General features: G+C 48.8%; 43 protein-coding genes and 2 pseudogenes. 37 read left to right on the forward strand and 8 right to left on the reverse strand.

The window, feature by feature from the left end:
- Positions 1-40: 40 nt before the first annotated feature.
- The 30 genes and pseudogenes from P4S53_RS06280 (at position 41) to P4S53_RS06425 (ending at position 27286) form a co-directional block, all read left to right on the forward strand.
- Positions 41-559, forward strand: a complete 519-nt coding sequence (locus P4S53_RS06280) for an Hcp family type VI secretion system effector (protein ID WP_046222587.1) — start codon at positions 41-43, stop codon at positions 557-559.
- Positions 560-621: 62 nt separating this feature from the next.
- Positions 622-2724, forward strand: coding sequence for a type VI secretion system Vgr family protein (locus tag P4S53_RS06285; protein ID WP_337111915.1), 2103 nt, complete (start codon positions 622-624; stop codon positions 2722-2724).
- Complete coding sequence (locus P4S53_RS06290) at positions 2724-3206, forward strand: hypothetical protein (RefSeq protein ID WP_337111916.1); 483 nt, start codon at positions 2724-2726, stop codon at positions 3204-3206. The genes P4S53_RS06285 and P4S53_RS06290 overlap by 1 nt, the downstream gene beginning before the upstream one ends.
- An 11-nt stretch (positions 3207-3217) precedes the next feature.
- The gene (locus P4S53_RS06295; RefSeq protein ID WP_337111917.1) at positions 3218-4552 is read left to right on the forward strand and encodes a hypothetical protein; all 1335 of its coding nucleotides are present in this window, start codon (positions 3218-3220) and stop codon (positions 4550-4552) included.
- Positions 4533-5522 carry a DUF2169 family type VI secretion system accessory protein gene (locus tag P4S53_RS06300; protein WP_337111918.1) on the forward strand — a complete coding sequence of 330 codons (990 nt, stop codon included), beginning with the start codon at positions 4533-4535 and terminating at the stop codon, positions 5520-5522. Before P4S53_RS06295 ends, P4S53_RS06300 begins: the two co-directional genes overlap by 20 nt.
- Positions 5519-6496: a hypothetical protein gene (locus P4S53_RS06305; RefSeq protein WP_337111919.1), complete on the forward strand. Its 978-nt coding sequence runs from the start codon at positions 5519-5521 to the stop codon at positions 6494-6496. Before P4S53_RS06300 ends, P4S53_RS06305 begins: the two co-directional genes overlap by 4 nt.
- Before the next feature lie 480 nt (positions 6497-6976).
- On the forward strand, positions 6977-8350 hold the full coding sequence (locus tag P4S53_RS06310; RefSeq protein ID WP_337111920.1) for a peptidoglycan-binding protein: 1374 nt from the start codon (positions 6977-6979) through the stop codon (positions 8348-8350).
- Positions 8351-8364: 14 nt separating this feature from the next.
- Positions 8365-10527 carry a hypothetical protein gene (locus tag P4S53_RS06315; protein WP_337111921.1) on the forward strand — a complete coding sequence of 721 codons (2163 nt, stop codon included), beginning with the start codon at positions 8365-8367 and terminating at the stop codon, positions 10525-10527.
- Positions 10515-11666, forward strand: coding sequence for a hypothetical protein (locus P4S53_RS06320; RefSeq protein WP_337111922.1), 1152 nt, complete (start codon positions 10515-10517; stop codon positions 11664-11666). Before P4S53_RS06315 ends, P4S53_RS06320 begins: the two co-directional genes overlap by 13 nt.
- 147 nt (positions 11667-11813) lie before the next feature.
- Entirely contained in the window at positions 11814-13127 is a 1314-nt protein-coding gene (locus tag P4S53_RS06325) for a leucine-rich repeat domain-containing protein (RefSeq protein ID WP_337111923.1), read from the forward strand.
- Between the two features lie 434 nt (positions 13128-13561).
- The gene (locus P4S53_RS06330) at positions 13562-14875 is read left to right on the forward strand and encodes a leucine-rich repeat domain-containing protein (protein WP_337111924.1); all 1314 of its coding nucleotides are present in this window, start codon (positions 13562-13564) and stop codon (positions 14873-14875) included.
- A gap of 205 nt (positions 14876-15080) precedes the next feature.
- Positions 15081-15575, forward strand: a complete 495-nt coding sequence (locus P4S53_RS06335) for a GNAT family N-acetyltransferase (RefSeq protein WP_337111925.1) — start codon at positions 15081-15083, stop codon at positions 15573-15575.
- Between the two features lie 552 nt (positions 15576-16127).
- Positions 16128-16316, forward strand: coding sequence for a hypothetical protein (locus P4S53_RS06340; protein WP_337111926.1), 189 nt, complete (start codon positions 16128-16130; stop codon positions 16314-16316).
- A gap of 14 nt (positions 16317-16330) precedes the next feature.
- A complete protein-coding gene (locus tag P4S53_RS06345) occupies positions 16331-16987 on the forward strand; it encodes a hypothetical protein (RefSeq protein WP_337111927.1) in 657 nt (218 codons plus the stop codon).
- A complete protein-coding gene (locus P4S53_RS06350; protein WP_337111928.1) occupies positions 16987-17514 on the forward strand; it encodes a hypothetical protein in 528 nt (175 codons plus the stop codon). Before P4S53_RS06345 ends, P4S53_RS06350 begins: the two co-directional genes overlap by 1 nt.
- Positions 17515-17528: 14 nt before the next feature.
- Positions 17529-17726, forward strand: a complete 198-nt coding sequence (locus tag P4S53_RS06355) for a hypothetical protein (RefSeq protein ID WP_337111929.1) — start codon at positions 17529-17531, stop codon at positions 17724-17726.
- A gap of 45 nt (positions 17727-17771) precedes the next feature.
- On the forward strand, positions 17772-18215 hold the full coding sequence (locus P4S53_RS06360) for a hypothetical protein (protein WP_337111930.1): 444 nt from the start codon (positions 17772-17774) through the stop codon (positions 18213-18215).
- A gap of 24 nt (positions 18216-18239) precedes the next feature.
- Entirely contained in the window at positions 18240-19448 is a 1209-nt protein-coding gene (locus P4S53_RS06365; RefSeq protein WP_337111931.1) for a hypothetical protein, read from the forward strand.
- A 3-nt stretch (positions 19449-19451) separates the two neighbouring features.
- Positions 19452-19802: a hypothetical protein gene (locus P4S53_RS06370; protein WP_337111932.1), complete on the forward strand. Its 351-nt coding sequence runs from the start codon at positions 19452-19454 to the stop codon at positions 19800-19802.
- Between the two features lie 130 nt (positions 19803-19932).
- On the forward strand, positions 19933-20091 hold the full coding sequence (locus P4S53_RS06375; RefSeq protein ID WP_337111933.1) for a hypothetical protein: 159 nt from the start codon (positions 19933-19935) through the stop codon (positions 20089-20091).
- 19 nt (positions 20092-20110) lie between these two features.
- Positions 20111-20458, forward strand: a complete 348-nt coding sequence (locus tag P4S53_RS06380; RefSeq protein WP_337111934.1) for a GFA family protein — start codon at positions 20111-20113, stop codon at positions 20456-20458.
- A gap of 83 nt (positions 20459-20541) precedes the next feature.
- Positions 20542-21393, forward strand: coding sequence for an AraC family transcriptional regulator (locus P4S53_RS06385; RefSeq protein ID WP_337111935.1), 852 nt, complete (start codon positions 20542-20544; stop codon positions 21391-21393).
- Between the two features lie 104 nt (positions 21394-21497).
- Complete coding sequence (locus P4S53_RS06390; RefSeq protein ID WP_337111936.1) at positions 21498-22118, forward strand: LysE family translocator; 621 nt, start codon at positions 21498-21500, stop codon at positions 22116-22118.
- Between the two features lie 227 nt (positions 22119-22345).
- Positions 22346-22878 (forward strand): annotated as a pseudogene (leuE, locus tag P4S53_RS06395) (leucine efflux protein LeuE).
- Positions 22879-23067: 189 nt separating this feature from the next.
- A complete protein-coding gene (locus tag P4S53_RS06400) occupies positions 23068-23835 on the forward strand; it encodes a DeoR/GlpR family DNA-binding transcription regulator (RefSeq protein WP_337111937.1) in 768 nt (255 codons plus the stop codon).
- A gap of 1 nt (position 23836) precedes the next feature.
- On the forward strand, positions 23837-24877 hold the full coding sequence (locus tag P4S53_RS06405) for an oxidoreductase (RefSeq protein WP_337111938.1): 1041 nt from the start codon (positions 23837-23839) through the stop codon (positions 24875-24877).
- Positions 24874-25347, forward strand: coding sequence for a heme-degrading domain-containing protein (locus P4S53_RS06410; protein ID WP_337111939.1), 474 nt, complete (start codon positions 24874-24876; stop codon positions 25345-25347). The genes P4S53_RS06405 and P4S53_RS06410 overlap by 4 nt, the downstream gene beginning before the upstream one ends.
- Before the next feature lie 193 nt (positions 25348-25540).
- Positions 25541-25912, forward strand: coding sequence for a zf-TFIIB domain-containing protein (locus tag P4S53_RS06415; protein ID WP_337111940.1), 372 nt, complete (start codon positions 25541-25543; stop codon positions 25910-25912).
- A 256-nt stretch (positions 25913-26168) separates the two neighbouring features.
- Positions 26169-26849: a hypothetical protein gene (locus P4S53_RS06420; protein WP_337111941.1), complete on the forward strand. Its 681-nt coding sequence runs from the start codon at positions 26169-26171 to the stop codon at positions 26847-26849.
- Positions 26795-27286 (forward strand): M23 family metallopeptidase, encoded by a 492-nt coding sequence (locus P4S53_RS06425; RefSeq protein ID WP_337111942.1) that lies wholly within the window; start codon positions 26795-26797, stop codon positions 27284-27286. The genes P4S53_RS06420 and P4S53_RS06425 overlap by 55 nt, the downstream gene beginning before the upstream one ends.
- Positions 27287-27432: 146 nt before the next feature.
- On the opposite strand, the gene P4S53_RS06430 is transcribed toward P4S53_RS06425, so the two are convergent.
- The 6 genes and pseudogenes from P4S53_RS06430 to P4S53_RS06455 all read right to left on the reverse strand — a co-directional run bounded on the left by P4S53_RS06430 (position 27433) and on the right by P4S53_RS06455 (position 35506).
- Complete coding sequence (locus tag P4S53_RS06430; RefSeq protein ID WP_337111943.1) at positions 27433-29559, reverse strand: type I secretion system permease/ATPase; 2127 nt, start codon at positions 29557-29559, stop codon at positions 27433-27435.
- The gene (locus P4S53_RS06435; RefSeq protein ID WP_337111944.1) at positions 29556-31490 is read right to left on the reverse strand and encodes an EAL domain-containing protein; all 1935 of its coding nucleotides are present in this window, start codon (positions 31488-31490) and stop codon (positions 29556-29558) included. Before P4S53_RS06435 ends, P4S53_RS06430 begins: the two co-directional genes overlap by 4 nt.
- Positions 31491-31503: 13 nt before the next feature.
- Positions 31504-32151, reverse strand: coding sequence for a transglutaminase-like cysteine peptidase (locus P4S53_RS06440; protein WP_337111945.1), 648 nt, complete (start codon positions 32149-32151; stop codon positions 31504-31506).
- 63 nt (positions 32152-32214) lie between these two features.
- Positions 32215-32808 carry an OmpA family protein gene (locus P4S53_RS06445; protein WP_337111946.1) on the reverse strand — a complete coding sequence of 198 codons (594 nt, stop codon included), beginning with the start codon at positions 32806-32808 and terminating at the stop codon, positions 32215-32217.
- Between the two features lie 16 nt (positions 32809-32824).
- Positions 32825-34131: pseudogene (locus P4S53_RS06450) on the reverse strand (TolC family outer membrane protein).
- Positions 34132-34135: 4 nt separating this feature from the next.
- Positions 34136-35506 (reverse strand): HlyD family type I secretion periplasmic adaptor subunit, encoded by a 1371-nt coding sequence (locus P4S53_RS06455; RefSeq protein WP_337111947.1) that lies wholly within the window; start codon positions 35504-35506, stop codon positions 34136-34138.
- 277 nt (positions 35507-35783) lie between these two features.
- Here P4S53_RS06455 and P4S53_RS06460 point away from each other — a divergent pair, with 277 nt between their 5' ends.
- Genes P4S53_RS06460 through P4S53_RS06470 form a run of 3 tightly spaced genes read left to right on the forward strand, consistent with a single transcriptional unit; the run spans position 35784 to position 50225 of the window.
- On the forward strand, positions 35784-46037 hold the full coding sequence (locus tag P4S53_RS06460; protein ID WP_337111948.1) for a retention module-containing protein: 10254 nt from the start codon (positions 35784-35786) through the stop codon (positions 46035-46037).
- Positions 45965-47407, forward strand: coding sequence for a hypothetical protein (locus P4S53_RS06465; RefSeq protein WP_337111949.1), 1443 nt, complete (start codon positions 45965-45967; stop codon positions 47405-47407). The genes P4S53_RS06460 and P4S53_RS06465 overlap by 73 nt, the downstream gene beginning before the upstream one ends.
- Positions 47352-50225, forward strand: coding sequence for a M10 family metallopeptidase C-terminal domain-containing protein (locus P4S53_RS06470; protein ID WP_337111951.1), 2874 nt, complete (start codon positions 47352-47354; stop codon positions 50223-50225). The genes P4S53_RS06465 and P4S53_RS06470 overlap by 56 nt, the downstream gene beginning before the upstream one ends.
- Positions 50226-50268: 43 nt before the next feature.
- Here the strand turns inward: P4S53_RS06470 and yidD are convergent, their stop codons facing one another.
- Entirely contained in the window at positions 50269-50571 is a 303-nt protein-coding gene (gene yidD / locus P4S53_RS22605) for a membrane protein insertion efficiency factor YidD (RefSeq protein WP_442958629.1), read from the reverse strand.
- A 145-nt stretch (positions 50572-50716) separates the two neighbouring features.
- Positions 50717-52357, reverse strand: a complete 1641-nt coding sequence (locus tag P4S53_RS06480; protein ID WP_337111953.1) for a response regulator — start codon at positions 52355-52357, stop codon at positions 50717-50719.
- Between the two features lie 380 nt (positions 52358-52737).
- On the opposite strand from P4S53_RS06480, the gene P4S53_RS06485 reads away from it, so the two are divergent.
- The 4 genes from P4S53_RS06485 (at position 52738) to P4S53_RS06500 (ending at position 57614) form a co-directional block, all read left to right on the forward strand.
- Positions 52738-54192, forward strand: a complete 1455-nt coding sequence (locus tag P4S53_RS06485) for a DUF4150 domain-containing protein (protein ID WP_337111954.1) — start codon at positions 52738-52740, stop codon at positions 54190-54192.
- 12 nt (positions 54193-54204) lie between these two features.
- Positions 54205-56391 (forward strand): pesticin C-terminus-like muramidase, encoded by a 2187-nt coding sequence (locus P4S53_RS06490; RefSeq protein WP_337111955.1) that lies wholly within the window; start codon positions 54205-54207, stop codon positions 56389-56391.
- Positions 56391-56756 (forward strand): hypothetical protein, encoded by a 366-nt coding sequence (locus P4S53_RS06495; protein ID WP_337111956.1) that lies wholly within the window; start codon positions 56391-56393, stop codon positions 56754-56756. The genes P4S53_RS06490 and P4S53_RS06495 overlap by 1 nt, the downstream gene beginning before the upstream one ends.
- A 210-nt stretch (positions 56757-56966) precedes the next feature.
- On the forward strand, positions 56967-57614 hold the full coding sequence (locus tag P4S53_RS06500; protein ID WP_337111957.1) for a hypothetical protein: 648 nt from the start codon (positions 56967-56969) through the stop codon (positions 57612-57614).
- Positions 57615-57671: the final 57 nt, after the last annotated feature.

Below are 57671 nucleotides of genomic sequence, written 5' to 3' on the forward strand. Positions count from 1 at the left end.
TCTACTTATCGAAATTACTAAAATTTAAGGGAAAGTGATTATGCCAACTCCAGCTTATATGTCTATTCATGGTGAAACTCAGGGCCACATTACGAAAGATGCTTACACTGCAGATTCTGTCGGTAACACTTGGCAGGAAGCGCACGTTGACGAATTCCTGGTTCAGGAACTGGACCATGTTCTGACGGTTCCTCGTGACCCACAAAGCGGTCAGCCGACTGGTCAGCGTGTTCACCGTCCAATTATCGTGACCAAGCAACAAGACCGTACTTCACCATTGCTGTTCAACGCATTGGTCAGCGGTGAGAAGCTGCCAGAAGCTTACATCAACTTCTACCGCACTTCGACGCAAGGCAAGCAAGAGCATTACTACACCATCAAACTGATCGATGCACTGCTGGTTGATATGCAAACCCGTATGGCTCACTGCCAGGATGCATCGACTTCTGACCGTGTGGTTGAAGAAGTCCTGAAACTGACTTACCGCGCGATTGAAGTGACTCACGAAGTTTGTGGTACCGCAGGTAACGACGACTGGCGTACGCCGCGCGAAGCGTAATAACGCCGATTCATGGGGGCCGGTTCAGGCCCCTTTTGTCATAGTTGTATCAGGTAAAAGTAATGAGTAATCCGGTTCAATTTTCGTTCTCTATCGAAGAAACAGAACACGAATTTCGTGTTGAAGAATTTAAGATCACCGAGCGTCTGTTTCAACCTTTTGAAATTAACGTCACATTGCTTTCACGTGATGCAGATATTGCTTTTGAGGACGTGATTCGCAAAGCAGGGGTGCTGCAACTTTTTGGCCAGGGAAGCGGTGTGTCCCGTGTTTTCCATGGCACAGTCAGTGAAGCCCGCTTCCTGGGCACAGGTCGCCAGTTCAGCCGCTATGAGTTAAAGCTGGTGCCCGATCTCTGGTTTCTGACCCAGCGGCAGGACTGCCGTATTTTTCAGGATCAAACGATCAATGAAATCATCGAAGCCGTGCTGGAAGAAGCCGGTGTTACAGCGGTACGTATGCTTGCCGATGCGGGCGAGAAGCAGGAATATATTCTGCAGTACCACGAGACCGATCTGGAATTTATCCATCGTCTGATGTCTCAGCATGGCTTGTGGTATTACTTCGATCATACCCACAGCGGCCATGAACTGGTGATTGTGGATAAGAATGAACTGGTCAACGCGCTGCCCAGCACTGCCGAAAACGCCACTTTGATCCCCGGCGCCGAGCAAACGCCGATTCTGTATCATGCCGACTCGGGCGGGGTGCCGGATCGCGAGCATATTTTTGACGCCGATTTTGCCACCCGCGTGCACACCGGAGCGGTTTCACAGAACGACTATAACTACTTAACGCCTAAAACCCGTCTGATGGCGGATGTTCCTGAATCGGATGAAGCCGAGGTCTATACCGATCTGGCTGTGTACCGTTATCCGGGACGTTACGGTCAGCAACCTCAGGGTAAGCTGCAGTCTGATTATCGCCTGTCAGCCCATAAGGTATCCGGCACTGAGCTGAAAGCGACAACCTGTGTTATGCGGTTGATCCCCGGTTACAGCTTCCTGATGGAACGCCATCCGCGCCAGTCTCTGAACCGTGATTTCATCCTGCTGGAAGTAAAGCACGAAGGCAGTGATCCGCAGGCTCACGCGGAAGAAGCCGGGGATGAACCCACCACCTATCACAACGAAGTGATCGCATTCCCTGCCGACATGACTTACCGGGCTCCCGCCTTACCGGCACCTGTTGTGGAAGGCCCGCAAACCGCAGTAGTGGTTGGTCCGGCGAACGAAGAAATCTATACCGACAACCTGGGCCGCATCAAGATCCAGTTCCATTGGGACAGATTGGGTGCGTCGGATGAACACTCAAGCTGCTGGGTACGGGTCAGCCAGAGCCTGGCCGGTCCGAACTGGGGCGCGGTTTTCCTGCCACGTATCGGGCACGAAGTGGTGGTCAGCTTCCTGGAAGGTGATCCGGATCAACCTTTGGTCACAGGGTCGGTTTATAACGGCCTGCATCTACCGCCTTATGATTTGCCGCTCAAGAAAACCCGCACCACCTTGCGTTCTAAAACGCATAAAGGAGAAGGGTACAACGAGATCAGCCTGGATGATGAAACTAATCATGAAGAGCTGTATCTGCGCGCGCAGAAAGATATGTCGGTGAAGGTGCTGAATGACCGTTTTGAAGACATAGGTAACGATGATCTGCTGACAGTCGCACGACATAAAACCAACGAAATTGGTCAGAATCAGCAAGAACTGATCAAAGGTACAAAAACCACGGAAGTAAACGGCACCTTCACCGAAACTGTGGATGGCGACGTCACTGTGACATACAACAGTAATGAAAGCGTGACGGTTGTGAAGAATGCCAAACTGGCGGTAAATGAAAACCGTACCACGACGATCGGCAAGAATGACGAGCTGGATGTCACGGGGAATCAGACTTTGTCAGTGACCGGAGCGCGGCAAAGCCAGGTGACAAAAGATGACAACCTCACTGTTGAGGGGAATTCCACGCTCACAGTGACGGGAAATATTACCTCTGATTCGAAGAGTACCACTCAGATCATCAGTAAAGACAAGATCGTCCTCAAAGCCGGCCAGTCACAACTGGTGCTTAACAGTGACGGCTCGATTCAGATCACAGGCACGTCTATCTCGATTAATGGTTCAGATAAAGTGGTTGTTCAGGGCGGAAAAGTATCGGTGAACTAATGCAAAAGCAGCAGACACAAAGCCATTTCATGATTGAATCAGAAGCCGGGGAATCCCCGGCTCCTTTACATGCCCGTTTCGGCCATATTCTGGCGATTGAAGGGGACAGTGTTCGCGTCATTTTCGATGGCTGCGATATGGCATCCGGTCTGGCTGCCAGGCTTGGTCGCCAGTTTAACCGGGTTGAGCTTGAGCTGGCTGTACAGAATTCACTGTCGTGCCGCATTGAATTCATTGGTAATGATCCGAATTTGCCTCTGGTCACGGACATTTTCTTTTCGCTGATTGAACAGCGTGATGAGCTGGTGCTGAAAGCGAAAAATATCCGCATTGAAGCTGAAGAGCAGCTGATTGTTGCCAGCCAGGGTGCAAAAACGCACTACGACGGAAAAAACAGCCGGGTAACGACGGAAGCTAAATACATCAACAGCCAGGCGGAAAAATCCCAGAAAATTCAGGGTGCGATAATAGCGATTAACTGATAGGCGCCAACATGATGATCAGCCAGATTAAGCCTGAAGTGTCAGGTTTTAGCATTCTTACGGAAGAGGATTTGCAGCAGCTGGCCGCGGCGATGAAGCAGGCGGTTGAGCGCGCTGAAGCCTCTGCACCGGGTATACAGGGTTTTGCACGAGAGAAAGCCGATAATGCTGCAGAAGCAGTGCGCTTCCTGCTGGCTCAGCGTCATCGTGCTCTGGACAGCGGTTTACCTGATAGCGACAGCCGTTATTACCATTTGCTGAACAAGAAACTGGCTCGGTTGATGGCGGTGTTTGTGGCGCTCTTTCGGGTTGAGCCTGGCTATGTATATCCGTTGGCCGACACCCATCCCCAGGTGCTGCTATGGGTGCTGAGCTCAGCAGAGATTGATCCGCTTGATCCGACTGCGGGGAAATTATCATTACTGCTGGCCGACAAACTGCAGGCACAGATGTGGCTGGAGACGGTTTCGCTGGCGACATCCGCACAGCTGATTGAAACATTGCAGTCCGCGGCCATCAGCCAGATCCCACAGTCTGAACTGGCGATGCGTGCTTTGGTGCGCCGTCATGAACTGAATGCTGAGTTTGCCACCAAGTATATCCGGGATGGCTCGGCGAAAGTGAGCGAGCTGGCCCGGCATCAGCTGGCCTGTTCAGGACACGAGGCCGGCATGAACTGGGTGATAGAACATGGCGATCCTGCTCAGTCTTTATTTACCCATTTGCTGGTGCGAAAAGACAAAGTTGCCTGGCTTCGTGGTGACATCCTGCCCCAGAAAGAGGCATTTCAGCAGGTGGATGAATACGCCATTTTGAATCGCCTGCCAGAATCTTTCACGCTGCCCGATTTCGGGAATGACAAACACGCTTATCTGAAAGCGGCGCTGGCAGGAGATCCTGACTCCGTGACGCCTATGATTGCTCAGCTCAGACAGTCGGAAGATGACAATCAGGCTGAAAACTATTTGCATGCCCTGTTGCTCATCCTGGGCAATCAGATGCCGGTGAACAGCAGTGAGCTGGGCGTGACCTGTAACGCACAAGAGGCGGCTGATATTCTTGAGCCTTGGTGGAATAGTAAGCCGTTAGCCCTGTCACCCATGATGAGAATGGGCGGCTCGCTGAGTTATGCCACCAGTATCGATGTGCTGAAAAGCGCGTCCATGCCTGCCTTGTTTCGTACCTGGGTCTGGCGGGATTTATGCCTCAATGGCGGCATTTATGTGCCTTATGACCCCATGAGCTGGCCGGAAAAACAACGGCGGGCCATTCATACACTTTCTAAAAACAGTACTGCATCGGAGCGGTATAACCAGAGGATGCGTGATGCAGCTGTGGGACGTTGAATCTAATTTACCTTACGCCATGAAAGGGCAGTTTGTGCGTGATCATCACGGACAGACCGTATGGGTGGTGTGTTTAAAAACCGGCTGGCAGCAGTGTGATGGCCAGTGGCAGCCAGTACAGACGCAGCCAGAGATCCATTCAACCCCTGTGTTTGATGGTGAGCCTGGCTTCTCAGCCATGATGGCGGATCAGGACTTTGCCGTCAGTAAAACCAATACAGACGTGTTGGTGAAAGGGCACGCCCGGAGCCTGGGCAAGAAACCCGTGACCCGTGTGCAGTGCCGTTTGCTGATAGAAGAGCATATCGATAAAACCCTGACGGTGGTGGGTGAGCGCCAATGGATCACTCAGGCCGGTCAGGTGGATGTCACTGTCCCCGCCCCTTTTATCGAGCGTCCGGTGACGTATGCCCACGCGATAGGGGGAGACGATCCTCGTAACCGGATTGGCTGCGGGGTTGCAAACAAAACGATGGATTTGCTGACCCAGCCTGTGCCTTCGGTATTCTATTTGAAACAGGACTGGCAGCCAGATACCGCAAAGGTGCAGCCTGCCGGGTTTGGTCCGCTGGCTGTCTTTGACGCGGCGCGTGCCCGTCTGGCGGGGACGTTTGATGAGAAATGGTCAGAAGAACGCCGCCCGCTATATCCGGTTGATTTTTCGACGGCCTTTTACCAGTCAGCGCCTGTTGACCAGCAGACAAAAGGGTTACTGGCTGGCGGTGAGCGCATCATCGTGTCTGGTTTCAGTCATGAAGAGACGCTCTATTTTACGTTACCGCGGCGCACTTTTGTTGCCGATGCGGCGTTTGGCAGCCAAAAGCGCCAGCAAACCATGGCGCTGCATACCTTATCCGTGGATGCCGATACCTTGATGGTGACGGCCACCTGGTCGGCTGCATTTCCTTGTCAGGGACAGGAGGCTGACTTAGTCAATACTGTTATTACTGAAGAAAAGGCTGTTGTATGAGTTTATCCGCTGCTCGTTACATTCTTTGCGCAGATGCCGTCACCGCGGCGGGTTTCAACCTGGATATTTCTGTTGCCGTGGCGCAGGCAGATTTGGACATGTACGAGACCCGGCCAGTGGCAGATGACGACAGCAAAGCGACGGTTGCGCCAATCACCTATCTGGATGCTGAAGAAAACACGGCCGACAAATACTTTGCCATGCTGGCCCTGCTAGTGAGCCAACTGGCGGTGAACCTGCCGGGCAGCCTGCCGCCAGTACCGCTATATGTGCGTATGCCACAAGCCATCACGCAGTCGCAATTGGATAACTGGTATCAAATCTGGCGTCCTGATAGCGGCTTAGAAAAGGTACTTGGCCGGGTGGTGATGAGTCATCACACAGAACATACGCATTTTTCTGATGTGTTAAGAAGCCTGAATGAAGAAGAAGTGGTGATGGCGATCTCTCTGGATTCCCCAATATCGGCACTGGATGCGCTCTCACAGCGAAATCTGCTGCAGACGGCTCAGCATCCCTGGGGAGTGATTGCCAGCGAGGGCGCAGCAGGGGCCGTACTGGCATCGCGCAGTCTGGTCGAAGCATTGAAATTAACGCCACAGGCCAGGCTGGACAGCTGGCACTGCGAGCAGGGTTCGGGCGAGCAGTTGATGTCTAGTGCCCTGCGCAAACAAAGCAAATCCGTGGATGACTTTGGCTTGCTGTTCAGTGATATGACCAACCTGAGATCTCAAAATGAAGAGTACGGTTTTGCCATTGGTGCCAGAGGTGAACGGCTGACCAATCCCGAACAGCTTGTGCTCAGTCACAGCTTGTGGGGCTATCTGGGCGAAGCCTCATTGTTTGCCACTCTGGCATTAGCGCTGTACCACAGCGACAGCCAGCGGGTGCGCAGTGTGTTCCTGTTCGGGGCCAATGTCAGCCGGGCGATGATGACGTTCGCCCTGTCGGAACCGAACACGGCAGTCACGTAAAGCGGTAACTCAATGAGCCAAAACAGAAATTATTTTTTGGCTCAATACCACAAAGTGACATTTTTAGGTGGGAGAGGCTATTAAATCAGTTGATTAGGGTATTCAATCTGATAGGGTTTTCCGCTGTACGTCTTGATGACCGTACCCAGTGTGTTCATGTACTGAACAGAGATTAAAAAAGAGCCATGCTGGGCTTATTCGTTGGTCTGTTATCGCACAGCCGCCGACAGCACGAATAAGCGCACACTCGCTGCGGAGAGCGTCATCATGATGTACTGCCATTGTGGGCTGATTCAGCAACCCGATAGCCGATACACCTTCTCACACACAATTAATCAAGGTCCGATGTTTTCATGCCCGGACACTATTCCTGGTTCACTCATGTTGGCCGCTGGTAAGCGCTTAGCTTCTCGCTGTTGTTTTCCTTCAAGCCTAACGTGGTTTAGTTTCGCCAAAGCGAAGAAAAACGAGAAAAAGTAAATGAAAAAAGTGAGATATGTAAAGGCGAATTATACGCCGCTGGAAGACATCACCCCGTTGCCCCGCAATGTGGTCAATCAACCGATAGAACCTGTACCAGAGCACAAACTGGTGGTGGAACTGGCCGGACAGTGGCAGGGAAACCGGGCGTATTTTCAGCTTGCTAAAACCGAGATGCAGGATCAGAAAATCACCCGGCCGATAGCCGATGTGAAAACAGGTCACAGAACGCTGGCAACTTTTAAAGCCCTCGAAAACGAAGCCAAAAAACTCTATATGGTCGTGCCCTTACAGGGGCTACCTCAGCCGTTGACTTTCTTACTGGCCGATAATTTGATGCCGGTAGAAAAAGAAGCGGACATGGATGAATGGGAAACGGTTTTGATCCCTGTCCGTGCTCTGGCCTATCTGGATAGTAGCAAAGACAAGGATAAAGCCGCGGAATTAAAAGGCGGCTATTTGTATGTCTTCTGGAAAGGTAAACTCTGGCGCGAGCTGCAAGTCACAGAGTTTGGCTATTACAAAGATATTGATAGCGAATATTACCGTGTAAGAGATCAGCAGGAAAGGCAGAAAGAACAGCCTGTCATTGAATACCGTGAAGCGAATGGATTCGATCTGCCGCAATTCTGGGTACCGTATAAAATTGCCGGTGAAGTTCAGGCCGGTGAGAATGGTGTCAAAGTTATTTACTCTCCAAGGCAGATGAGTTTTATTGAAATTGAAAAGATTGAATCTTCTCCTGAAGAGCTGTCTAAGAGAGCGGTTTCACTCGACGAATTAAGTATTTATTCAAATTCAAAGACTTTCAGTGAACAAGATAATTCACAGTTAATTAGTTTGGCAAAAGTTTCATCAATGGATACTAAACGGCCATGGTTTAGTTCATCAAATACAATTCTTAGTAATTATCAGGATAGCAATACGCCAGTAATATTTTTAACTGGTGGCATAAGTTATGGAAAAGGAATAGTTCTTCAAGATCAGTATGGAAACCCATATTCTAATAGTCCGTATGAATTAAAGTATGGTGAAAAAAATATAAAAGGAGAAACTAATGACGATGGTTTTGTCCCTTTTAACTTTGAAACTGATGAAAAACAAGTTTTTATCTCATTTATGCCAGACCCTGAAAATGAACATGTTCAGAAAAGAATGGTAGTAAAATTGAATAGCATGTCAGAAGTTAGTGAAACTGTTGGCCTTCAACAAAGATTGATGAACCTGGGTTTGTACTGCGGGAATATTGATGGTCAAAGTGGAGTGAAAACAGAAAATGCAATTAAAGAGCTTCAATTTTCTCATCACTGTGAGATAACAGGCGAGAACGATAAAGAAACTAATAATATCATAAAAAATATTGAAGCTTACTAATTTAGGAGTTGGGCATGAGTTTAGAAAACTATCAAGTTAATTATGACTTGGCATTGAAAGATTACGAGTACAAACAGGTTCTTTTGAATAAGATCGAAGAAAAGTTAAAAGAATTCTCATCAGACAATGATGAGAATAGAATAATTAAATTTAGGGCAGAGTATCAAGCAAGAATAATAAAAGAGGAAATTTCTGCCATTGAGAGATTTATTCGGAGGACTGTCAATAAACATAAATCTATTAATCCTTATGAATTTTATCAAGAGGATTTAGAGTTAAATATTGATACTTTAGAGTCACGTAGCGTTCAGTATAGTGAAGAATTTGAAAAATGCTTATTGATCACTGAAAAGGATGGCGCAGTATTAGATCCTAAAGAATGGCACCTTGATACCAGTAATGCTCAATTCCCTAAGTGGTTTGTTCCGATTGTAACTCGTACAGTGACACAGCATCAGGAAGTAGATGGAACAATAGAAACGACTGTCGCATCGTATGAGAGAAAATGGGATTATAGCCTGACTCAGTTTTATTATGCTGATGATGAAACCATTATTAAAGATCGATTCATATTATATTGGCAGTTAGATGATGATTATGGATTAAATTCAGCCGGTTATAACACATCCAGACTGAATGCTGCATACGTAAATAGTAATGGCGAAGCGACAAAAATAAGTTCGGAATCATCGTTTCTTGACACTGAAGAGTCCGCAGAGTCAGATTGCTTTGTTTTGAAGCAGTTAATGCATCCAAAACACTTATTACGAGATAGTGACACTTACTATTATAGTTTGACGGAAAGTAGAATTAATTTAAGCAATCCTACAGCATTTCTATTGTACCCACTTGATCAGACACTTTTCAAATCAAAATCGCTTGATAAATTAAATCAGGTGAAAGTTACTAATTATGTGAATGATGATAATCTTCAGGATAAAAAGGTTATCTATGAAGGAAAGGCAGAGAGAGCACCTGAAAAAATCTATTTGCACTGTACTTTACCTGAGTGGAACTACCGACTTCGTAATGTTCTCGGCGAACTACAGATGCAAATTAATGAATATAATTTAATTTGTGCACCGCATTACAGCAAACTGAATGTACTCAATGACATGGAAGAACTCCTAGAGTTGCACCAGCGTTTTGGTACAAACGATGATTTAGAAAACAAGAAGAATGAGAAGGAATTATTAAGCTCAGTTAACAACCTTAGAAGTGCAATTAGAACTGCTATTGAATGTCCAGAGGATAAATATCCAACCTTTGAGTATTATACACAAAAACGTCATATTGATTTAAAAGCTGAAGAACTATTTTATCTGTTGAAATCTCCAGCGCTGTATGCTGAATTAAAAAGTTATATTGAGAACTCTGCCGATAAAGACGCATCTGAGATCAAGATGTATTCTGGCCCATATATGGATGAAGAATACGGTTGGCATGCAATATTTGAAACTATTGCAGAGTGTTATGCAGCTTTATCTCATTCCGAAATTTATGGTGAGAAGATTTGGAATGAAGATATAAATTTTGGAGTTGAACTACTTGCTAACTATACCGATGATCAGGCATATAAAGAAATTTGTGATTTATGGTTTGGTGTTGCTCGTAATGAATTTGTAGACGAAGGTGAAATAATTCCAGGATATTTGAGAATTCAAAGTGAAAGTTTAAATTCACTTAAAGAAAAAAGTGAATTTAATCATGAATCAATTTTTTCATTAATTTTATCAAATTATCAATCGCTACTTAAACCTTATTTAAGCCATGTAATTCCTGGCCCTGGTGCACCTTGCACATTACAGGTTGTATTAAGTTGTTATCAGCCTTATATATATAATAAGATTAAAATCGCACTAGCGAATGATGCAACTTATCACATAAGGATTTTCAGAAGCGTATTATGTGTTTTTAATGTTTTAAATCCAAAAGATGGAAAAACAAAACTTGCAAATGGTTTAATGACAGTTACGGATTTGTTTAAATCATTTGTTGTAACAAGGTCAATTGATAAATCAAATAAGCGTGCTTCTGATACCTTGAGAGAAATTAAGGGTTTTATAGAAAAGGCTGATGAGAGTGATGGTAATAGTAAAGCATTCTATGATGCAATAAATCAAAAAAACCAGTTGCAGCCGCAGTTGGAAAATCTATTTATACGATGTTTAACTTGACTTTGAGTATACAGTCTTTACAAGCACTGTCAGAGAAAGCAAAAGTTGAAGATTGGCCTTCAGAACGGGTGTATTTAGAGTATCTTAATGGATATTTAGACATCACAAACGCAATTGGATCCTTTTCTGGTTCAACTTCTATGGCAATTGCCGCAGTAATTGAAAAAGCTAAATTCAGTGTTTATACCGGTAATCTCAGAAGCAATTTATTAAATGCTGGAAAAAACATATCAGCATTATTAGATAAATTAGCAATACCTTTGGGTATCGTGCAAACTGTTGTGTCATTGTATTATGTTGCTGATCATTTAGAAAATGGAAAATATAAGGAAGCTGTTCTGGCGGCAGGGAGCGCAGCTTCAGGACTACTTTTAGTCTCTGGTTATATATTGAGAACAGGGATATTAATACCTGTAGCCACGATTCTGGGGCCAATTCTCGGAACTATACTTATTATTGTAGGTACAATTGTAAGTGTAATTTTATTAGCGATTGAAGTCGCTGAAATGATTTGGAGATTTCTATCATCTAATTCACAAGACTTGCTCGAAGAATCTTGGTTGAAGTTTCAAGCCAAGTTACCACCGTTGAAAATTGATGTGTTGAGAAGATATGATCTTATTTCAAATTCAATAGATATGAGAACCGGTAATATAGTAAGTATGCGTTCTAATGAGATATATGATACTGAGTACGATATAATAAAAATTTATAACGACAATCCTTACGATATGTACAAATCATGTGAATTAACGAAAGATATAATAAAAATTATTGATGATTTACATGTGGAAGAGTTGATATTTGATCAAGGTGTTGACTTAGGCGATTTGACTTGGCATGCCATTATACCACTTTATGTGAAAAATAAATTTGATGTTGAGGGGATCACAGAACTTGTCGATTTTGACTTGGGTGATTTTGACGGTATAAACAATGTTGAAAAATTAATCGAATATTATGAAACTGTAAAGTCAGATGAGGAAAAAGATCAGATTATATACATTGATGAACGGAACATTGAATTAAAAACTAAAATATCAACCTTACTAGAGTTGGGATCATTTGATCCAAAGGATAGTGAAATTTTCTACGGTTCAGAACTATGGAACAATGTATATTTTAATCATGATTTTTAAATTGATGAAGTTATAAATTAGTTCTCTCATGAATAAAATAAAGGGGGTGGTGCATCACTATTCTCTTTATAATTAATAGAGTTTTTTCTTTTAAAAAGTGTTATTTTGTGAAATAATATTTTTATTTATTAACTTGGTGTTACTCTTATGTCTTTAATGGTTAAATTTTTATTGTCTATTGTCTTTTTTCTATCTTCAAGTGCATATTCTAATACATTAAGTTTTTTTGATGATGATGTGCTGAGTAAAGATGTTGTAATTGTAAGAGATTCATTTGAAGATAAAGGTTTCAACGTATATATCGAAGGGGAGAATCTTGAAGTTGAAAACTTTTTGACCAATTATAGTGATAGAAAATTTGAGAGCATGCCTAAAGTAAAGGTTGATGAATTTAAAAACTTTGTACCTATTCAAAGTTTGAAAAATGCTATTGTTCTTAATCGTGATGGACAAGTTAAAATGTTGAGTATGATTAGACCTGAATATTCTGATCTTGCTAGTATAAAAGAATTTGTTAATCTGAATGCATTGTATATTTATGGCTTAGAAGCAACAGAACCATTGGATTTAACACCATTTAAATATTTAAAATACTTGAAGGTGTTTGTTAATAATTCAAGTGAAATCATATTTCCTGAAAAGAACTCATTAAAAACGATAAATATTATAAACTCTGAGATTAAAAACATAAGTGGCTTAAGTCATTTAAAGCAACTTGAATCATTAGAATTAACTTACACAAAGTTAACTAACCTGAATGGATTAGATAAGTTAAGAGAAATTAAAAGACTAAATCTAGCGAATGTTGGTGAAGACTTTATCGAGAAAATATCGTTTAACAAGCAAGAGAAATTAGAATATTTGACGTCAACTGGACAAAATTTATTTAATGTAAAACAGATTGGCAACCTTAAAAATATAAAACATCTTACTTTACTTAGAATAGATAGTATGGATGATGTTGATTTGCCTGAAAAACTAGAATCATTGTTAGTGAGAAGATTAAATTCAAATGTATTTCCTCAAATAGAAAACTGTGAAAACCTGCATTTCTTAATGATCACTGATGCAAAGTTCACATCAGTGCCAGATTTGAAGCGTTTAACTAAATTGAAGAAAGTTAAACTGGAAAAAAATCAGTTGAGCGATATTTCTGGTTTAAGCAAGTTAGCTAATTTAGAAGAATTATATCTCAAAGACAATAATGTTACGCAGATTTCAGATCTTGCAGGACTCAAGAATCTGAGGCTTCTTGATTTGGAAGATAATCAGATCAAATCTGTTTCTGGATTAAAAGACATGCCTTCGTTAAAAGCGGTGAATTTTGAAAATAACCCTGTAGAAAGTGTTGATTTTGAAATGGTTGATCAGTTTAAGGGTGTCATGTTTAACATCTCTGAAACGCCATTCCACGAAACTTCTACGTTAGAGCAGAGAAAGCGAATGGGCATGTACTATTGATTTAAATAGCTGTATAAAAATTAATTCTTTCTTGTGAAGTTAACCTAGATATTCTCCCTTTAGTATGTCGAGGGAGAATACTATTAAAAATTTTAACATTATCGGTTTTCCAGAAGGTAAAGTGAGACAACTACGTCCATCGCACCTTTGTTCTATATCATTTAAGATGTGGAATCTTCAGTGAACAAAGAAAAGAACCAATGAACTTCCTCCTCGACACCATCACTTACGTACCTGATACCATAGTGATTAGTAGTCATTACTTTGAGCATGTAAACGCCAAGTTAGAAATCAAGTCATGATTGGTTTTCAAAATTTCAGACCGAATTCTAATTCGTATTTATTTGGATGAAAGCATCAGGTTAGTCAGTCTCTGGATTATGAAGTGGACACCTTTTTTTTATAAAAATATAACTAATTTTAAGGTTTTATGAATGAGGTTACTGAAATTATTTATACCATTAATTATTCTTTTACTATCCCCAGTTGCTAATTCTGAATCATTTAATATTTTGAATGCTATTAGCGATAGTGGTGACATTAAATTAGTCAAAGAGATGATTAAAAATAAAAAATATACTGTTTATATAGAAGGGGAAAATATTCAGATTGACGATTTTATTGATGATTATGGTGATGTAAGGTTTGAGAGTCTTCCAAAAATAAAAGTCGCACGCTATAAGAAACATATATCATTTCAATCCTTAAAAAATTCAATTGTTATTGATCGTGAAGGAAAAGTTAGAAAGTTAAATTTGATTGAGCCAGATTATTCAGATATTGATTTGATAAATAAATTTGCTGATTTAGATACTTTATATATATCTGGATTAAGTTCGAAAGAACCATTAGATTTATCGTCGTTTGAAAGTTTAGAATATCTAATGCTTTTTGATAATAAGTCAACTGAAATTATCTTCCCTAGAATCAATAAAATAAAAACAATAAATATCATGTACACAGATGTTGAGATTCTGAGTGGCTTGGAATATGTATCTCAACTTGAGTCTTTAGATTTAGTTTATACAAAATTAAGAAGCTTAAGTGGGTTTGAGAAATTAAGGAATATTAAAAGGTTAGATTTACATACTATAGGTGAAAGTTTTGCAGGAAAAGTTTCCCTGTTTAATCTCAATGATATCAAATATTTAACAGTAGACGGAGGAAATTTATCTCAAACAAAAGATATAAGCAAATTGGAAAATCTAACATATCTAATTATCACTGAAGTGGACAGGTTGGATGAGGTGGTTTTGTCTAAAAAATTAGAGTCATTGATAGTGACAGCATTGAATTCAAATGCGTTTCCTCAGATAGAAAACTGTGAAAATCTGAATTTCTTAAAGATCACAGATGCAAATTTCACTTCAGTGCCAGATTTGAAACGTTTAACAAAGTTGAAGGAAGTTAAACTTGAAAATAATCAGCTGAAGGATATAGCTGGATTAAGAAAATTGGTTAATTTAGAAGAGTTATACCTCAAAGATAATAACATTTCACAGATTTCAGATCTTGCAGGGCTCAAGAAACTGAGACTTCTTGATTTGGAGGATAACCAAATTAAATCTGTTTCTGGGCTAAGAGACATGCCTTCTTTAAAAGCTGTGAACTTTGAAAATAACCCTGTAGAAAGTGTTGATTTTGAAATGGTGGATCAGTTTAAAGGCGTTATGTTTAACATCTCTGAAACGCCATTCCACGAAACTTCAACATTAGAGCAGAGAAAACGAATGGGCATGTACTATTGATTTAAGTAGCGCCATGAAAATTAATTTTTTATTGTGAAGCTAACGTAGATATTCTTCCTCTGGCATGTCCAGAGGGAGAATACTATTGAAAATTTAAACACCATTGGTTTTTCAGAAGGTAAAGTTAGACGACGACGCCCATCGCACCTTTGCGCTTAATCTTTTAAAATGCGGAATCTTAAACAAATAAATAAAAATACATCACATGAACATACTCCCCGGCACTTTCACCCACATCCCTGCGATCACGGCTATTTTTAATCATTACATTGAGCACACGAACGCCAGATTTGAAACCGAGCCGATGACGCTGGGTAATCGTAATGAGTGGTTTACGCAATTCCGTCCCGATTCTCCACATCAGCTTTTCGTTGCCCTCGAAAACCATCAGGTGATAGGGTTTGTCTGTAGCCAGCCTTACCGGCCTAGCGTTGCATTTGCACAAACCGTTGAAGTGACCATTTACCTTCACCCCGATGCGAAGGGGCACGGGTTGGGGAGTGTGTTAATGAAAACCTTACTTGATGCTTTAGCGACTCAACCGGTGCACTGTGCCTTATCTGGCATTGCTTTGCCGAACGATGCATCGGTGGCGCTGCATCAGAAATTCGGCTTTCGTGAGGTCGGCGTTTTTCATGACTATGCCAGAAAACAGGGCGAGTACATCAGCTCACTCTGGATGGAAAAGCGATTTGACTAATCCCATATTTCAGGCAGCTATTCCGATACCGATTGAAAAACATCTGTCGCGGTCAACGGGCTCGATATGACCAATTCGAGATTTCAAAATGAAGAATACGGTTTTGCCATTAGTGCCAGAGCTGAATGGTGAACCTCTCACAGCGTGTTCCTGTTCGGGACGAATGACAGGCGGGTAAAGAGGATATTGTCGTTGCCGGAACTGAAATCGACTGCCATGCAAAACAGTAACCCAATGAGCCAAACCAGAAATTAATTTTTGGCTCAATACCGCAAAGTGATATGTTCAGGCGAGTGCGGCGATTAAAGCAGTTGATTAGGGTATTCAATCTGATAGGGTTTCCTGATTGGATCTTGATGACCGAACCATTGTGCCTGTGTACGGAACCGAGAGTTGAAAAGAATCATCGTGTGCTGATTCCGCAACCCGATAGCTGATGTGAAAACTGGTCACAGAACGCTGACAATGCTTAAAGTCCCGAGCACGAACCCCCAAAATTCTATTCAGTTGTGTCATTAACGGGATTGCAAAAAGAAGGAAGTTTCACTCTCTTTGATTGCAAATCCCAAAGATCCGCATGGTGCAGAATTCATCTTTACGCAAATGCCGTTTGAAGAACTGGCAAACGATCAAGACGAATGTGAAGAAATTGAACATGCTGAAATGGTTGAAGAGTCCTTCAAAGAAGCAAAGAAAATTGAAGAGCTCAGAAACCTTTGGCTGAACGCAACAAATTTTTAGGATCAATTTAAACCATGAAGAAAAAATTACTTGCTTATAGCTTAGGTGCACTTTGTGTTGGTGCAATCGCCTACCCAGCGTGGAAAATGATTAAAGAGAAGTTGGCTTATGATAAGGATTATCAGAAGCAACTGACGTCATTGGTTAAAGCGGTTGAAATAAAACGATGGAAAACAAGAACAGACATACTTTCATGGCGAATAAACGCAAGTATACCGGAAGATATTGAATATGAGGTATGGGATGAACAATATGAGATTCCAAGAATATTATTCAAGGCCAGAAAGTCTGGAGATTTCTATTATCATCTTTATTCAATGGGAATAGATGGGAAAGACGTCAAACTTGTTGCAACACGTGAGGATTTTGGATCTGATATTTGGCCTTTAGGATATTTTACACGCCCTAATCGTTCACCCGATGGAAGATATATCATTTCAACATCAAATGATAAAAGCTTTGGCTGTACCCTTTATGATATAGATAAAAGAAAAGGGCATAGTTTTGCATCAGGTCGATGTTTTGTTGAATCATGGACTGATGATGGGAGAGTGGCAATCATAAACATTAATGCTGAAACTGCATTATTAACGCTTAAGTCTAAAGAATTAAAATATATAAAATATATTTATAGCCAAGATTTCGATGATGCTAATAATATATTTTTTTAGTGAAAAACAAAACAAAAGCAATTTCAAAGATTTACAATGATAATGATTATGTAAATTCCATTCAAGGAAGTGGGGAGCAGATCATATACGATATGCCAGGTTTCAAAAATCCTGAACGAGGTAATTATCTTTCTGAAGAATGTAAATCTGGTGGAGCATTTGGATTGAACTCAAGCCTTTTTACTTGTAGTTATGATAGTAATAAACTTGAGTACAATGTGTATGAATCAAATAACCCTAACAAGATAATAGGAAAAAGTTTAGGTTTTCGTGTGATTGAATTAGGTAAGTGGGCAATGCAAGATGGTGAAATATATAGAATAGTTAATAAATCGGAAGATACACCATTATCTAGGGTAATGTATAAATATGACTTTGGAGATGAATATGAAAGCTTTGTTTATGATGATTTATATCTTCCGATAAGTGCGCTGGAAAAATTTGAAGGTGTCAATCTTTCGGAGTATTTCCCTGAATTACCTTCAAAAGAAAGATATGAAGATACTTGGATTGATTTATTATATTAATAAAGGTTACGTCAATGGCTATAGAAAAAAAGATACAGTCTGGTTTTTATTTAATGGGCGTCTGTATGATAGTGTCCATTCCCCCTATGCTGAAACAGTCTAAACTGGATGTTGCTACAACACCACTAGATGAATTGTTTGTGCATTCAAATCGCCAGGCGTTTGAACCCCAGGAACATACCGCTGATATTCAGTCTGCCAAACTCCATTAGGTCTCTGAAGACGATACGGCCAGGCTGACTCAACAGTGCGCAGTATTGAATCAGTATGCATCTTCAAATACACCTGTGGCGTATGTGGAAGGGCATAATAAAGGATTCAAAGTGACGCTTGAGCGAGACCTAGAGGATGAAAATATAGGCTTTGTACAAGAGATCTATGCAATTTTGAATGACACGAAGAGTGAGAGGCAACAGTCTGTACTGCTAGAGCCATCAGGGGATGGTAGTGGACACTTTATTCACGGTGTATTTGAAGGGATGCCTTCAGATGGTGAGTTTTCTCTGTACATCGCGAGTCCGTGTGATCCGAACAGTGGTGAATATGTGTTTTTTAATAAATCTTATCAAAAGATGATGGAGCCGGATCAATTTGAACCATTTACACCCGATCCAGAAAAAGAAACTCTAGATACGGAAGAAAACCTGAATAAAGAACAAAGACTAGAAGACCTAATGACGATGTGGAAAAAGAAGCATTAGGTATAGATATATAGGAATGATGAGATGAATAAATTAAAAAAATCAGTAATTGCAGCGCTAGGGCTATCTGTAATAGGTGGCTCTGCAGCATATGGATATTTCTATGTCACAAATCCATATGATGAAGAGTATATGGAAAATTTAAAATATATTGTGGAATACGCAGATAAATCAGAGGATAAAATATCTCGTGTTGCTTGGCCGATATATATAGAAATACCGGAAGAGCCTAAGATTGAAATTTGGGATAGAAAATTTAACATGCCTCAGATTATGTTTTTTTTATCGATGAAATCGAAAGGTGATAAGGGTGGTCTTTATATCATGAATATGAATGGTACCGATGTTCGGATTCTTTTTACACAAAAAGAAATCGGTGGTATTCCAGAGAGGAAAGGGTTATCACGACCAAATCGATCACCAAATGGTAGATATATTATCACCGCTATTCAGCCTGAAGGATTTAATTACAAATGTGCTATATACGATTTAAAAAATAGGCAGGTTGAAGATTTAGGATATGGGCGATGTTATAACTTTCATTGGGACAAAGATTCCAATGGAGTATATTATGTTGGTGGGAGGAGTTGGCAGGATCCATATTATTATGATGTAAATAAAAAACAACAAAAACACTTACATCCGATCCAGGATAACTTTCTTGATGAGTTAAGCTTTGAAGACGATCTATCAGGAGGTCTTCCTATAGATAATGGCGTACATTATATTCGACAAGTAAAGCGTGACTCGTATAAACTGGCTGATTATTATGGAAGAGAGTTTAAATTTAAATTACCTGATATGAAATATATTGGAGAAGTGAACTCTTTACCGAAAAACTGTGACTATGGTCAAAATTTCAGTGCGGATAGTAAATATTTCACATGTGCTCACTCTAAAGATGGGCAGTATTATTACACACTAGAAAAACCACACGAAAAAATAGGGAAAGCCAGAGAATCTTTGATTATACAAGCTGGGAATTGGTATATGCCTGAGAATTCTAATGTTATATTCAGAAGTACCATTCATGACGAGAGTACACCAATATCTGGAATTTATTATTCTTATAACTTATCCAAGTCAAAGGATTTTATCGGATATCTTTCATATTATCTTCCTGCAGATTTATTACAAAATTATGAAAGTATGAGTTTTAGTGATTTCTTTCCACCATTGCCTAATAAAAAAGTTTACCAGGAAACACGAACTAAAATTATCAACAAGGAATAAATTATGGCTGAGTTATCAATTTCTAGAATATATTTGATGGGGCGTATCCACAATATTGATGGTGACGTTTCTAGAGGGTCTAAATTATTTGCTTTTATGAGTCGCTCGTTTTTGGAGGAGATAATTGGTATGGTGAGTTTACTTATAACTAAAACAATCAATCAATTAGTAAGTAAGGTAAAGTCAGGTTACCCAATAGCTTATAGCGATCAGTATGGTAAGTTAAATATTATCTCCGATGAGATAGGAAACAATATTGAATCAACTATAGTAGGATCCCCCATAGTCGTAAAGCCAGGTGCTTGCGGATCCCCTCATAATTTCCCCAACCCACAAGTGTGCGTAAGGCGTTGATATTCGGACATCGCCCAGTGATATTAGGACTCTTTAATCTTGTATCGTCGATGGCTCCTAACTGTCCACTTCCCCTATGCTGAGACAGTCTAAACTGGAGATTTCTGCCACATAACAGCAGGAGAGCAACATGAAGAAGTCACGGTTCACCGAAACACAGATAGTCGCGATTCTCAAAGAAGCAGATGCTGGCTTGAGGTCGATGATATTTGCTGTCATCCCCGTATTTCAGCCAGCTATACTCATACCGATTGAAAACAGCGGTTGTGGTCACACTGGCGTGAAATGAAACCGACGGGAGAAAGACGATGAAATACCAGGGAAGCTGCCACTGCGGCAATGTTGCTTTTGAGGTGGAAGGAGAGATTCAGGAAGCACTGGCTTGTAACTGCTCTATCTGTCAGCGAAAAGGTTCGTTATTGTGGTTTGTGCCCCGCAGTGAATTCAAGTTGCTGTCGCAAGACAGCGCAGCAAGCACTTACACCTTTAACCAGCATGCGATTCAGCACAGGTTTTGCCCGACGTGTGGTATTCACCCTTATGCGGAAGCGACAGACCCGCAGGGCAACGCCATGGTCGCCATCAATATCCGATGTATTGACGGTATCGATCTGGATGCAATTGCGGTGAAGCATTTTGATGGCCGGTCGTTGTAATCTGATCTTGCTGGTGTGATGATGTCACCTGTTGCGTAGTTGCGTAGTTGCGGAGTTGCGGAGTTGCGGAGTTGCGGAGTTGCATGGTTGAACAGACAAAACAGGGGGCGAAGTTGGTCGCAGGAAACAGGGAATTTTCGACACTTTGGCGGCCAGCGCAATTTTCCGGCATTGAACTGCTGTCCGCCTCGTTTACTCAGTTTGAATTCTCCCGTCACTGGCATGAAGAACTGGCCATTGGTGTGATAGAAGAAGGCGCAGAAGGGCTATTTTACCGGGGCAGCAACATCGTGGTTCCTCAGCGTCAAATCGTGGCGATTAATCCCTCGGAAGTGCACACGGGTTTTGCGGGCAGTGAGCAAGGATGGCGATACCGGATGTTTTACTTTGCTCCGGAGATGATCGAACAGCATTTTGCTGACAGCGACAAAGGCGTTGATCCTATCATCGACCGCTCTGTGATCGACAATCCGGCCCTGTTTGATTTGCTGCTTCAACTTCATGTGGCCTTTGAAGCCACCAGTTTTGATCTGACCAAACAGTCTTTGCTCACGGTGGCGCTTGAATCCTTGTTTACGCAATACGGCAATGCCGGTCGTGATGCCGACAAGGTTGGGCATACACAGAAGCATACGGGTGTTATCCGGGACTACCTGCACGACAACTGGCAGGACAATGTCACCCTGGAGGCGCTGGAAACCGTGAGCGGTCTGACGAAATTCAAACTTATCCGGGCTTTTAAATCCCACTACGGGCTGACGCCGCACCAGTTTTTGCTGCTGACAAAGGTGCAGAAAGCCAAAACACTGTTACTGGAGGGCCACAGCTGTGTTGAGACGGCGCTCCACTGCGGCTTTTTTGATCAAAGCCATTTCACCCGCAACTTTAAACGCGCTTTTGGCGTGCCTCCCAAGCATTACGCGATACAAGCTTAGCAACTGCAATTTCATACAAGAAGCCATTCTCTCCGGTGTTTAGCATATACCCGTAGCCTGAGGTTACACGGATCAGAAGTGTTGAATGAAACGGAGATAAACAGATGAGTTTCTTATTATTGTGGTTGGGTGTCATGTTGCCATTAGTGTTCAGTCCGGGGCCGGCGAATATCGTGTTTGCCGCCTCTGGTGCCAGTGTCGGGGTCCGGCGCTCTCTGCCATTGCTGCTGGGGATAGACACAGTGTTTTTGATCAAGTCCTTACTGATTGGGCTGGGATTGGGCGCGCTCATTCAAAAGTATCCGCTGGCGCTGCAGTTATTACAGTGCGCGGGAGCTATCTATATTATTTATCTGGCGGTGGGTTTTCTGAAAACCAGTCTGCTTGAGCACAACGGGCAGCAAAAGCGCTTAGGGTTTTACGATGGCGTGATCATTCAATTACTCAACAGCAAAGGCTGGCTGCTGGTCTTGCTCATGTTTTCCCTGTTTTCAGAAAAAGCGTATCAGGAATACGGCGACCAGTCGGTGTGGGTGTTAGTGGTGTGGCTTGCCATTCTCAATATCTCCATGCATCTGGTGTGGATCTGGGCCGGCGGCTTGTTAGCGAAACTGGCTGGTGACAGCAAAAATCAGAAAGTACAGGGCTATATTTACTTCGCATCGCTGATGGTTGTTGCTGTCTGGTTGCTGGTTGATAATCCAATCTGGCAACACGGGGGATAGCCTATGAAAGTGGCTGCGCTGCTTCAGATATGCGCGATTTCATGCTCTGATTGCATGCAATCATAAAACGTATATATTGCTGTATATCAGTATGGTCTGAAGTCGTTCAGTCGGGAGGGGCAATGTTTGCGGAATACGGGGTGTTGAATTTTTGGGCCTATGTGGTCGGTGCCATCTTTATTGTGCTGCTGCCCGGGCCTAACTCTCTGTTTGTGCTGAAAACCGGCATGGGGCAGGGGATCAGGCAAGGCTACCTGGCGGCAACGGGCGTGTTTATCGGCGATGCTGTGTTAATTTTCTGCGCCTATGCCGGTGTTGCGACCCTGATTCAGACAACACCGATTTTGTTTACCCTGGTACGCTATCTTGGTGCGATTTATCTGTTGTTTCTGGGGGGAAGATTGTATACAGCGCATTTCGGTCCCGCGAATCGGCAGACATGTCTCCGGCGCTACAGGGTAAAAAGGTGTTCCGCAAAGCCCTGATACTCAGTTTGACCAATCCCAAGGCCATTTTGTTTTACGTGTCTTTCTTTGTGCAGTTTATTGATATGAGCTACGCCAGTCCCGGAGTGCCATTTCTGATTCTGGCGGCGGTACTTGAAATCATCAGCCTGATTTTTCTCAGCGTGCTGATTATTGCAGGCGCCTACATCACCCAGTTGGTACGTGCCAGCAAAGGCATGCAGAAGATAGGCAATGCTTTGATGGGCACGCTGTTTATCGGTTTTGCTGCCCGGCTGGCCATGTCGAATGCCTAAGCGCCATTGGTGATAAACCAGGTTCAGGAACACAATTCCTGAACCTTTCATCCCATTCTGCTCTGGAACATACACCCAGTACCGCGCTGTTGAAATGCGCCGCAGCGCATGACTCGAGACAGTATTTGATTGGCATTTGTGTTCTTCTCTGTCAAAATCACTTGAAAATACTTAAGTGGTTTTGAGTGTATGACTCAAGAAGAACGCCTGATTCACCTGACTTCGCTGATCGAACAGCAAGGGAAGGTGACCCTCAATGACATTTGTGAGCAATTTACTGTTTCTCGCGATTCTGCCCGCCGTGATCTGGTGAAGCTGACTCAGCAGCCGGGTATCCAGCGTATCCGTGGCGGTGCGGTCAGAGCCTCGGTATCGGCCCGTCTTGAACCCTATTCCGGCAAAATGATCAGTGAAGCCAAGCAAGGGCTTGCTCGGTGCGCGGCACAACTGATCGACGCCGATGATCATCTGTTACTTGATACCAGCACGACACTGACCTTGATGGCGCGATACATTCGCCAGCCTGCGACTGTCATTACCAACTCGGTTGATATTTTGCAGCAACTGGCGGACAACCCTCATGTTGCCGTGCATTTACTGGGCGGTAAATTTGATGCTTTCCACCGCGCGGTGTTAGGCCATCAGGCTGAAAAGCAGCTGGCTGACTATCGGGTAAATAAAGCCTTTATCGGCGTCTGTGCATTATCAGAACATGGCTTGTCGACTAATAATGAACAGGAAGCCTCGCTCAAAAAAGCCATGATGGCTCAGGCGCAGCAGGTGGTTGTGGTGTGCGAGCAGCACAAACTGGGCCAGAATAATTTTCATCATGTCTGTGGCCTGGATGGCATTGATGTACTCATCACAGACCAACCACTTACAAACGCTTACGCCGAATGCTTTGACAGCCACGACATTCAAGTGATCGTGGCTTCCACCACACAAGGACCGCTTTGATATGCGATATTCTCCGGTAAAAACAGCCGTCATTGGCTACGGTTTTTCTGCAAAAACCTTCCACCTGCCTTTCATTGCGGCGATGGATGAGCTGGCGCTGACCGCGATCAGCAGCAGCCAGACCGCGGCGGTTGCCGCCGATTACCCTGGCGTGACCTGTTTCAGCGATGCTGATGCCCTGTTGACCGACAGTGATGCCGAACTGGTGATCATCACAGCGCCCAACGACGTGCACTTTCGTCTGGCGAAACTGGCGCTGGAAAACGGCAAGCACGTCATCGTCGAAAAGCCTTTTGTCACCAAAGTGGAAGATGGCGAAGCCCTGATTGCCTTAGCCGAAGAAAAAGGGCTGGTGCTGAGTGTTTTCCACAATCGCCGCTGGGATGGCGACTTCCTGACCGTGAAAAAGCTGGTGGAAGACGGCAGGCTGGGCGAGGTGAAGTACTTTGAATCACACTTTGACCGTTTTCGCCCCGTGGTGCGTCAGCGCTGGCGGGAAATGTCTGAAGACGGTGGCGGTATTTTGTTTGACCTGGCACCGCACCTGCTGGATCAGGCGCTGGCACTGTTCGGCAAGCCTCAGGCCCTGACGGCCCAGTGTATGGCCATGCGGCCGGGGGCGAAAACCATCGACTATTACAACCTGATCCTTCAGTACCCGGATCACTTGGTGCAGCTGCATTCGAACCTGTACAGCCCGGAGCCGAACTTGCGCTTTAAAGTGCTGGGCTCACTGGGTAAATACGAGAAATATGGCCTGGATCCACAGGAAGATTACCTCAAAGCCGGCGTAAAACCCGAGCAGCCAACATGGGCAGCAGAGGACGCAGCCCATTATGGTCAGTTGCATCAGGAAGATGGTTCGCAAATCATTGCGACTGAATTGGGTGGCTATCAGCATTACTTTGCCGGTGTAACAGATGCGATTCGACTCGGCACACCGAATCCGGTTCCGGCCGAAGAGGCGTTGCTGAATATCAAGCTGATTCAACTGGCGCTGGAAAGCAGCCGGTTGGGGCAAACCATGAAGGTGGATGCATGAGCCTGACCCTGGACGTTTTGGCACAGCAGGAAGCGGACTTGCAGCTTGAGCAGTTTAATCACGAGACCGCCTGGGCGCTGGGAACCTTGCTGAAAAATCTGGCTGAAGCGAAGCAGGCCTTTGTGGCGATCGAAGTGTACGCATTTGGCCAGATTCTGTTCAGCTATGCCATGGCGGGCACGAACCCGGATCATCAGGACTGGATTCGCCGCAAACGCAACAGCGTGCTGCGGTTTGGTAAAAGCTCTTATTATCTTGGACAGTACAACGCCCGCAAGCAGCGGGAGTTTGAGAGCCAGCGCCACATCGATGCGCGGGAATACTGTGCGCATGGCGGCTCTTTTCCGCTGCGCATTCAAGGATGCGGGCTGGTGGGCGCGGTGACAGTCTCCGGCTTACCCCAGGAGGCAGATCACCAACTGGTGACGGAGGCATTGCAGCAAATTTTTCAGTCCCGACCGGGAAAGTAACCGTGAAACCGCTCATTTGAGCGGTTTTTTTCGGCGTTTGGCGAACGCGCATCATGGCGCAGGCGCTCGAAACCAGTGACATTTCCATGAGAATCACAAAACAGAAGGATATAAAACAATTTGTCTATGATTCAATTGCGGCATGAATGTAGTATGCAACTGAATTGAAAGACAATAATAAAAGGAGTCTCGAATGCAATGTCCCAAGTGTCATTCGAAGTTTGAGCATATTACAACCCCGCTGGGTGATATTGAGCGCTGTTCCGCTTGCAAAGGTTTATGGCTGGACGCTTACGAAATCGAAAAAATGAAGCCGCTGGCCGATGCCGTTGATATCGGGGATGCCGGGATTGGTAAAACATTTAACGGTATCGACCAGATTGAATGCCCTGTCTGTCCAAGCAATAAGCTGCTCAGACTGGTTGATCCGAAACAACCTCATATCTGGTTTGAAAGCTGCCCGACTTGTAAAGGCCGTTTTTATGATGCCGGAGAGTTCAAGGATCTGGCAAAAATCGATTTGTCTGATTTCTTCAAGCGCTTCCTGGTTCAAGAGCGTCTGTAAGTACCATTGAGGTTGCTACATTAGAAGAGCACTGCGATTGGTATTGGCGTGTATGCGTTGATCCCGTCGCGGTTGCCTGGCCGGAAAGTTGCAGCACTTACGGCCCGATATCACCCAGAGTCAAATTGTATTATCTGTCAATTGCACATAATTACATTCAATCTTCTGTTAACTCGCAAAAATACAGATTATTTTTCTGAAGCATACTCAGCCTGCCAAACTCCACATTGCATCTAAGCAATTGGAGATCATCGTGATGAAAAAATCGATAGCGTTCATGGTTTTTCCTTTCATTGCCAGTTCTGTCGCGCTGGCTCATGACCTGTATCCCGCTGTACCCGGTTCACCTGTTGCTCAACACATGATTGATCAGGGCAGGGAGATTCAGCCGCTGGTGTCTGATGAAGATTTTGTATTCAGACCCTATCAGAACCCGTTTGATGAACAGGCGTTTTTTGACAGTTTCGCCCCGAACTGGGGTTCCTTGAAAGAAACCCTGATGCACTGGAGCGGCGCGACTGGGGTTGATCCCAGAGTCATCCTGGTCACTGTCCTGCTGACGGAAGACTGGCAACCGGACGCGGATGTTAACGAAGCGCAAGACATTCAGTTCAAAGAAGCGATCAAACGCGTTGCCAATCATCTTTCGCAGTATTTTTACCGCTATGAGGCTGACACAGCCATTCCGACCAATGCGTCGACGCTGGCAATTCTCAGCACACTGAATGATCCGCAGCGCGCCGCAGCATGGTCGCAATCCTATCTGGCCTGGTTTGGTGAACCGGCGCCAAAGCAGCAGAGCCGTGCGCAATCGCGTGCCGTCAGCACGCTCGCTCCCCTTCCGGCTTTATGCAGATGCCCTGGTTCCAAGGCTACAGCTGGGTGCCGAACGGGCCGCATGCGCACAGCGGATCAGGCTTTCCGCTTTCTTCGATAGATGTCTCGTACGACTGGCCAGCCTGGGGCGGAGCGACGTACAGCGTCACCGCAGCTCACGACGGCTATGCCACGGTGTTATCACGGTGTCAGGTGCGGGTCACCAACCCGAACGGCTGGGCGACCAATTACTACCACATGGACGGTGTTCAGGTCTCCAATGGCCAATGGGTCAACAAAAATACCAAACTGGGTACTTACGCCAACAATCGCTCGACCGCTTTGTGTGAGGGCGGGTCGTCAACCGGGCCGCATCTGCACTTTTCACTGTTGTATCAGGGGCGCTTCCAGTCGATGCAAGGCACCAGTTTTGGGCCATATCAGGTTCAGACCGGACGCTACAGCTACGACGATAACTGCAGCTATACTTGGCTGGTGGATCAGCGCAGCAATCAGAAAATCTGCTTCTGGCGCCGGATAGACAATCCGGTGATGTGATTCTTGAAACAGAGCTTGCATTGCACACGAAAGATTCCCTCCCCCTTGAAAAGGGGGAGGAACTGACTGAGCTTGTTGTGAGCACGGATTTTCCCTCCCCTTGAAAAGAGGGAGGAACGGATTGAGCTTGTTATGCCACGCCGATCTCACCCAGCTCCCATTTTTCCGCCACTTAATTTTCCAGTCCTGAGTTGCTGCAGCACCTGCTCTTTGGGACCGTCGGCAACAAGCTGGCCCTGTTCGAGAACCAGAATGCGGTCAACAATATCCAGCATGCTGGTTTTATGAGTGAACAGGATCAGGGTTTCGTCATTGCTGAGTGTGTTTAATTCGTGCTTGAGTGCCTGTTCGGCTTTGTTGTCCATGCTGCTGCTGGGTTCGTCCAGCACAAGGATTTTGGGCTCTGTGAGCAGGGCGCGGGCGATGGCAATCGCCTGTTTCTGTCCACCGGAAAGTGCCTGCCCGCCTTCGCCGACCTGACGGTCGAGCCCGGCTTCATCCTGTCGGGTAAAGGCGGTGACACCAGCGCGCTCTGCGGCACGAAGGATCGCCTCGTCACTGACCTGTGGTCGGCCCAGGGTAATGTTATCGCGCACCGAGCCATAAAAGAGCATCAGATCCTGCGGCACACTGCCGATATTGCGCCGGATGTCGGTGGGGTGCAGCTGGCCGATATCCGTGTCATCAAGGCTGATCGAACCTGCCGAGGGTTTGTAGAGCCCCATGATCAAACGCTCGATGGTGGTTTTGCCGGAACCGACCCGGCCAATGATGGCGACTTTCTCACCCGGTTCTATGGTCAGATCCAGATCTTTGATTGCCATGCGCTGCTGGCCGGGATATTGAAAACTGACCTGGCTGAACTGAATCCGGCCCTGCAAGGCGGCGCGATGCAGAAACCGCTTATCAGCTTCTTGCTCGACCGGTAAGGCCATGAGCTGCTCGATAATGGTTTTGGCAGATTTTGCCTGGTGGTAGCGGGTCGACAGTAAAGCCAGTTGCACCAAAGGCCCGACCGCGCGGCTGCTGAGCATAGAGACCGCAATCAGACCGCCCATAGTGAGCTCGCCGGCGGCAATCTGATACACGCCGAACACGATCATGCCGACAGTGACAAACTGCTGGCAGAATCCGGCAGTGTTCTGTACTGAATCGGTCAGGCGCCGTGATTTAATACTCCAGTTGGCCATGTGCGCCACTGCTTCTTCCCATTTGTACTGAAACTGGCTTTGCGCTTCGAACCGTTTGATGGTGTCCAGTCCGGACAGGCTTTCAATCAGGTTGGCGTGTTTCTGTGACGACAGGCGCGAGCCTTCTTCGATGCTTCTTCGCAAAGGCCGTTGTACCAGCAGGCTGTAGAGAATCAGAAAGCCCAGGGCAATCAGGGGAATCATCACCAGAGGACCGGCAATCAGCCAGATCACCACCAGAAACAATATCGCAAAGGGCAGGTCAATCAGTGAGGTAATGGTCGCTGAGGTGAAAAACTCCCGGATGGCTTCAAATTCCTGCAGATGCCGGGCCAGGGCTCCGACCGAAGGTGGCCTGGCTTCCATCCGCAGCCCCATGACTTTGGCAAACAGCTTGGCAGATATCAGAATGTCGGACTTTTTACCCGCCACATCAATGAAATAGCTGCGCATTAGCTTGAGCACAAAGTCGAAGCCAAAGATCAGCGTGATGCCGCTGGCCAGCACCCAAAGTGAATCAAATGCCTGATTCGGCACAATTTTGTCGTAAACCAGCCGGGTAAACAGCGGGGTGGCAATAGCAAACAGGTTGATCAGTATCGAGGCAATAAACACATCGCGATAGATATTTCTCGACAGCCAGAGCGTGCCCCAGAACCAGTGTCCCTGTGTGGGTTTGAGCAATTCCGGCGAGCGCTCGTCATAGCGAAACCGTTTTTTGAGCAGAAACAGGTGACCGGTATAACTGTCATTCAATTCTGAAAAAGCTATCCAGCGCTCTTTGCTTTCAAACTGAGGCGAAATAACCGCCACTTGCTGTTTTTCATGGTCAATACTGACGGCAACGCAGGCATTGTTGCCTTTCAGCAGCAGTATGGCTGGCAACAGCATGGGCGGCAGCTTTTCCAGTGCCATTTTTTCTTCTTTTGCATCGAGCCCGGCTTTTTCTGCGGCACGGGGTAGCAGAAAGGGGGTGAGTTGCCCGTCTGGTAGCGGCAGGTCGGCAATGAGCGCATCAGGTGTGTTAGCCACCCCATAGTGACGGCTGACGCAGATCAGGGCGAGCAGTAAGGGATCGGTCATGGTGAGGTCCTTAACAGACTGTCGACCACATAGCCCTGAAAGCCCGTGACTGAAAGGCCCGCCAGTGTATTCATCTGTGCTTGGGTTTCAACCCGGATGGCGATGGTCAGGATATTCTGGTTGTCTGCCGCGCGGGTCACAGCGCGGAGAACCTCGGTTTTTATCTTTTGATCTAACTGGCCGGTATAGGCGTAATCCAGCTTGACATAATAAGGTTTAAATCGCTGAAGATAGCCTAAGGTACTGAAATGGTGGCCATAGTTATCGATTCCGAAGCGGAATCCATAATGACGAATGATGTCGCACAGCAGGCTGGCAAACTCAATATGCTGCACAAAAGCTGCCTCAGGAATTTCTAACAATAGCTTGCTGCTAAGGTGGCGGTGCATCGTCATGAACCCAGCCAGCCAGCGGAGGAAACCCGCGGTGCGAATGCTGCTGAGGCTAAGGTTGACGGTAAAGGGTACCACTGGACTCGCAGTGTTTTGGCTTGCGATTTTTGCCATCTTGCTGAGCACATAACGATCAAGGCTGGCGCCATCCTCCAGCGTATCCAGCGCGTGCAGGAAAAATTGCGCCCGGTAAGACTGGCCCTGATGTTCCACACTGGTAAACACTTCTCTGAATAAAGGCTGGTTTTTCTGATCAATGGCCGTTTGAAAACTGAATGCCAGTTGATCTGACTTGATTGCCTGAGCAACCAGCGATTGCCATTGCTGGCGGCCAAAAGTGGGTAAATGGGTATCGTCGCCGATAACGCACAGCGGTAGGCCTGCCTGAGTGGACGCCTGATTGACGGCATTATCTGCCGCTGCCAGCAAATCAGACACTGCCTGCATTTTTCCTTTCATGACAACGGCTACGCTGCTGTTGTGTTCAGCCACGCCCTCCGGCACCGGATGACATTTCTCTGTGATGGCGAGCATGCGTCCGGCAATGTCAGTCAGGTCTGTTCGCGACTGAGCCGGTCCGACATAGAGAAATTCTGACTGACTGAGCCGGCCCAGGGTGGCCTTCGGGCCAAGCAATGTTGTCAGTTGACGCGACAGGGCTGAGACCAGGCTGTCGCCAGCGCGGAATCCCTGTTGCTGATAAATATCCTGAATGATGTCGGCACGCAACAGGACAATTCCCCCGTGGCCCTTATCCGGCACCAGAGCAGCGAGCTTTGCGAGCAGAAAACGGCGGTTTGCCAGTCCGGAAACGGGATCCTGATATGCCTGAATGCGAAGTCTGTCGGCTTCTTCCGCCTGCTGCCTGAAATGGTGGCGTATCTGCCGGTTCATCTGGTTAAACGCGTCCACCACATCGCGCAGTTCCTTGGTGGCCGGTAAGGGCAGCGGCGCCCCGAAGTCATTGCGGGAAATGGCCTGGGCTTTGGTCCGAAGCCGGTTCAGCGGTTTGCGGATGATCAGGTTCAGGCCCAGCAGTAAAGCCGCTGCGCCCAGACCGAGTATGGCCGACAGAACCAGAAATAACTGAACAGCGCTTTGCCACAGCTGCTGGTAAGCGGCAGCGGGATTGCTGGTCACCGACAGCTCGGCGGTTTGCATCCAGCCGCTGGTGAGCGTGACTGAACGTGACTGCGGATCGATTGGCAGCCAGCGACGGAAAAACTCAGGCACTGCAAAGGCACCCGGCGGGTATTCCCTCAGGATCTGGCTCTGAGGCGTGAGGATGTTGAGAGAAACCCGCTGATATAAGCTGCCGTCAAACATGGCGTTAATCACAGATTCTGCGCCAATCAAATCTTTCATCTCAAGATAAGGCGTTAATGCCAGCCCGGCGGCATTCACAGCATTGTCTGTCTCAATCGTTTGCTGATTGAGCAGGTAGGCGCGGGTATTGTGGATCTGAACCGAGAAGACACTCACCAGCAGCAGCACAAAGATCAGGAATAACCAGAGAATGAGTTGCCGGTAGAGTGTCATGCGTCCCTTCCTTCTATGGCTGGTCCAGATTAATGACAGGGCGTGCCAGTGTCTGCGCGTCAAAGCGCTCTCTCAGATTGGTCCAGCGTTTGAGGCGCGAAGACTGACCGGCGAGTTGTCCTTGTCCCTGTTGCTTCATCAGCCATAACTGACTGCCGTTAAAGCTGTAAACGGGCTGCAAGTCACGGCGTTCGGTCGCAGGTTTGATGTCAGGAACCAGGTTATCCAGCAAAACAGGGACGTCGCTCGGGGTAGCATAATAGGCCAGGACCATATGGAACTGATTCCGACTGAGCGATTTGACATAAACAAGACGCAGTTTCTGATCCTCAACGCCCAGTTCCCGCAACGAAAAATATTTGGCAATCGTAAAGTCTTCACAGTCGCCGCCAGCAGCGCCGAGAAACTCAGAGGGCGTCGCCCAGTAGTCATTTTCTCCCCAGATTTCAATATCATTCAGAAACGTAAACTGATTAAAAAAGCGGTTGACCTGTTCCAGCTTCTGTCTTTCCTGCTGATGGGAAACGGACGCCAGCAGCTGCCGCCAGGCGATCATCCGTTTGCCTGCGCGCTCACCATAAAAAGCCGTGACGCGATCAAACGCCGCCTGTTCCTGTTCATTGAAGGCATGCAGCGGGGGCGCAAGTAAAAGCCATGTCATCAACAACCACCGCGTCACTGGCGTTGTCGGTCGGGAGTCTGAGTGAATCCTACTGCCATGCTGTTATTGATTCCTTGTGGTGAAGATAGTCCAGCGTTCCAGTACCCCGGCGTCGGCGCCTGTCACGGTTGCAGTCACACGACGGCTGAGAATATTGGTCTGTTCCCGCGTCTGTCCCCGTACCGGTTCATTGTCTCCGAAGCCAACCGTTCTGACCCGTTCAGGCGCGATACCCTGGTCAATCAGCAGTGTGCGCACATTTGCAGCGCGGCGCTTGGATAAATTCAGATTATGTGGCGATGCTCCCACCGGGCTGGCATAGCCGTTCAGTTCAATCGCTGTTTCCGGGTACGCTTTCAGAAAGGCGGCCATTTTCTGAATCTGGCTGCGAAAACCGGATGGGATCACATCAGAATCGTTGGCAAACAGGATGTGCAGCTGATTGGTGCGCTTGCTTTCTACAAGTTGCGGACAACCGTCATTGTTGACCACTGCTGGCAGCGGGGTATCGGCACATCGCTCCCTGGCATTGATCACACCGTCTGAATCCTGATCCAGCAGATCACGCGACTGCTCGGCGACGGGCGGGTCCGGTACTGTGGTTGAGCAACTTGCCAGTGCGAGTGTCAGCAAGAAACACATCACTTGTCGTTGCATGTCACCTCCTCACGCGTCAGCGTACCGACTCAGTCCATTTATCCGGGATGTCCACACGCATTTCATCCAGCAATTTGCCCGTGGCATTCAATACGCGGTATCTGGCCAGAATGCCGTCGTAGAAGGCTTGCAAATAGGCTTTGCGCGCATCAAACAACTCGTTTTCCGTGTTCAGCACATCCAGCAGGGTTCGCTGCCCAATCTGAAACTGTTTCTCATAGGCGATTACGGTACGGGCCGATGCATCGACGTGTTTTTGTAAATACTGGGTCTGGCGCTCAGAGAGTTCCAGAGCGCTCCAGGCCAGGCGGGTACTTTCATCCAGCAGGCGGTGCGCTCTGTCACGGATGTCTTTGGATTGATTGATCTGATACGCTGCCCGGCGGCTTTCAGCCATGTCAGTGCCGCCGTTATACAGGTTATAGCGCATCCGTAACCCGGCTTTTAATTCGTCGGTATGGCCGGGTGTGCCTTCCAGATCCTCGCCCCACTCCTGAGAGGCCTCAATCGAGAAAGTCGGCCAGAAATCACCGCGCTCCTGCTTGTACTGGTAATAGGCCGCATCAACATCGTTGCTGGCGGTTTTCAGGGTCGGGTTATTTTCCCTGGCGATCTCAATGGCCCGATCCAGCGAGGGGGAAGAAAGTTGATATCCACTTCGGGCTGGACCAGGTTGACCGGCTGTTCGCCGACTTCCCGGTAAAACTGGGTCACTTTGTCCTGCACGTTATTGCGTGAAGCGATCAGGTTGGATTCCGCCCGGGCCAACCGACCTTCGATTTGTGACAGATCTGCGATCGAGCCAATACCGGCATCGGTGCGTTTTTTGATATCGGTGTAAATTCGCTGGTGGATCTGATAATTCGACTCTGAGAGAGACTGCACTTCCTGCGCCTGCAGCACATTGAGATACACTTCAGCCACCCGCAGCGCTTTGTCCTGGGCATCAGCCAGCAGTTGGTAGCGCTGTGCTTCGGCTTCAGATTTATTGCGCTGGATATCGTGATAGGTGATCGAACCATCCCAGATTAACTGGCTGATGCTGATGGTGGCATCTGACGGATTATAATCACCCGTGCTGTTGGTGGTGTCATCGTAGTCTTCGTAGCCGATCCCGGCTTCCAGATCGACAGACGGCAGATATTGCCCTTTTGAGGCCCGAATCGATTCATAGCGGCTCATGAAATCGTTATAGGCGCCTTTAATTTCCGGGTTGGAAGACAAGGTTTGAGCGACCGCCTGCTCCAGCGATTGTGCCGAGGCCAGCCCGGTGATCAGCGCCAGGGTCAGTGCAGTACATACCTTGGTGTAGAGATAGTGCATGGGTTTACTCCCTCAGGGCGGAATGGCGGGCTTTCAGTATCGGGTTCAGTAAATACTGCAACACGGTACGTTTGCCGGTGATGATATCGGCCGACGCTGTCATTCCCGGGATGATGGGCAGCTGCTCACCGTTGTTATCCGCTAGATTGTTTTTTTCTGTTCGAATTTTTACCTGATAAAAGCTGTTGCCTTCTTCATCCTGAATCGTATCGGCGCTGATTTGTTCCAGTGTGCCCGCTAAACCACCATAGACAGTGTAATCATAAGCCGAAAATTTAATCATTGCCTTGAGACCTGGACGTAAGAAGCCAATATCCTGTGGCAGCACTTTTGCTTCGATCACCAGGTTGTCTTCTGTCGGGACGATGGCAACGATGTCCATCCCTGGCTGAATCACACCGCCTATGGTATTGAAATAAAGCGTCTGCACTGTGCCATTGACCGGAGAGCGCACCAGTGTGCGCTGGACTTTATCCTCTAAACCGACACTGGATTGGTTCAGGGCATCGCGCCTGGCGGTGGCCTGATTGAGATCGGCCTGAATGTCAGAGCGGAATTTGAGTGCAACATCCAGCCGTTTGAGTTCTGCTTCCCGAATGGCGGCCTGAATCACGGGGATTTGCAGTTCAGTCGAGCGCATCTCTTTGCGGGTATCGTTGAGCTGGCGTTGCAGTTTCAGCAGCTCGATTTCAGGCACCACACCCTCATCGGCCAGCGGCTTGGTGATTGTGTATTCCCGGCTGGCCAAGTTGTAGCCCTGTCTTTGTCCACTGAGCCTTGAGCGGGCTTCAATCAGTTCCTGCTGCTTTTGCTGAAGTTGTTGTGCGGCCACAGCAAGCTGGCTTTCAAGGGTCGACAGGTTATCGCTGTACTCGGCCTGCTGACGACTCACCAGATCCGGATAGGCACTGAGAAAAGCGTCAGGAAAAACCAGAGGCGTGCGGGTAACAGACACAGCTTTGTTTTTCTGATTGACGGTGACATTGTCCAGCAAAGCATCCAGCCGGATGGCATCGGCCTGGGCGCTGGCCAGCTCCTGCGCCCTTTCATTGAAATCAGACTGGAACCGGGTGTCATCAATCAGCAGCAGAGGCTGATTTTTTTGTACCTGTTCGCCTTCTTTGACCATCAGCGCTTTGACGATGCCGCCTTCCAGATTCTGCACCACCTGCAGCTGGGAAGAAGGGATGACTTTGCCGTTGCCTGTCGTGACTTGCTCCAGCTGAGCACGGGATGCCCAGACGCCTGCCACAATAAAGAAAATGACAATCACCCAGAGCATGAGTCTGGCGCTGCCCGGTGTGTTGAGCAGCAGGGCGGCGGTTTTATCATCCACAAAATCAAGGTGCTTACGGTTCAATGACGGCGTCTTCATAGTGGTCGGCGCTCTTGCTGAAGCTGCGAAATTGTCTCAATCGCAAGACTGGGAACAATTCACCCGGATGAACACTCAACTTCTCGACCCGACTTCAGTAGTTTGTTCATGAGTCCTGATGCAACATCGCTGAAAGAGCGAGATTAACCCACTGAATTGCCCGGTAATGACAAGGATAGAACAAGAAAAAGTGATGTGTATCACTTCTATTCTACAATTCTTAATTATCAGATGAGGAACACTGACCCGCCGGTGAGCCAGCGCATGGGAGAATCCCGTGGCTCACGGCAAGGTGATTGCTTCCCCGCATCAGCGAGGCGTTATGGCAGAGTCTGTCTCAAATGGTCTGGCAACCCTGACCGTTGAAAACGGGGTGGTATTTGTTATCCAGCCCGATGGCTCGGTAAAACCGGTCGACTTCGCCTACCAGGTTCAGCCCGATGACCTGGTGGTCGCGAACGGCTATGCCCGCTATGTCATGATGCAAAACGGTGAGCCGGTACTGGTCGAGCGTCCCTGTCCGACCTGTGTTCTGCTGGATGGCGCCGGGGTCTGGGTCTCAGATCTGGCCGATCGTGTTCAGTTTGAGCAGCCCGACAGCGAGCAACCACCGCCGGTTGCGCTGGATATTGAACAGCTCCAGGCGCTGATTCTGGCCGGGGAAGACCCGACAGAGGTGTTCGAGGCGGCTGCGCTGGGCAGCAGCAATGCGAGTGTTGCGGCCAACAGCGGTTTTGTGGTGATTGATTATGACGGCGACAGCATTCTCACCGAAACCGGCTTTGATACTGAGTACGAATTCGCTGAGGCAGACACCGGGGATGAGACGGATGTGATTTATGCCGCGAGCGGCGGCGCCAGCGTCGCTGTCTCTGTCACAGAAGGGGATTTAGCCCCTGCCACGTATCCAACCGAAACTAGCGCCACCGTGCTGGTGGAAGCCGGAACCTTACCGCTTGGCCCTGCAGCATTTACCTTTGATCCCGCCACCCTGAATGCCTTACTGGCAGAGCTCGCGAATGAAGTGACCTCCGGTGGACAGCCCGTGACTTTCCGTTTTGATGCTGGCCAGAATGCCATCATTGGTGAAAGTCAGGGCCAGACCGTTGTGACGTTGTCTCTGACGGCGCAATCCAGTGGCCGCGATGTCGCTGTGACGGTGACAGCTGTGCTGACTGGCCCGGTTGATCATCTTGATGGCGGCGCGGGCGGCAGGGTGTCGATTGCCGGGGATACCCTGACGATACGGGCCGATATTCAGGGGGCCGATGTGGCCGGCAATGCGCTCGATGCCCCGATCAGCGTGACTGCCACCATTTTGGATGGCGCGGATCCGCAGCTGGGCGCCGGCATCACCATTATTGATGAGGCTTCTGAGCTGGGGATCCCGCTTGCGGGACAAGTCACGCTGGATGTCGGCAGTGACGCGATTGACACCCTGGTGTTTGATGCCGAGCAGCCTTATCTGGCTAACGTCACCAGCAACGGGAATCCCACCACACTGCTGGTCAATGGCAATCAACTGACCTTACTCGATTCGTCAGGCGCCGATGTTCTGACGATCACCATCAATACAGACGGCAGCTATACCGTGACCCAGTTTCTGGCCGTCGATCAGGCATCGCTGCTGGATGCGATTTTGCTGATTGGTGTCACCGCGACCGACTTTGACCGTGACAGCAGTCAGGGCTTTATCCTGATCGGGATTTTTGATGGTGATACACCTCCCGGCGGAGAAACCATCAGCCTGGCTGTGACTGAGCCGGATTTGGTCCCGGATGACTATCCTGTGAGCAACAGTAATTCAGTGACAGTCGTTGCCGGGGCTGACCGCATGGATCCAACCACACTGGAAGTGGATGCCACGCAGCGAAATGCCTTGCTGGCGGAACTGGCTGACGAGGTCGGGTCGGGCGATCAGTCCCTGATTTTTACTTACAACGCGCAAACGGATGCAATTGAAGGGCGCTTATCCGATGGCACCCTGGCCCTTGAAATCGCCCTGTCCGCCGCTCAGGCGCCCAATGGCCGGGACATGACGGTGAACGCCACGCTGACCCAATATCTTCCCTTGAATCATCTCCAGAGCGGCAACAGCGATGGGCTGGTTAGCGTGTCCGGTGAAACGATCGTGATCACTGTCCCGGTACAGGCGCGCGATACAGACGGTGATTTTCTCAACGATCCTGTGTTAGTCACCAGTACGATTACCGACGGCGTGCTGCCAGCGTTTGGGGATGACAGCGGCGCGGTTGTCAATGAAACCACGGATAGCGGCAATGCTGTCGCCGGTCAGATCGCACTCGACATTGGCAGCGATGATGTTGCCTCTGTCACCATCATTGATAATCAGGCACTGGCGGATGCCATCGGCGCCTTGTCCAGTAATGGCAACCCGGTGACCTACAGTGTCAGTGATAACCAACTGCAGATACTGGATGCATCCGGCGCTGTCATTCTGGCCGCGACCATCAGCCCTGACGGCAGTTATGAGGTGGTCATTACCGATTCGTTTGATGAGCTGAGCGCCGATGATCAGATTGTCTTGCCTGTGGATGTGCTGGCAACCGACGACGACGGCGATACGGCGCAGGGGCAGATCACCCTGACGATTCAGGATGGTGATGATGCCGCAGGCGGAGAAGCGGGCAGCATTAGCTTCACCGAACCTGATTCCGATCCGGATAACTATCCGCAGACCGGCACGGATGACATTGTGATCTCGGCTGGTGCCGACCGCTTAGTGCCCGATTCGCTGGCGCTGGACCCGGCGCAATTATCAGCGATTCTGGCTGATCTGGGCGCGGTACTGACATCGGATACGCAGACCATCACTTTCTCGGTTAATCCAGCTACAGGTGTGCTGGAGGGCAGGTTACCGGACAATTCACTGGCGTTAGAAATCAGCTTTACTGCGGCGCAGTCCGGCGAAAAAGATCTGGCGGTCAGTATCACAGTCACTCAGCATGTGCCGTTAGATCACCTCGACAGCACAGTCACCTCGCCTTATGTCACCACCAATGGCGAGACGATTGCACTCACCCTGCCGCTGAATGCCGAGGATACGGACGGTGACAGTTTGGCGATACCGGCAGCCGTGACTGTCACGATTACGGACGGCGATGACCCTGCGCTGGGCACCGATCCCGGGCTGCTGATTGATGAAACGGTGGATCAAAATACGCCAGTCACAGGCAGTATTCCGGTCGATCCCGGAAGTGATGCTATTGCTTCGCTGGTCTTTGCTGATGATCAGCCTGCACTCGATTTTACCAGCGATCTGAATCCGGTCTCTCTGCTTGCCAACGGGAATGAAATCCAGCTGGTGGACGATAACGGCACCGTGATAATGACAGTCACAATTTCACCGGATGGACAATACGAAGTCTTGCTGACCGGCACTCTGGATCAGATTGGCGTCGAGCTGGTCAGTATTCCGATGAATGTTGTGCTGACCGATGCCGATGGTGATGAGACCACAGGCGTGATCCGGGTCGATGTCGCTGATGGGCAGGACCCCATTAATCCGCGGGATAATGTTGTGGTCTTTTTTCCTGAGCCGGAACTGGACCCCAGTGGCTATCCCACAACGTCCTCGGAAACCACAGAGATCTTTGCCGGAGTTGACCGGCTGTTACCCGACTCAGTCGCATTTGATGCGGATCAGATTGACGCCTTGATTGCAGAATTAAATGCAGAACTGAGCTCAGGCGGGCAGCCGCTGATTTTTGCGGTGAATGCGACGACCGGGGCGCTGGAAGGCAGTCTGGCCGATGGGACCTTAGTGCTCAGTATCTTACCCAGCGGCGATCAACCCGCAGGCAATCGCAATGTCTATGTAACTGTTGAAGTCACCCAGTTTGCTCCTTTGGATCACCTCCCAGGCGGAAGTGATACCGGGTTAGTCCGGGTGAACGGTGCTGAAATCCGTATCAGTGCACCAATCCAGCTACAGGATGTCGATGGCGACAGCTTGCCGGTTCCGGTAAACAGTATTTCAGTTATCCTTGACGGTAAGCTGCCGGCTTTCCTTGATGATACCCAGGTCAACGTGAACGAAACCGATGATCAGGGCGCCACTTTGCCTGGCAGTATCGGCATTGATATCGGCAGCGACGCGGTTGCCAGCCTGACGTTTTCACCAACTCAGCCGGGCCTGGTTGACATACAGAGCAATGGCGAAGATGTCACGGTTAATCTGGTTGATGATGACACGCTGCAGGTGCTCGACGCAGGCGGCAATGTCATCCTGACGGTCAATATTGACCAGAGTGGTGCGTACGATGTCACCCTGACCGGCACTTTTGATCAGACAAATTCCGATCCGCTGGTGATCCCACTGAATGTGGTGCTGACCGATGATGACGGAGATACCACGCCGGGCACCATCACGATCAATGTGTCTGACGGTGGCGATGCCGCAGGCGGGGGCACTGTCGCGGTTGCGATCACCGAGCCGGATTCTGATCCCACCTTATACCCGGAAAGCAGCAGTCAGGATGTGGTGATCGCCGCCGGTGCCGACCGGTTAGTGCCGGAATCGGTACAAATTGATCCGGCCGACGTGCAGGCATTGATCACTGAACTCAATGCAGAAGTGGCCTCAGGCACAGCCCCGCTGACGTTTACGTATGATCCGGCAACGGGCGTGTTACAGGGCGCGTTGGCTGACGGCACCGTCGCTGTCAGTATTGTGCTGACAGCCACTCAGGTCGACGGCAGCAATGATGTGTCGCTCAATCTGGCGGTCACCCAGAACTTGCCGCTCAATCATAACCTGGCCGGCAACAGCGACGGTTTCGTGTCTGTCAGCGGTGATGCGATTGCCATAAATTTCAATGTGCAGGCCAACGATGCCGACGGTGACAGCCTGATCGCTCCGGTTGCGGCAACCGTCACCATCAGCGATGGTGAGATTCCGGGACTGTTCGACGAAATCGGGGTCACCGTGAATGAAACCGCCGATAGCGGTGTGGTGAACAACGCGGGCAGCATCGGTGTGGATATTGGCTCTGATGCTCTGGCGAGCCTGAATTTTGCGTCTGACCAGCCCGGCCTGGCGGGAATTAACAGCAATGGCCAGCCAGTCAGCTTCGCGGTCAATGACAATCAAATCACGGTCAGTGACGCCGATGGCAATCTGATTCTGACCGTCACCATTGCTGAAGACGGCAGCTACGAGACGCTGCTGACCGGCACCTTTGATCAGGATGCCAGCAACAGTCTTGATTTGCCCTTCAATCTCATCATCACAGATGAAGACGGTGATACAAATACCGGCACCATCACAATTACGGTCACCGATGGCGACGATCCGGCAGGTGGCGGCACCATTGTGCTGGCACTCACTGAGCCCGATCTGGCACCCAGCGCTTACCCGGCCACCAACGCAACCACGGCGGATGTGATTGCCGGGGAAGACCGGCTTGACCCGACTACGATTGAAATTGACCCCGCCCAGCTGCAGGATCTGATTGATGAGCTGGCAGCCGAGCTGACATCCGGCGGACAGGCGCTGACTTTCACTTATAACGCCGCCACGGGCGAACTGGCAGGTATATTGGCTGACGGCACGCCTGCTTTGACAATCACCCTGACTGCCGCACAGGCCGCCAATGGTCAGGATGTGACACTCAGTTTTTCTGTCACCCAGCATTTACCGCTGGATCATGATCAAGCCGGTAATGACACCGGGCTGGTTTCGGTGAACGGCACGGATCTGGTGGTCAGTATTCCGGTCCAGCTGGCAGATGTGGACGGCGATCCGCTGCAGCAACCCGTCAATGCGCAAGTGACCATTACCGATGGCGTCCTGCCATCACTCGGGACAGACAGCGGTACTAACTTTACCGAAACCCTGACTGAGCAAACAGTCGACGGCAGTATACCGCTGGACATCGGCAGCGATGCCATCGCCTCGCTTGAATTTGCCGACAGTCAGCCATCGCTGGAGGATCTGATCTCCAACGGGGTGAACACCAGTTATACGGTCACAGGCAATGTCATCGAACTGGTGACAGACACAGACGGCACGCCCGTTCTGACGGTCACCGTAAATACCGATGGCACCTACACGGTTGTGCAGCATTTACCGCTGGAGCAGCTGGATGAGGGCGATATGACTGAACTGGTGCTGCCGCTGATTGCGATTGATCAGGATGGTGACAGCAGCAATCAGGGCAACCTGATCATTCACATCACCGACGGCCCGGATGCGGAAGGCGGCAACCGAACCCTCAGTATCACCGAAGGCGATTTGGAAACCGTGAACCCGGCAGAGGCCTACCCGGTGGATAACGCCACCACCTTTGCAATCGCTGCCGTGACGGATGATCTGGTCGCCAGCACCCTGATGCTCGAAGCCGGTGCGGCGGACACGCTGCAAAATGAGCTGTCCGCACTGACCTCAAACGGTGAAGCCTTAACCGCGATTGTCGATGAATCTGTTGATGGCGTGGTTACCATCACGCTGGTGACAGCGGGCGGCAATGACCCGGTACTCACCATGACCTTTACGGCCAGTCAGAATGGCAGCGATGTTGATGTCACCGCCAGCGTGGAGCAGTTCCGGCCGTTAGAGCATGTCGATTTCAACGGCGAGATCGTGCTGGCCAACGGCAATGACATTCGTATTGATGTGCCCTTGCAGGTCGCCGACAGTGACGGCGATTTACTGACGACCCCGGATGTGACCCGGATTGCGATCATTGACGGGGATCTGCCGGCATTCGGCAACGATTCCGGCGCCAGCCTCAATGAAGGTGATGAGGGGATTGCTTCAGCGAACGGTACGATTGAACTCGATACCGGCAGTGACGATGTGGTGAGTGTCTTTTTCGATCCGACTCAGGCGGCACTCGACAATCTGACCAGCAATGGCTTTGAGACAGAGTATGTGGTGAACGGCGATACCATTACCGTCACCCGTACCGATGATCCCGCGATCACTGTGCTGACCATCACGATTGATATCGATGGCAACTATGTGGTGAACCAGACCCAGCCGCTCGATCAGTTTGATGCGCCGGATAACAACAACCTGACGCTGACGGTTCTGGCGCAGGACAGGGATGGCGATACCAGTGCGCCGGGCACGATAACCCTGACCATTGCCGATGGGACCAACGCCGACGGTAGCTTTACCGGTGTGAATACCATTGTCTTCAGGGAAGGCGATCTCACCCCGGCCGATCTGGCCAACGGCTATCCGGTCTCGGGACAGACAGAAGTCACGATCAATCCGGGTGTCGACCGGCTCGACCCGACCACAGTCACCCTGGACGCTGCCACGCTTGCCCTGCTGATCAGCGAACTGGAGGGCGAAATCACCGCAGGCGGTCAGCCTGTGACGGCAAACTGGGACAATGCGACCAAGGTACTGACCCTGACCGCCGGAGGGGCGACTGTCCTGACCGCGACGCTGGTGGCCACCCAGAACGCCGATGGCGCAGGGGTGGATGTCACCCTGGAGGTTGAGCAGTTGGCGCCCTTGGATCATAACGGGACAGACACTTCAGACCTGGTGGTGTCGCAAAATGATCAGATCCGATTCCAGCTGCCGGTTCAGGTGCAGGATACCGATGGTGATTTTCTCGATAATCGGGTGCCGGTCAATGTGACGATTCAAGACGGCGATGATCCTGTGCTGACTGCAATTGAAGCGGTTACTGTGACAGAAGCCGATCTGGATGGTGGCAGCGGCGTCCATCCGGGCACCAATCCCGGTGGTGACGGCGAATCTGCCACCGGTCAGATCACGCTGGATTCCGGCTCAGATCAAGTGGCGGAATTTGTCGTGGATGTCGATGCTTTCAACGCCGCCAATGCCGGACTGACCTCAGGCGGCAGCCCTGTGACTCTGATTTATGATGCCGGGACAGACACCTATCTGGGGCAGGCCAATGGCGTCACAGTGTTCATTCTGGACTTCGATGTTGCCACCGCCAGTTACACCTTTACCCTGACCGGGGCGCTGGATCACCCCCAACCGGATGACGATACCAGCCTGCAGCTGGATTTCACCGTGACCGCTGTCGATCAGGATGATGATCCCAGCGCTGCGGTCACACTGTCCGTGACCGTGAATGATGATACGCCGAACACGGCTGATGTGACCTTCGACACTTTGGTGGAAGGACAGACAAGCAGCACGCTGGATCTGCTGGCGGTCAGCCAGGAAGGGGCCGACGATGCGCAAGTGACCGCCATTATCGACGCAGACGGCAACCGGACCGACTTAGCCAGCGGGACGCCGGATGCCAACGGATTTATCGCGGTCGATATTTTTGAAAGCGGCCAGCTGATTGGTCAGTTATTTGTCCAACCGGAAGGGGACGCGTTTTTTGTCTCGCAACCCGAGATTGATCATGCCGATACCGCCCTGAACAGCACGCTGACGTTCGAAGTGCTCGATGGCGATAACGATCTGGACACCAGCCTGATCAACCTGACCATTACAGATGACAACCCGGTACTCACGGTCGATCCTGCCCAAGGCGTGGAAGAGCAGGGGCGTCATCCGGACCCGGATGAGAGCCTGGCTGATCCGACGCTGGGGATTCCTGTCACCATGGCGATCGATCTGGGCGATCAGGACAGAGGCGAATCCATCGGGGATGTCTTGATTGTTCTGCCAGCCGAACCGCACGGGGATTTTTATCTCAACGGTGTGCTGATCACCCCGAGCGGCGGCCAGGTCCAAATTCCTGCCAGTGCCTTTACGGATCCCGACGGTGACGGCGTGTTTGAGCTTGAAGGGGTCACCTTTGTGCCTGATCCCGATTATTCAACGGCCGCTGAGCCCGGCTTCTTGCTGGATTTCACCGTGACCGCCCAGATTGACGTCACACAAGGGACGCCGCCGGCTCAGCTGACCGGCACCTTGTCCGTGGATGTGCAGGGCATTGCCGATGTGCCTGTCTGGGACGGCGCGGCACAGGTTCACTACGGCAACGGGCAGGAGGACGGCGACAATATCAATATCGGCCCGTCATTCAACGCCTTGCTGCAAGATACCGACGGCTCCGAAGAGCTGGTGTATTTCGTGCGTATAGTCGAAGGGGAAGGCCAGATCGTCGGTGAAGGGCTGATTGATCAGGGCGACGGGTCTTTCTTAGTCCCTGTCAGTCAGATCAATACTGTGGCTGTCGATCCGGCGGATAATTTCAGTGGTGATATCCGTCTTGAACTGATCGCCCAGAGTACGGAAACCCTGAACCCGCTGGCCGGTTCGGAAACCGCCCAGTCTGTGGTTCAGGAAGTGGTGATCAACGTGCTGCCGGTGGCCGATGATGCACAGCTCAGAGTGACACGGGTGGAAGGGCTGGAAGATGAACCGATTCCGCTCAGTGATCATATTACGCTGACCGAGCTGGACGACACCGCGGATGATTTCGGTGTTGAAACCCTGTTTGTCCGTATTTCGGGCCTGCCGGACGGCGCTGTCCTGCTGCAAAACGGCACGCCCCTCACCCCGGATGCCAATGGCGTCTATGAATTTGCCTATACCGATATCAGCGAGATTGCGTTGCAGCCGGTGCCTGAAAGCAATGTCGATTTTTCCTTCACTGTGGAAGGGGTTGTCCGTGATCAGGTTGAAATCATGCTGGCAGACGGCACCACCACCACGACGACCGATGAGCGGGTGATCCCGGCGCAGACCATCAATGTCACGCTGACCGGTGTGGCCGATCAGCCCTTCATTGACACCACAGGCTCCATCTGGACTGAAGTGCCCGGCGAGGATGCGCTTGAAACCACCATAGAAGAAGGCGGTCAGGCGATGGTCGATTTCATGGTGTCCTCGGGAGAAAAACCCAATGCCCCGGATGATGACTCTGAAATTTTGTCGGTCCTGGTGGCCAACATTCCGGAAGGCACAGTGATCTTTGATGCCTCTGGCAATGAACAAACCCTGATTTTCGCCGGGACAGACCCGGATACCGGGTTGCCCAGGTATCAGCTGAGCCTGAACGGTAGTGTGACTGCCGGCGATATTGTGATTCAGCCGCCCCCCAATGCGACGGAAGATGTGGTGCTCGATGTGCGCTATGTGGTGACGGAAAATGATGGTGATCAACTGGTGTATGACACCAATCTGATCATTCATATTGAACCGGTCATCAACAGCGGCGATTACACCCGCACCAGCCAGGGTCTGGAAGATCAAGCGGTCACAATCAACTGGCAGCCGGTGCTGGCCGACAGCAAGGAGTTTGCCACCGGTCTGACGATTCAGAACATCCCGACAGCGCCCGGTTACTCGCTGCAAATTAATGATGGCGGCAGCATCACGACCCTGACTGTGGACGGCAGTGGCTCAGTGACACTCAGCGCGGCAGAATTTGCGTTGTTGCAGGGCGGGGCACAGCTGCAGCTCGTCGCTCCGGAGGACTCAGATCTGGATGTCACCCTGACCACAGTGGTGGACATGCAGGAAGATGATGTCGACTCCCCGCGGTGGCCACCGGCCAGGTCACCGGCACAATCACGCTGGATATTCGGGCGGTTGTCGAACCGGATGCCGGCATAGGTGTTCAGATTGGCACGGACGGCAGCGGCAATCCGATCTTTGAGGACAACGAGATCACCGTCGATGGTGAACTGGACTTAACCGGCGGTCCTGATTCCGTCGGTATCGTCGCGTTTGAAGATTTTGACCCCAGCAGCGACGAAGTGATCACCAATGTCGTGATTACCTTTTTAGATCAGCCCAATGCCGGATTTGTGGTGATCGGCGGGATTAACAACGGGGACGGCAGTTGGGTGGTACCGGCCGGGGATATTGATCAGATCCGAATTATTGCGCCGCCGAATTTTGTCGGCTCGGCGCAAATTGAAATCGCCGGCGAAGTCCAGGATCTCAGTGATGACGGCGATACCAGTGCCATTGTCATTGTCACTGATGTGATCACCGTGAATTTCAGTCAGGGGGATTTCAATAAATTCGCCGGTGAGATTGTGGTTGATGATTCAGTCGTGGTGCTGGGCACGGAAGATACGCAGGTCGAATTAGGCGATTACCTGCTGCAAATTGTGCAGGTAGACACGGCATCCGGCGATCAGGGCGACGATGAATTCTCTCTGGTGATTGATGCCAGTTTATTGCCGCCGGGTGCCTCGATATCCGGAATGGAATTTAACTTCACCACAGGTCAGTACCAGCTCAAAGCGCCCGTGAATCCTGACGGAACCGTGGATCTGACCGGCGTAACACTCAATTTGCCGCAGGATTTCGCCGGTGATTTCTTGCTGGAGGTGCGTTACGTCAATACGGATATCGTCAGTGGTGACACCAATCAGGTGACAGACAGCATTCCTGTTCGTATCTCGCCTGTGGTGGATACACCCAGCTCCAATATTTCAGTGGTCGATACCCAGGGCTTGGATGCCAACCGCCAACCGGTGTCGGAAAGCGGCGAGCCGGAAGTCATCGTCTCTGGCACGGCCTATGAAGATGGCCTGATTACGCTGGATTTAGGCGGGGTGGTGGGCGACATCAGCACCACCGAAGAAGAAGGCCTGGAAACCTTCACTCAGGTGATTATCACTGTGGCCGATCCGGCCACGGGATCATTAGTGGATGCCGATGGCAATCTGGTCAACAGCATCACGATTACCGATGCCAGCCAGCTCAGTGCGGTCCAGTTCCAGCCCGCGGAAGATTACAGCGGTACTGTGGAATTATTGCTGAACGCCGATGTACAGGATCTGGCGGTTTTTGATGAAACCCCGGGCGCAGCAACCGAAACGGATACGGCAAACGTCAGTGGCAGTACCAGCTTTGAAATCATTGCCGTGAACGATCAGGTCGAGTTCATCGGCACCGATGTCCCCATCGTGCAGTTTGAAGATTCATCGGAAATTATTCTGGGGGATTTCCGGTGCCGCCCTGGATATTGACGGTTCAGAGCAGTTTTTGTCGGTCAAGCTGGAAAATGTGCCGGCAGGTTTTGTTGTCTTAGGCGCGGCGAATAACGGGAATGGTGAATGGTCGTTTCCGGCAGGGGGAGGCAGCAATATCACTGTGGTTCCTCCCAAAGATTTCAGTGGCGTGGTGAATATTGACATTGTGGTCTTCACCAAAGAAGACAGCCTGCCCGATCCGGTTGAATTTCGGGATACCTTTAATCTGGTGATTATCCCGGTGGCTGACGGGGTGGATACGGACATTACAACCACAGCGACAGGCACTGAAGATCAGAATGTTGAGCTGCTCCTGAATATTCAGGCCATTGACGATGAACTCAGTGTGGCAGAAGCACCGAATGTCAATGAAACCGGTCCTGAAATGCTGCAGATCATCGTATCCAACGTGCCGGATTCCAGCCGTATTGAACTGCCACCGGGTGTACCCGGCAATGTGACAGATAACGGTGATGGCAGCTGGACCGTGCAGGTGGAAAGTTCCTCGCTGGACAGCCTGATCTTCGTGCCGGGTGATGCCAACAGCAGCAACTGGAACGGTGAGCTGGATCTGGATATCCGTGCTGTCGATTTAGACGACGAAGCCACGGATGAGCTGGCGGTGTTTGAAACCATTACGGTGACGCTGGACAGTGTGAACGATGCGCCGGTCAATGTGGTGCCCGCTGATCCGCTTACCGTTGACGAAGACACGACGCTGCTGATCAATACCCTGCAGGTGACAGACGTGGATGTCGATGAAGACACCGAAGGGACGATGACAGTCACCCTGTCGGTTACCGACGGCGTACTGGCGATCCCATCCGGCAGTGCTACCGGCGCGTTAACTGTGACTGGCGATGGCACAGGCACCTTAGTGCTGGAAGGGTCAATCACGGATATCAATGCTTTACTGGCCAGCGGTATCAATTTTACCCCTGATGCTGAATTCAGTGGCGATGCCACCCTGACGATGACCACCAATGATCAGGGCAATACCGGCACAGGCGGGGCGCTGGAAGACACGGACACGGTCACCATCGAGGTCCAGCCCATCAACGATGCCCCTGAATTGCCAGCAATCCCGGATCAGACGGTCGACGAAGAGACGCCGTTGATCATCAATGGCCTGTCAGTGACGGACGTCGATTTTAACGACGCCGGATCAACCGGCGTGATGACGGTCACCCTGAGTGCGACCAATGGCACCTTATCCGTGACTGTCCCTGGCGGGTCGGGTGCAACCGTGACAGAAAACGGCACAGGTACTGTCACTTTGGAAGGCAGCCTGGATGACATCAATACCATTCTTGCGGCAGGCGTCAGTTATCAGGGCGAGGCCGGTTTCAATGGTGCTGATGCCGTGACCGTGACGGTGAATGACAACGGCAATGTGGGCACAGATGGCCCGAAATCGGCCTCAACAACCGTTAATATCACAGTCACGCCGGTGGCGAATCCGCCCACGCTGACGCTGACTGTTCCGCAAACGGCGGCCATGCGCGGCGCACTGGGTGTTTTGATACCGCTGCTGGGGCTGGAAGCGGTGGCCGCCGATCCGAATGAAACCCTGACCGTTGAGATTCGTAATCTGGGCGCCGGTCAACTGGTGGACAGCAGTGGCACCAGTATCGGCACCGATAACGGGGATGGCAGCTGGACACTGACGCCTGATTTACTCAGTGAACTGTTTGTAACCGGGCTGCCGGAAGGCACGACCAGCCTGGAGATCGTGGCCGTCTCGGAAGAAACCGACGGCAGTCAGGCAGAATCGGCACCGGTTGCGATTGAAATTCGTATCGATGATCCGGCCAATACCGGTGGCGAAATTGGTACTGGTGATGGCGGCGAGCCGAATCTGGTGATTAGCGGTGACGGTGACGACACCCTGTTCGGCGGCGACAGTGATGATATTCTGATCGGCGGATTAGGCGCGGACATTCTGGTTGGCGGCGCAGGCGATGACATGCTCTGGGGCGGTGAAGAAGGCGGCACCGGCGACGGGGTACGCGATCTGTTCAAATGGATAGCGGCTGATTTGGGCAGCGCAGGCAGTGCTGCAACCGATACTGTGAAAGATTTCGAATCCGGCATTGACGGGATTGATCTGACCGAAGCGGTCGATACCTCGGGCAGCACCTCCTTTGATGATTTGGCAGCGCAGATCCAACTGGCCGACAGTGGCAGCGATACCTTGCTCAATATCCTTGACGGCGGTGCCCTTGTGCAGAGCATCGTCCTGGAAGGCGTCAGTCAGGCCAGTTTGCTCGGGGAAGATCCGGCCGGATTAACCGACGGAGAAAAACTGGAAACCCTGTTCAACAATGGCTCCCTGCTGCTGGATATCAGTTTTGCAACGGTGAGTGATGATCTGCTGACAGCGCAAGCCTCGGGCAGCACCCTGAATGCACTGGCCGGAAACGATACCCTGATTGCCGGCCCCGGTGATGACATCTTAACCGGCGGGGAGGGCGCCGATAATTTTGTGATCAATACTGCCTCGGTCACAACACCCGCCAACACCGATGTGATCACGGATCTGAATCCCGGTGAAGATGTCCTGACTCTGTCGGATGTCTTACCGGATGAAGGCGCTGATGAACTCACCCGCCTGCTGGACAATATTGACGCCAGTATTGACGCCAGTATTGATGCCAGCGACAGCGTGAACCTGACCTTGAACACGGCCGGCGGCGAACACAATCTGGTACTGGAAAACCTGGACCTGGGCGGTCTGGGACTGGATATCAGCTCAAGCGCCACAGACATTGTCACCTCCCTGTTCGATAACAATGTGTTGAACCTGGATCCCTAGAGGTTGATGTCATAAGCAAGCTACTGAAGCGCAGTCATTGCAGTTAACATGACCAACATAAACAAGACCAGGCAATCGGGTCGATGCAGTCAATGTCATCCTCTTTGCGCCGTCGCTTGCGACGGGATCTGCTGGCCTGTAATTGTAATGACGCGGCTTTGCATGCTTTGAATTGCTGGGATATCTCTTTGCCGATTGATGTCCAGTGGCTGTTTTCTAAAATCGTGATGACGGCGCCTGAACAACTGGGTCCATTGTGAAACGCCGCATGTGCGCACCGAAATCCTTTGTGTGGGGAAAGGTAGCGCTGATAGCCCTTGATTGCCCAGATTGCTAATACTCGCATATTTACCTCTGTTTGCCGAAGTGTGTCATCAGACGTCGTCTTTCATCAGACTGTCTTCTGGCATAGGCGGTCATCAGCGTGGAAATGTGAGGTTTCTGCGAATGTTTGAACCGTTTACCGTCACTTTGGGTGTCGATAGCAAGGATTACGCCACCCGCATGGTTGCTAACCGGTACAGATCCAGCGCGCGTCGTTTTTGCTGCTCCGTCGGGCGCTTGTCATGGCAGTAAAGCCAGTAGCAGGATTTGAGGATCTCATTAATCTCATCATGTTGCAGCCCGGCAGGGGTAGCCAGTGCGGTGAGCTCCAGAATTAAAAAGCACAGCTCATGGTGAAACGGCACAATGAAAAAAGCCCGATAAGCGTGTTTGAGCGCTTGATTGGCAAGGTTCTGTTGCCGGTAATTCTGGGCTTTTTTTACCAGTGCGCCCCCCAGTTTCAGCCGTTGGTAAATTTCATCCTGAAAGCCGTTCAGGAGTTCAATCTGACTGAGCATCAGCCCTTCGTCTTCTGTCTGGCCGCAGATTTTCCGTGCTTTGATCATGGCCGTTTCATACATGTCCGGCATGCCACAGAATCCATACATCCGGGCCAGATTCAGCGCGGTATAAAAGTCATTTGTCTCTACGCTGTCCATGTCAATTTGACTGGCGATGCTGTAGCAATTTTGAATCTCCCCGCGCATGCAGGCGAGTATGGCCAGACCAACCAGTAAGCTGGGGTGATTTTCGAGCCGTTTATCTTCTTTCGTCGCTTTCTGATTCAGCTGAACGAGTGCGTTACGGGCTTCATCGATCAGCTGTGTCGTGTGTTTGGCATCACGCGAATAGATGCTGGCCAGCAATAGCGAGATGGAAGCGTTGACTTCCACCCCGTAACTGTACTGGCTGGTATCTGTGACTTTGTGGATGAAACGCTGGTAGCCGGTTGCGGCTTTATGATGGTCCTGCTGGTGGGCGTACAGGTTGGCAATAATCAACTCCCGGATCGGATTCGCCGGATTGACTTTATGCAGCATCAGAAAATGCTGTAAGGCTTGTGGCAGATCGTCTTGTCTGATCAGACAGTTTGCCAGCCCCTGGCGGGCTTTGGGATGGTGCGGGTGTTTGGCCAGAATTTCATGGAAAATCTCTTCTGCCTGCTTGAGTTTGCCTAAACCCTGTAATGCATTACCGAATCCTATCATGGGCCAGATATGCTGTGTTTCAGCACAGGCCTGCAAATAAAAGGCTTCAGCCTCCTGATGGCGCTGTAACCGTAACAGGCAGTCTCCCTGTATGCGTGAGATGTAGCCCTTATATTTGGGGAGGTCCTGCGTCAGTGACGCAGCGAGAGGCAGGGCCTGCTCATAATTTTTCTCATCGAGAGCGGTCAGTAACACCTTCAATGCCGTTTTTCGCTCCAGTACGTATTCAATTCTCGAAATGAGGTCAGAATACCGAAACGGCTTAATCAGATAATCATCGGGTTCCAGCTCCAGAAAATGGGTCACAACCTGCTGGGTGTTATCGCCGGTCACACAGATAAATACGCTGCTGGGTGATAACAGATGATTATGTTTGATTTCATCGAAAATAAGTCCGCCATCAATATGATGCTGCATGTTGTAATCACAAAGCACCACATCGAACTGGTTCGTTCGCAGCAGCCGGAGCGCTTTCAGGCTGTCGGTGGTGGTCAGAATGTGCGAGTTGGACACACCGGCATTGGTCAGCATAGAGCGCATCAGTGCGATCGCGGTATTGCTATCGTCAATGATTAAAAAAGAGTGGTGACATAACAACATAGGCTTCGCCTTCCCTGACAGAGCTTACTCATAGACAAGATTAGCCTATTGTTTCATATTCGTTCAGAAAATCACGCTGCTGAGTCACCATCACTGCAGCATTAAAATCTGTTTTACATGGTTCAGCACTGGATAACCCGGCTGTTTCATGATCGTCCTTTGCTCTGTAAGCTGCTGTTCACGTCCCCTGTAGCGAGAACTGATTATCAAGACCAGAAAAAGTCTGTGAGTCAGCAGGACAGAAACGGAATCCGGTTCTCACTTCGGGCTAAACCGTTAAATCGACAGGGAAATCCGTCTGAATCACTGAAATTCCAGTGAGATAGCAATCCGGTCTGGTTGATAAAATAGTCAGATTATTGATGAGATGAGGACGGGTAATGCCGGTAACAGTAAGTGCAGATGGGTTGAGTATTGTCCACCAGGGCTCGGAGGGCGTGGCCAACGCCGACATTCCGGATGTCTGTATGACGCAGTGCGGGCCACCCGTAGTGCCGATTCCGTATTCCAATGAAGCCAAATCGGCCGATCTGGTGGATGGAACGACGACGGTGACCATGGACGGTGGTAACAGTATCGCCATCAAACCCAGCAAGTTCTCGACCAGTACCGGCGATGAAGGCGGAGACAAAAAGGGCATCGTCTCTGGTGTGATTCAGGGGGAAGCGGCTTTTGTCACCGCCTCCGCCACTGTCAAAATCGAAGGCGAAGGGGTTGCCCGCTTGTCCGACATGATGACCATGAACAAAGCCAATACCATGTGCCTGTCGGGTGTTTCCCAAGCCAGTGTCGAAGTACCGCCAGATGAAGCAGCGACCTTTGATGTCACCCTGAGCTGCCGATACCCAACAGGTGCTCCGTTGGTCAATGCGCCTTTTACGGTCACCGATGAAGGCGGGGCAGAGCTGGGCAGTGGTACGCTGGATGCTTCCGGGCAGGCCGTGGTCAGCGGGTTGGAAGAAACCCTGTGTCTCTTCAATATTCAGGAATCCCAGGATCCGTATCAGCCTTACAACAACCTGCCGGAAAATAGCGTCGAGAACCCGTACCCGGATTTATTCAGTTATTGCTCAGCTGTGGCGGGCAATCGCGTGCCGTTCTGGCAGGAACGCAGTGGCGTACGCAATGACTGGGGCGTTTTGCTGTCGGAAACCTTCTCTGATCCGGATTTTGAATCGCTGGTGCGGTTTGAAAGTCAGTTCAGCGCCACGTATTTCGCCACCGAGCATCAGCATAAAGTGTTTGGCGAATGCTTTGTGTCTGCCCTGGACTGGATTCAGCGTGATGCAGAGACAGTCGATCACTATGTGCCGCTGATTCACAGTCTGGCGCCATTGTGTCATCCGCAGGGGCATATTCTCGATGCGCTGTTCACGCCGGACGAATTCCTGCCGCCGGCCTTTTTGCTGGGCAGTGTGCGCTATCACGGCACAGGCAACAGTATCGAATACATCCGTAATATGGACTGGGAGGCTGTCGCTCAGTCGTTCAGTCAGTACATCGACAATTTTGTCGGCGTGATTGCGGACTATCTCGCCTTTATGAAGCTACAAGCTGAATACGAGCACCGCACCGTGATAGTAGAAGGGATTGCCCGCTATGAAGACGGCTTAAAAACCCTGAAGCGGCTTCTGCCGGACATTACGGCACAATATTTTTCTTCTTTAAGTGAGAAGCTGATGCAGCTAATTGAAAACGCAGAAGAAAGTATTGTGACAAACACCCAGGTTTCCGGTTACAGTTCCACAGTCGGCCAGGTGACTGCTGTGGTATTCACAACAGCAAACACCGGACAGGAAAGCCTGATTCCGTTCCTCGATGTGTATTCAGACTAAGGTAACACGAGCATGAAAACCGCATTTCCCATCTGTCAGGTCGACGGTCGCCAGTTCAACGATGTGTCTGCACTGAAGGTGCTGCTGAACGGGCAGACCAGCGGCCGTTATATCATCAGCAAAGGCCGTGGCTGGCACGGTGGCATTCACTTCAATAACCGCATTGCATTCTGGGCACAGCACTTCCAGCCGGTTCAGGCCATGGCCGACGGTGAGCTGGTGGCCTATCGCATGGCGGAAGAGTACCCGACCACCCAGTATCTGGAGAGCACCTCCAGTTACAGCAACAACTTCTGCCTGCTGCGCCATACCTTCCAGAACCCGGATAAAGAAGACGAAAGTTACACTTTCTATTCCCTGTACATGCATCTGCAATCGCAAAAAGAAATCCAGGATTCGATCACAGCGGCGGAGAGTGCGAGCCAGATATCCTATATCCGCTTGAAAAAGAACTGGAACTCTCGGAGTGAGCCGGGAAGTGCAGATTTTGACAAGAAAGTACTACTGCCTAAAGATTCAATCCTGAAGCTTATTGATCCTTCACGAGCAACAGTAACCAAAGACAAGATTAGAAATACCGAATATGACTTTCTTAAAGTCAAGGTAGTCTGCGTCGGTCAGTATGTTGGTAATAAGGATAAAGTTAAGATTCAGAATGAAGCCGATCAGAAGCTGAATCAAGAGGTCTGGCTGGCCATTAAGCAATACGGTGAAGGCACCAATCCGGAAGAGTTTTGGAACAGTTTGGCTGAGCCATTAACCAAACAAATGCCGCCATGGCACACCAAAAATGGCCCGGAAAATAATTTACCCATCGTTGCTGATGGTACCGTCCAGGTGCCCGAACTGCCGGTGAACATTAAAGCCGGCGAACACTTGGGTTATCTGGGTAAGTACGAGTACCTGAAAAATGCCCAGGGTAATATTGATCAGGAATACCGCGTTCATCTCGAAGTTTTCTCAAACGATCGCCCGCCGGAGTATTTCCTGAAAGCGTTGGCTGGTGGACAAGAAGAACATGGCTTTCAGGTGATCGACGGCAGCAGCAGTACCGGCGTCATGGAGCCGGAAAACACCTTCTTCAACGACATTCGCCGCGCAATCGACACAGATAACGACGGCCAGATCTCAGAAAACGAACTGGTTGCCTTCTATCAGGCCGCCACCAACAGACTTGAAAAAGTAATCGCCAAGCACCCGAGTGAGTGGTATTCCAAGGCAGAAGAGCACTGGTTTAATCAAGTATTGGCAATGAGCCAAAAGTTGACAGAAGCAAGTTTAAGCCGATACTTTGATTCGACTGAAAGTTATATGTCGTCGGAATTTCGTAAAAACTTCGTACAGTCATACGACAGTTTTGCCATCCATGAAAAAGAGCGCATCGATAACACCAGTTGGATGCAGGATATCAACCCTGAAAAACTAGAACTAAAGCCAGAGGTGTGGCATTTTTGGCCGCTGGGTGTCACTTCTTTATTAGATGATGAGATGGATGAAAAGTGGCTTACTGTGACTAAAGGACAATTAACATTTGATAGTGAGGGAAATGATATTCCTGGGAATATATTCTTTACACGAAAACCTCATATCCCAAATGAAAATGGCATTGTTGAAGGTGATTCAGGGATAACCTTAGGTCGAGGTTTTGACATCGGTAAAAGAACGAGATCTCAAGTTAAAGAAATTTTAGATAACGCACAATTAGAGTGTAATAATATATCATCTGAATTATATGATTGGCTTCTGGGTGGTGCTGGAAAAATAAAACAGACAGCTTATGATTATTATCTTACATTAGATGCGAAAGTTCCGAAAAGTGATCAGGTGATTACAAGAAAGTTTCAATATGATATTTTTGTGAGTATTTACGGAACATACGAATCAAATGCAAATAGATTAACAACAAGAAAATCAGTAAGAGATGCATACATTGAAGGAAATCAGTTAGATTGGGATGACCTTTCTCAAGAAGTACGAGATGTGATTGTAGATTTGTTATATGTTGGTCATTATACTGGAAGTAAAGACTTAAGAGGTAACTCAAGAGAGAAGGTCGTACCTGCAATCTATAAAGATTTAATCCAGAATGCGTCTGGAACTGGATCGGAATTTTATAAAGTAATGAATGATAGAGTATTTTGGATGACTGATTTTGAAGTTGGTCGAGAAAGATTTATTAAAAGAAGGGATTATTTGTAATGAGAGGTTTTTACTTTTTAGTGTTTCTTTTTTCTGTGCAATCTTTTGCTGATGATATAAATAATTACCGTTATTATCAAAAATGGCAAGCATTTCCCAATGCGAAAGAAAGAGGAGCTATTTATATAAAAGTTAATGACCCATGCATCGTAGTAGAGAATAAAGAAAATGCAAGTAAGAAAAGATACTGTCAGATGTTCCCCAGTCAGCTTAATTTAGAAAATGACTATCCAACAATATATCCAACAGAAATCAATTTCGATGGAGCTAACTTGTTTTTTTATGTCGCAGCTCCATGGTCGGAGCAAAAATGTAGCATAGATTTACCTAATGAGGAAATCAAATGCAGTCCGACTGGTAATTGAGGTTTTTAATATTGAACTGCTTTAAATCATCAGAGGTTAGTCTTCATCTTCTGATTTAAAGCAGTGTGTTGGTTTGGTGGTATTACCAGTTGGAATAAACTGATCTAAGATATGATTATAAAATACGTATTCATAATTTTCACTATAATTACAAGTTATTACTCATTTGCTAATAACAATAAACATTGTTCGGATGCAATCGTCAAATTGATGAAAAATGATGCATTTCATTCAAATGATGGGGAGCATCACAAAGATGAGTTAAAAGCGTACTCCTGTAAAAAAACATCCGATAGTGCCTATACAATAGCCTCATATTTACAGCTCAGTGAGAAAGATAAGAAATATGATTTATATCATTGGCGAGTTTTGTTAATTAAAGATGAGCAGCGTATTGAATCTTCGTATTCAGGATTCATAGAGGAAGAGACTGAGATTGTAGTCGGTGATGATCCAATTTTATTAGACACTCATGACTATTATTTTGATGATAACGTCAAAGCATTTGGCGTGATATTGAGTGTTGGGTATACAGCCCCCTGTTCTACAGGTGGCAGGAATCAGTATTTCAATTTATTTGTTCAAAACCAGAATAATATGAATCAGGTGTTGGTTGATTATCCAATGCAAGATTGGTTTATTTTAAAAGGGAATGCTTGCTATAAAGATCAAAGAGTCATCAAGCAGATAGTAAATTCATCCGTTGAAGTAAAAGAATCAAAAACAAATGGGTTCTACGATTTACTAGTAAAACGTAGAGAAATAATTGAAAATGAACGAGATGAAGTGCTGGATGAGCAACTGAAAGTCATTCACCGCAATAAGCTACTGAAGTTTGATGGTCATTTTTATCAATGATCCGTTGCTGAGCATGTCTTGAGAACGTTAGATAATGAAAGTCAGGTTACCAGCTTT

Source organism: Photobacterium sp. Hal280, assembly GCF_037162255.1.
Taxonomy (GTDB): domain Bacteria; phylum Pseudomonadota; class Gammaproteobacteria; order Enterobacterales; family Vibrionaceae; genus Photobacterium.

Bases quoted from the DNA above. Each gene is read 5' to 3' on its own strand.
- P4S53_RS06335 (WP_337111925.1), top strand. From the start codon at position 15,081: ATGAACATACTCCCCGGCACTTTCACCCACATCCCTGCGATCACGGCT.
- P4S53_RS06390 (WP_337111936.1), top strand. From the start codon at position 21,498: ATGAGTTTCTTATTATTGTGGTTGGGTGTCATGTTGCCATTAGTGTTC.
- P4S53_RS06435 (WP_337111944.1), bottom strand. From the start codon at position 31,490: ATGACACTCTACCGGCAACTCATTCTCTGGTTATTCCTGATCTTTGTG.
- P4S53_RS06300 (WP_337111918.1), top strand. From the start codon at position 4,533: ATGCAGCTGTGGGACGTTGAATCTAATTTACCTTACGCCATGAAAGGG.
- P4S53_RS06310 (WP_337111920.1), top strand. From the start codon at position 6,977: ATGAAAAAAGTGAGATATGTAAAGGCGAATTATACGCCGCTGGAAGAC.
- P4S53_RS06385 (WP_337111935.1), top strand. From the start codon at position 20,542: ATGGTTGAACAGACAAAACAGGGGGCGAAGTTGGTCGCAGGAAACAGG.
- P4S53_RS06490 (WP_337111955.1), top strand. From the start codon at position 54,205: ATGAAAACCGCATTTCCCATCTGTCAGGTCGACGGTCGCCAGTTCAAC.
- P4S53_RS06295 (WP_337111917.1), top strand. From the start codon at position 3,218: ATGATGATCAGCCAGATTAAGCCTGAAGTGTCAGGTTTTAGCATTCTT.
- P4S53_RS06445 (WP_337111946.1), bottom strand. From the start codon at position 32,808: ATGCAACGACAAGTGATGTGTTTCTTGCTGACACTCGCACTGGCAAGT.
- P4S53_RS06405 (WP_337111938.1), top strand. From the start codon at position 23,837: ATGCGATATTCTCCGGTAAAAACAGCCGTCATTGGCTACGGTTTTTCT.
- P4S53_RS06380 (WP_337111934.1), top strand. From the start codon at position 20,111: ATGAAATACCAGGGAAGCTGCCACTGCGGCAATGTTGCTTTTGAGGTG.
- P4S53_RS06330 (WP_337111924.1), top strand. From the start codon at position 13,562: ATGAGGTTACTGAAATTATTTATACCATTAATTATTCTTTTACTATCC.
- P4S53_RS06355 (WP_337111929.1), top strand. From the start codon at position 17,529: ATGGCTATAGAAAAAAAGATACAGTCTGGTTTTTATTTAATGGGCGTC.
- P4S53_RS06440 (WP_337111945.1), bottom strand. From the start codon at position 32,151: ATGACATGGCTTTTACTTGCGCCCCCGCTGCATGCCTTCAATGAACAG.
- P4S53_RS06375 (WP_337111933.1), top strand. From the start codon at position 19,933: ATGAAGAAGTCACGGTTCACCGAAACACAGATAGTCGCGATTCTCAAA.
- P4S53_RS06410 (WP_337111939.1), top strand. From the start codon at position 24,874: ATGAGCCTGACCCTGGACGTTTTGGCACAGCAGGAAGCGGACTTGCAG.
- yidD (WP_442958629.1), bottom strand. From the start codon at position 50,571: ATGCGAGTATTAGCAATCTGGGCAATCAAGGGCTATCAGCGCTACCTT.
- P4S53_RS06315 (WP_337111921.1), top strand. From the start codon at position 8,365: ATGAGTTTAGAAAACTATCAAGTTAATTATGACTTGGCATTGAAAGAT.
- P4S53_RS06290 (WP_337111916.1), top strand. From the start codon at position 2,724: ATGCAAAAGCAGCAGACACAAAGCCATTTCATGATTGAATCAGAAGCC.
- P4S53_RS06415 (WP_337111940.1), top strand. From the start codon at position 25,541: ATGCAATGTCCCAAGTGTCATTCGAAGTTTGAGCATATTACAACCCCG.
- P4S53_RS06345 (WP_337111927.1), top strand. From the start codon at position 16,331: ATGAAGAAAAAATTACTTGCTTATAGCTTAGGTGCACTTTGTGTTGGT.
- P4S53_RS06480 (WP_337111953.1), bottom strand. From the start codon at position 52,357: ATGTTGTTATGTCACCACTCTTTTTTAATCATTGACGATAGCAATACC.
- P4S53_RS06500 (WP_337111957.1), top strand. From the start codon at position 56,967: ATGAAAAATGATGCATTTCATTCAAATGATGGGGAGCATCACAAAGAT.
- P4S53_RS06305 (WP_337111919.1), top strand. From the start codon at position 5,519: ATGAGTTTATCCGCTGCTCGTTACATTCTTTGCGCAGATGCCGTCACC.
- P4S53_RS06320 (WP_337111922.1), top strand. From the start codon at position 10,515: ATGTTTAACTTGACTTTGAGTATACAGTCTTTACAAGCACTGTCAGAG.
- P4S53_RS06485 (WP_337111954.1), top strand. From the start codon at position 52,738: ATGCCGGTAACAGTAAGTGCAGATGGGTTGAGTATTGTCCACCAGGGC.
- P4S53_RS06325 (WP_337111923.1), top strand. From the start codon at position 11,814: ATGTCTTTAATGGTTAAATTTTTATTGTCTATTGTCTTTTTTCTATCT.
- P4S53_RS06455 (WP_337111947.1), bottom strand. From the start codon at position 35,506: ATGAAGACGCCGTCATTGAACCGTAAGCACCTTGATTTTGTGGATGAT.
- P4S53_RS06400 (WP_337111937.1), top strand. From the start codon at position 23,068: ATGACTCAAGAAGAACGCCTGATTCACCTGACTTCGCTGATCGAACAG.
- P4S53_RS06495 (WP_337111956.1), top strand. From the start codon at position 56,391: ATGAGAGGTTTTTACTTTTTAGTGTTTCTTTTTTCTGTGCAATCTTTT.
- P4S53_RS06285 (WP_337111915.1), top strand. From the start codon at position 622: ATGAGTAATCCGGTTCAATTTTCGTTCTCTATCGAAGAAACAGAACAC.
- P4S53_RS06420 (WP_337111941.1), top strand. From the start codon at position 26,169: ATGAAAAAATCGATAGCGTTCATGGTTTTTCCTTTCATTGCCAGTTCT.
- P4S53_RS06370 (WP_337111932.1), top strand. From the start codon at position 19,452: ATGGCTGAGTTATCAATTTCTAGAATATATTTGATGGGGCGTATCCAC.
- P4S53_RS06430 (WP_337111943.1), bottom strand. From the start codon at position 29,559: ATGACCGATCCCTTACTGCTCGCCCTGATCTGCGTCAGCCGTCACTAT.
- P4S53_RS06365 (WP_337111931.1), top strand. From the start codon at position 18,240: ATGAATAAATTAAAAAAATCAGTAATTGCAGCGCTAGGGCTATCTGTA.
- P4S53_RS06280 (WP_046222587.1), top strand. From the start codon at position 41: ATGCCAACTCCAGCTTATATGTCTATTCATGGTGAAACTCAGGGCCAC.